Raw genomic sequence first — 57,671 nt, forward strand, 5'->3', positions numbered from 1 at the left:
GCTTAAAGAATTAGCTAAATGAATTCAAAACAGCCTCTTAAACTATTAGATAATCTGGACAGGCAGGGGTATGACGAAGTGGACAGAGGGTACAAGATGCTGTAAACTTTAAAATATAGTTAGATAAGTGTGGGGACAGAAATAAATTTAGGTATGTTGTCATCCTGAAAGGATCTTGTTAATAGAGAGCCCCTACCCCCACAAGCCGCAACAGCTTAACCTCCCTTCTACCAGGTTTCTTTCAGAATGACAGAGTTCTTTTGTTCTTCATTTTATTTTTGTACTTATACTTAGTTATGATATTCTGAAATTAGCAGGCTATTTGCTCTGTCAAGGTACCGTCGGGTTTGCCTGGAAAAACACGGTTAAGGTTTTTGCCGTCCACGGGGTTCACCATCAGCGCGCGGTGCAGAAAAGCGGGCACGTTGGCCATGTGCACCAGAATAACCGTGCCGCTCATTACAGCAGGGCCCAGGTGCTTTGGCAGTTGCTGGGAAGCCATGATGGGTGCATACTCCAGGCCGTGCACGCCAGCCGTGATGCCAAGCACTGGTCCTTTTTTAGCTCCATGAAAAACGGTGACAGGAATAACAGTGATGTTCTGACCGCTGCCTACAGGTAAGAGTATAGATTTTTTTGTACCTGCTTTTATCTTCTCTCCTGCAAAAGAGAAAGACTTTATCTGGGCTTCTGCGTCAGTAACAGTGCATAAAAAAGCCAACAGGTAAAAGTATAGGTATGAAATTTTAATCTTGTTTTGGGAATAGTATTGATGTGCTAAAAAGAAAGGAACAAACAGCATAGCACAGAGTATATTCTCTTACTTTGTAAGGTTCCTTATGATACAGTATGGTCTGGGCAGGTATGCAGAGGCTCTTGCCTATCCTTCTAAGAAATTAGAGAACTGCCAACCACACACGCGCCTGAGGCCATGATTAGCCTATACTGCATGAGGAAATCAGAAAGTAAAAGAGATACTTTTTGCTGCTGTTGTTAATAAAATATTAGCGTATGGCCTACTCACCTTAAAATGGCGAAGCGCACAAACTAGCTTTCCACAGACAGTTAAAAATCTGTAAAGAAGCCATGTTAACCAAACTGCGTTGGTCTACACTAATACATTTGAAAAAATTATTAGGCCACGGGCGGTCCGCGAAGGTAAGTATTGTGGGGGTAAGTAAACTTCCAAGCGAAGCTATAAGGCTCTACATAACAGCTCGTTTGTGGAGCTAAAGCAAGATCATAGGACAAATTGGAAGCAAGAAAGGAAGTACCGTAGAAATTATCCACTTCACAGTGCAGGTGCACCTTACTTATTGTCACTTCAGACAGCTGCTTATCCTCGGTATGCTGGTGCTAATGCAGCGATAAGAGCGCATCTTCAGGCATCAGTACTCGCAGAAGGAGTACCAAAAGAAAATATGCGATATATGGCTGTGAACTGCGCATCTATGAAAACAGGTGATTAGAGAAATTCCATCTTATCAGGTTTTGAAGTCATTTAAAGATAGTTGCCTTCCCTGCACCTAAGCCGCAATATTAAACATACCACTCTACCTTTGCAACTTAATTGCACCTATATACTATAAGTACGGCTGTTGCAGCTCTATTAACCTAGATATCCTAGATACCTATTGACTTGTGCGACAGTTGTAAGCACTGAAATGGAGTGATGTTCTACTCACAACTCTGCTTGAATTAGCAAGGATTCCGTGTTCCTCTCACCGTTTCCTTACCTTTGCAGGCAAACAAATTTCTTGAACGCAAATATTCCTTCTAAGAGAAGGGTGTTAAGTGAAAAGTGCGTCTGCTAACCATAAAATGAGTTGCAGCAAACCTTTTGAGCTTAAAGTCTGCTTCAGCATATTCCTTATGCTGAAGGCCACCTAAACGAACTTTAAAGCAACGTTTATCTTTTAAAATCGTCCAAACCATCAAGAATTTTGTTTTATACACCACTACAGCCTTGCCAGATGATGCAGAAAACTCTACTACTTTTAATGGCCTGCCTCGTGAGCACATTTTGCTATGCTCAGTATCCTGAAGAAGACCCTGCTGAACCGATTTTAAAACTAGGAGGCGCTGTGCGCTTCAACTACAACCTTTCAACCTGGAAAAAAGACCAACTGGAACGCGGTGGTGACTTTGGCTATGATGTGTTCCGGCTTAACGTTGAATCTGAGTACAAAGGCATTAAATTGAACGCAGAATTTAGACATTATTCTCAGGCCTTTGGCGGCGCTTTTCTAAAACAGGGATGGTTTCAGTATGACTTTTCAGAAAAATCGCAGATACAAGTCGGGCTGAACCAGGTGCCTTTCGGTATACAACAGTATAATTCCAACAACTGGTTTTTCAACATTACCTATTATGTGGGTTTCGAGGATGACCATGACATGGGGGTAAAATACATACACGACAACGGGCGGTGGCAATGGCAGGCAGCCTATTATAAAAGCGCAGAGGAGTTTGTGTTTGGCGCAGCGGAGCCTAGCCCTAACCGCTATTCCTACGACATTACAGGGCGCAACAAAGAAAATAACCAGCTGGACTTTAAGCTTGTTCGGCGCTTAGGAGATAGCCTTGCCCATGAATTAGGTACCTCGCTACAGGCTGGACTCCTTTATAACCTGGACACAGAGCGAAATGGCACTAGGTACGCTGCGGCTCTTCACTATGAATATAAACCTACCTACAGCCCCTGGAATGTAAAGCTGCAAGCAATGCTCTACGGCATTAACCCACAATATGCAGCTGGGGCTGACTTAAACTTTGTGGAAATGGGAGCTTACGGTGTTAATTATAATGTGGCCACCAAAGGTGAAATGTATACCGCTAGCTTGGCTTATCACCTTCCCATAGAAACGCGCCTGCTGCAGGGCATTACCTTCTACAACAACTACGGTTATTACCACAAGCGGGTAAGTGGCTTTGAGAACACCCATATGAATGTGCTGGGTGCCTTGTTCACCGCTGGCCCCATGTACATTTATACTGATGCAGCATTCGGCTATAACCAACCTTGGCTCGGGCCTGAATGGACAAACGCTCTCGCATCTGGCACACCTGGAGATACAGACTGGCACATGCGTTTTAACATAAACATGGGATATTATTTCTGATTTAAAAATTTCTGATTGATGAGTAAAGTAGCAAGAAGCGATACAAAGAAGTCCTTGGGCTTGGAAGTGAACGGGCCTGTATTCTGGTCTTCTATTGTAATCTTAATCATTAGCATAGCGCTAGTCCTTGTTTTCAGGGAGGGTGCCGAAGCGTTCTTTAGCGAGGTACAGACGGCTGTTACCTCCAGCATGGGTTGGCTGTTCATCCTGAGCGTGAATGTGTTCGTGGCCTTCTGCCTGTACATGGCTTTCGGCAAGTTCGGCGACATCAGGCTAGGCGGCAAGGAGGCGAAACCAGAGTTCAGCACCTCCTCTTGGTTTGCTATGCTGTTCAGCGCCGGTATGGGTATCGGCCTTCTGTTCTGGAGCATTGGCGAGCCCATCAACCACTTTTTAACACCTCCGCTCGGGGAGCCAGGAACTCCCGCTGCGGCAAGGCAAGCCATGAACTTCACGTTCCTGCACTGGGGTTTCCATGCCTGGGCCATTTATGCACTGGTGGGACTGGCATTGGCCTACTTCACCTATAGCCGAAAGCTGCCCCTGACTATCCGCTCGGTATTTTACCCTTTCCTGGGAGAGCGCATTCATGGGCTTATAGGGGACATCATCGATATTCTAGCTGTTCTGGCCACCGTTTTCGGCTTGGCTACTTCGCTGGGTCTGGGTGTGAAACAGGTTGCAGCAGGGCTGCACCACGTGTTCCCAGCTATTTCCAGTGACGTGACGACGCAGGTGATGCTTATTGCCGTGATCACTGGCGTCGCCACCATTTCTGTGGTAACGGGTGTAGACAAGGGGGTACGTATACTAAGCGAGTGGAACATCCGCATTGCCCTGCTGGTGCTGGTGGCGGTGCTAGTGTTGGGGCCAACCGTTTTTATTTTAGGATCTTATGTGCAAAACACGGGCTCTTACATTAGCAATTTCCTGCAGCTGTCTTTCTGGAACGAGGCATACTCCACCACAAACTGGCAGGGGAGCTGGACGGTATTCTACTGGGCCTGGTGGATTTCCTGGGCACCTTTTGTGGGTATCTTTATTGCACGTGTTTCCAAGGGGCGTACCATCAGGGAGTTTGTACTGGGCGTACTGATTGTTCCTTCTTTACTCTCCTTCCTGTGGATGACCGTGTTCGGCAGCACAGCCCTGCGAGAGGCATTGTCAGGCGGAACCGCCATAACGGAGGCAGTGGCCGCAGATGTATCTACGGCTCTGTTCGTTTTCTTTGAGCAGCTTCCTTTCTCCACGGTGCTCTCTATCATCGGTATTGTGTTGATTACAGGTTTCTTTGTTACCTCCTCCGACTCAGGCTCTCTTGTGGTAGACAGCCTGACATCGGGCGGAAGAGCCGACTCGCCTGTGGGCGTGCGTATTTTCTGGGCCCTGGCAGAAGGAGGTGTGGCGGCGGTGCTGCTGATAGGCGGTGGTCTGCAGGCCCTGCAAACGGCTGTTATCATTACGGGTTTGCCCTTTGCGCTTATTTTGCTCACGATGTGCTACAGCCTATACAAGGGGCTAAACGAAGAACTGGAAGAAGAAAACAAACTGGGCAAGGCACAGCAGCGAAAAGACTACCAGCAACAGATCACGGAACTGTTGGCCAAACGTGCCGCAAAGCAGCAGACGCCGCATACTGCAGAAGACAAGAGAAACGATTTACCATAACTTTAAAGCAGGAGAAATATGATTGCAATTGACGCCATGATGGTCTGCCTCGACCTGAGCGATATAGACGAAAAACTCGTAGCGTTTTCCCGTTCCATCTGTGAGCGCCTGTCGGTAAAAAAGGTGTATTTTGTCCATAATATAAAAACATATGAACTGAGCGATGACTTTAGGGAAACCTTCGGGGATATTGACCTGAGTAAAGAGGTGGAGGCCAACATCTCCGACATTGTCGCGGAGCATTTTGAAGGAGGCTGCGACCATGAGATACTGGTGAGCGAGGAGCCGAACACCGAGGTGATGATGGCTGACCTGGTAAAGCGATATAATGTAAAGCTGACGCTACTGGGCAAGCGAATGAGCAACAAAAGTACAGGTGCTTTGGGGACTAAGCTGCTGCGTGTACTGCCCTGCAGCATTATCGTTTTCCCAGAGACAGCGAGCTTCAACATAGAACGTGTGCTGGCACCGATAGACTTCTCCGACGCCTCGGTGCACGCGCTGCGACTTAGCAAGAGCCTTACAGACCAGTTGGGGCTAAACCTGGAGATTATGCATGTCTACAAACTTCCTACACAGTACTTCCCACTCATCTCAGAGGAAAAAGCCGTGAAGAAAGCCGAAGAGGTGGTAAGCGGAAGGTTTAGGGAGCTTCAGAAACGGCACCAGGAAATAGCAGGTGTGCCTTATGCCCTAGTTCGTGCCGCGGGGAAAAGCACGGCCGAGCGGATCTGTCTGCAGCTTCGCAAGGGAAAGCACGATCTGCTGGTTCTCGGCCTGAAGGGTAACAACCCAATCCCTTCACTTAGCTTGGGCAGCGTACCGACACAGATATACAACATGGACATTGACACGCCGCTTTGGCTGGTGTACTCAGAGGCAGTGATTAAGTAAACGGTGGCACAGCAGGTTAACCTTAGCTTGCCGCCATCAGATTGCTGATTCCTGTCACCACCATGTCGACACCGATGGCACCCAGGAAAAAGCCGTTAATGCGCAGCAGCAGCTCCATGTTCTTGTCAAAGGCGGTTTGCACACTTTTCGAGCGCATCCCGCGGCGGATTTGCTTGAGTCCCATGATGATGATGAAGTTGGCAAGCATGATAAGTGCAAGCGACAGCGCGCCCTGCCACAGCTCCATCTGTTCCGACATCAGGATAGTAAGGGAAATGGTACCTGCTCCCACCATAAAAGGCAAGGCTATCTCAGATGCCAGATCGTGCAAATCTCCTTTAATTTGGATAAAGGCTTTTTTGCCCTGCACGATAAAAATATAGGCGAAGGAGAAGAGGACGATGCCGCCAAATATGCGAAAGGATTCGAAATTGATGCGAAATACTTTTTGAAAAACAACGTCACCGAAAAGCAGGAAAGCCAGATAGATGAAGAAGGAAATCAAACTTGCTTTCAAAAACACAGCCCGAAAGTCTGAGTCTGACAAATCGTTCATAACGGGCTTTAGGTACAGGAAAAGCGCAAAGGGGTTCAGCATGACCAGAAAGCTGAAGATGGCTGCAATCATAGGTATAGGTATTATATAATTTCACCTTTTTCTGTACCGCGCTTTCCTGCATAGGGTTATGAGCCCTTGCAGACAAAGTAGCAAAGTAGTTAAGCTACAAGGCCATAGCGAAAATATTAATAAGGTGGCTAAGCAGAGGCTTAAGTAATGGCTTCGCTCTTGAACAGTATTTTGAATTCTGTTCCTTCGTCCTCGGCAGATGTTACTTCTATTGAGCCGCCTGCACTGTCAACTATTCTTTTTACTAGGTGCAAACCTATACCGCTTCCCTCCACATGGGAGTGGAAACGCCTGAACATCATATAGAGTTGCTCCAGGTTCTGCTCGTTCATACCCAAGCCGTCGTCTTTAACTGATAGCACTACTCCTTTTTCAACCTGTATTGTTTGCACATGTACCTGACAGTTACGCTTGTTTGACCGGTACTTGATAGAATTACTAAGCAAGTTGTATAGTATGCTACGGAAGTTTTTAGGCGATAAACTAATAATGCGGACCTGAAAGTCGGTTGAAACCTCGCAAGGAAACTGGAGTTTGTCGAAAAGGAATGCCATATCCGCCATCACGTCCTCAAATACTTGTTGCATGTTTACAGTCTCTTCTTATCCCTCCCTATCCTTACTCCGCTGCAGACGATTCACATCAGATAGTTCATCTACCGTTTTTTTGAATCGGCTTATAGAGCCCTAGATATGTTTTTGAATCTCAATTACTTTCGTATTGAACGAACCTATCTTTTCTACTTCGTTCATCAGAAGTCTAGTTAGAGCTTCGAGGTTTAGAATGGGGGCCTTTAGGTCGTGGGATGCTATGTAGATAAAATGATCTAAATCTTTATTTACCTTTGCCAGATCATCGCTTTTTTTCTGCAGTACGTCTTCATGCGCTTTCCTATAGGTAAGGTCTTTGGTCACTTTCGTAAAACCTATTAACTCATCCTCATCATCGTATACAGCAGTAAGCACTATACTCGCCCAAAAGAGCGTGCCATCTTTCCTTCGGCGCCACCACTCCGCCTCGTGTTTTCCGTGCTTCTTTGTAAGTTCTATCTCCCGCTCTGGTTCCCCCTTCTTTTGGTCTTCTTCAGTAAAAAGAACACCGTAGTACTGTCCGACAATCTCCTCTTCCTGATACCCCTTGATTCTTTCTGCTCCTACATTCCAAGTGTTTATGATACCTTTCGGATCCATCGCAAAAATGGCGCAGTCCTTAACCTGATCAATAAAGTTGGCAGAAATTTATGGCTGTATTTCGGATCCATAGAGTTTTTGATAGTTCGCATAAAGCTTAATCTTACAAAAAGCTAAACAACTCGTTGTATTATAAGCCGATAGTAGAGAACGAAGCTAGGATGCTCTATGTTAGAATGCCCAGTGTAGAAAACGCTTTATAAGTCAGAAGCTTTATGCTAACAGAACACAGCTTTTTATGCTAGCACTGAGCAATATTGATATATTATGGAACTACGTATTACTACATTTATTGCACATCTCCTTCCTTCAAGGTAATTCAACACTACTGTCTCACCTACTCATCTCGGCAGAGAAAGCTTAATTCGACTTGTGAAACGACAAAAAGAAAACTTTGGGCGTGTTTCTGCCAAACATGTATTTGATAGCAGAAAAAAAGATATTTAAACGCTTGAGTCTATTAATTAGAGGGTTTACCAATTACTTTCTGACATGAAGTCAGAAGCCGTATCCTGTACCTGTTGAAGTATGTTTCTCAGGACAGGGCTTTTGTCTCCCCTTCGCCAGGTAACATAGAGGCTTACCTCATAGGGCAGCGTTATGAACCGCACATTGGGCAAAGCACTTAATGAATAGGAATAGGGCAATATAGATACACCAAGCTCTTTAGATACCAAGCCAAGCACCATTCCTCCAAAATCTGTTTCAATGAAAACATTGGGGCTAAAGTCGTTGTCCTCAAAAACCTGCCGAAGGACCGAGGTATAGAAGGTAGTCTGCACCAAGTTTGACAGGATGAACTTCTCGTCTTTTAAATCGTGAAGTCCCTTGAAGTTCTGCTCATTCAAGTGGTGATTTTTAGGCACAACAAGGGCAAATGCTTCAGAGTACAAGTTGATTGACTGCAACGAGGGGTTTACAGCTGGGTCTCGTCTGAAAGGAATATCCATTTGGTAATCAAGCAGCTGCTGCTCAAAGCTGATATCGGTCGGCTCCACCAGTTCAACCTTTAGTTCTGGTAAGGTGCGGGATATGCTGGTAAGCAGCCTCGGCATAAAACTGTAGGCGATCGAGCCTGGATATCCGATTCTGACAGTGCCAAAGGCACCTTCATGGATCTTCCTCGCCTGTAAATGAATACGGTTGATCTCATCCAGCAATGGTAGCCACTGATCTCTTAAAAAAACGCTAGCCTCAGTAAGCTTTACACTTCGCTTGCTTCGCTCGAAAAGCTGGATTCCCAACTCATCTTCCAAGGCCTTAATTTGCCTGCTCAGCGCCGACTGCGTGATGAACATGCGTTCTGCTGTGTTCCAGAAATGCAGTTCCTGCGCCAGTGCCAGAAAGTATTTTATTTGCTGTAGCTCCATTTAGAATAATTCCCTTTTCGCATTAATCAAGCCATTATTAGCATTTTTAAGTCCAACCGCACATACTTACTTTGAGATAAAATAAATGTCTTATGAAATGGTGCAAGTACGGAAATATGTATGGGAAGCAATAGGATGGATAGGTGCCCTGTTCTCGCTTCTGGCTTTCAGCCTAAACAGTTTTGGTGTTATCAGCAGCCAATCAGTCAACTATTTGGGAATGAATATAGCTGGCTGCTTTTTCATGATTCTGTATGCACTTTCAAAAAAAGCACACGCAAGTTGGGTGCTGAACACCATTTTTCTTCTGATGGCTGTTATAGCATTGGTAAGGGTTTACACTATGCATTAGAACTTAACTAGCATCCTGGGGTGAGCCACCTTTTCAATAATATCAAGAAAAGGTGGCTTTTTCACATCCGTTCAGCATTGCCTCGATCAGCGTTTCATCCAGGAGAATTGCAGCTTTTTACTTCTGCTTTAAATCTGCTTAAATAATAAGTACCTCTTCCGACTGTTCCTCGTTCAGCATGATTTGCTTTAGCCTCGGGCAATTCAGTTTAAAGTGGCGATATCTGCCTTGGGTGTCCTTCCAATTTACGCTCCTCATAGGCAATGATGCCAACCAATGGCTCGAGCCGTGCCCTTGTTAGCTTCAGAAAACCCAAAAAATTGGGCAAGGCTACGAAGATAAGAAAGCAACATTGGGCTTACGGGCTCCTTTACGGCAACAAAAAGGCGCTAAATCCTATCAGAGTACTTGCCTTGAAATAATGGCTCACACCACCCTAGCACCAACTCTTGTTTGATTGTTATGTATTGCTTCCTCAGTATTTTGCAAACCTTTTATTAAGTGCAGGAGTATTGTGCATGCATAAAGATAGGACCTGTTTGCATGATTTATAGGCAGCTAAGCAAGAACGATGAGGTTTAGCATATTTTAGTATTTGTTAAACAATAGATATGACAATCGACAACCTTAACGAGAGCTACAATACAAGATCTGATTTAAACCTATGAAGAAGATTACTATCCTGATGATAGGCAGAAATTGTTACCATCTGAACAAACGCAAACCATAAGTAATGAGCCGAAGAAATTTTTTAAAAATGTCAACAATAAAAAGCGAAAGTTTGTCCACTAATTATGTGTTCGCTGCTCTGTATTCTTATAGACTTGGCTAACAACAGCTACAGTTTGTTGTACCCGTAACGATGAAGCGAGCAAAGAACAGTTAAAACAGCTGAAAAAGCTGCATAAAAAACAGCTTCAGAGTATGAAATATTCAATCATACTTGTAATTTGGGAAATAAGAAAAGCTCAATCCTCAGGAGATTGAGAGAAAGATAAAGTCGATCACTACATTTACCTTAATAGCTACATAAGTCAATAACTAAAAACTCAAGCCCAAAATCATGAACGACAACATTAACAAAAGTGCCTTGTTTTATGGGAGCTGCCTTGCACTCATCACTACAGGCTTTACCTTTTCTATCAGAGCAGGAATACTTCCTCAGTTAGGGACACAATTTGGTCTGTCTGCTGAACAACTCGGCTTTATCAACTCCATGTGGTTTTTGGGCTTTCCTATTTCTATGGTTATCGGTGGCTTGGTTTACCACACAGTAGGCCCTAAAATTATCATGACAGTGGCCTTTATATGCCATACACTGGGAATATTATTAACCATTTATGCGGGGGGGTATACAACTTTACTTATTTCAACGCTATTTATTGGTATTGCAAACGGATGTACTGAAGCTGCCTGTAATCCAATGATTGCAGATATGTATTCAGGTTCCAAAATGAACAAAATGCTGAACAGATTCCACATGTGGTTTCCTGGAGGCATTTTGCTGGGTGCCCTTATCTCTAAGCTTATGTCCGATTTTGGATTTACCTGGCAAGGACAAATGTGGTTTATATTGGTGCCAGCCGTTGCCTACGCATTTCTATTTTTCGGAAAAAACTTCCCGAAACCACAAGTGGAAGGAGCTACCTCTCTTAGCTCAAACTTCAAAGCCATGCTAAGCCCTTTGTACATCTTCCTTATCGTGTGTATGGCTTTAACTGCCATCACGGAGTTTGGACCTGGCCAGTGGGTAGAAATTATTCTGGGTAGCAGCGGAGCAGATCCTATGCTAATCTTAGCCCTGACCGCTGGTTTAGTGGCCGTACTAAGATTCTTTGCAGGACCTGTAGTGGCATCACTTGGGCAGACAGGTGTTTTGCTCGGAGGTGCCGTATTTTCAGCAATAGGCATCTATATGTTTAGTACTGTAACTGGCTCTATGGCCTATGTGGCAGCTATTATTTTCGCTCTTGGGTACGGCTATTTCTGGCCAGTTATGGTTGGGGCTGTAGCACAGCGCGTACCACTAAGCAGTGCCTTGGGTATGTCTATTATTGGTGCGGTAGGTATGTTTTCTTCTTCTATCTTCCAGCCTATTATCGGAAGCTGGATTGATGGTTCTATGTCAGAATACACAGCTCAGGGACTTACAGGCGAAGCCTTACAGCTAGCTGCAGGCCAAGAAACCTTACAAAAAATGATTGCTTTCCCTGCCATCCTGATTATACTGTTTTCTATTCTTTTCTTCTGGCAAAAAAGGTCGTCAAGCACAGTGGCAAAACCAGACCCAAAGAGAACTGCAGAATTAGCTGGAGAATATTAATAGCTTACAGGTTGTATCACAGCCTGTTTAGCATAGCTTAAAAAGAAAGGGCCTCTCGTTATGGGAGGCCCTTTCTTTTGGTGTTAATTATCTATTTGGTTTTCAAGATTTACTGTTAAAGTCAACTATGATTTCACTCTTGTGAAGCAAGGCTGTTGGCTGCTACTTTTATTTGATGGGTTTCGCTTCTCTGTTTGATAATTTCAAGAATGTTCGTCTGAATATCACTCATAATCAGCTTACTCCATAGACCACAGTATATTATCTACACGTGGTTGGTATATTTTAATCTTTGACAGTTGGCAGACGTTAATATACCTCCGTTACATCAACTTCACTTCTACTTATGAGCCACTGCCCTGCTTTCCTAAGAAGTAGTTCATCTTCATGAACTAATCCTGGGCTGGAACGGCTTAGCACCTTATAGCCAACAGGCACGTGTGCCTCGACTGTCCACGAGGAGCCATCTACTTGTAGAGCCCACCGATAGGGTTTTATAGCCCAGAAGTTACCTGTTGTAAGTATCTTCTTAAACTCATAAAACTGTTTCAATGAGATTACCTTATCTGATTTCTCAAGGGCTCCAGTCTGCTTGTCTATTCTTGTCGTGTGGAGGATCGCCTGGTTATCCTGCTTGTACAACTCGAAAATATAATCATCGTGGAAAGCCCTAGTCCAGACAAACCGATAGGTTTCTTTGCCTGTGTAAAAGTTGTTCAGTACAGGGCTGTTGGCTTTCAGCAAGAGTTCTGAGAGGGAGTTGACTGTAGAAGAATCAACCTTAATCTCATGATAGAGCCCTACCCTACTGGCTGGAATCTTACTCAAGCCTTTTTCAGTGTCATATGGGGCTTCGGCAATAATGCGCCCATAGGGGCTAAATCCCCTGAAATCGTCATAGTTGAAGTAAGCCACTGGCTTTAGCGGTATTCCCTGCTCGTTTAATAAACCCTGCTGATTTTTATACTTAGAGCCCAGATACAGGTTGTTTTCAATAGGATGCACTACTTGCCGTTCAGACAGTTGAATAACTGACGAGCAACCAAAAGACCTCAACAGCAAGACAGTTAAGTAGTTTGATATTTTCATAGTGCTTCTTTTTATGAAGTTATGATTTAAAATGGATGCCAACGTTCTTGTGTAGACGATGAGTAAGGCCGTCGGCAGAAGTGTAATGTTTACACGTGGTTTGCTGTTGTATTTTTTAAGCCATATTTATATAAATCTTTTCCAAATCTAGTTGGATAAATGTCGGAAGACCATACACTCATTCTTATTGCCAAACCTGAGGATTCCAGATTTGATTCTGCAGTAGTTTCTTCTTCATTGTATTGTTGAACTTCCTTTCCCTCTGTAGTGTCAATTTTGGGTATTACAGATAAATTAGGAATATCAACTTTTTCAAGACAATCGGAAAGTTGTAAAAAGTACTCCCAATTAAAAGAACCATTGATGTATGCAGAAAATAAATTTGAATAAATTATAATTTTATTCTCGTTTTTAAAATCGTCGATGTATTCAATTAATGTTTCTGTTACTTTAATCCTGTACTTTTTGTCGTCTTGAATCTTATTTCTAAATTCCTCTCGCTTTGTTTCATCAATATCTTGTGATTCAAAAGCCTGTAAAAATTTTATAAACTTTTTTGTAAAGATTTTATCTCTAAGATTCATAAAACCTTTATAAGTAGTTATAATCTCTCCCAGATAAGGAACAGAATCAAAAATTCCTGAATCAAATATTTCAATAAAATCCATATTCCCTAAACCGATTCTTTTAAGTTGATTTCTATTTGTTAAGGAAAGCCCAAAGTTATCTATATTTTCCATTGGATTATTTATTGTTTAATATAACAGCTAACTAAGATACTAACGGCAACATCAGGTTATCTGCATTCTGTTATGTATGTAACCTAAACCTGTCTTTTATGTGCAGATTTGCGGCCTGATTCAGTTAAAAGAGCACTGCGTAAGTATACCGGTTGCCTTGTCTAAGATATAAATTTTACTAGATAATCATAAACTAATATCAAATCATTACTTGATGTAGTTTTTTAGATTGATTAAAGTAGCTATGTTATTTTATTCAGATCAAACACAAAATCGATTTCAACACCTATTTAGGCACCAAAAAAAATTAAGTTGCCTTGGCTTTCATTAATTCTTGCCCTTGGTAGCGAACGAATCTATAAATTTCGTAATATAGCCTCTTGGCTCAGAAACTTTATCTTTAATATTGATTAAACTTAGCAGCAAAATTTACCCCAGTGAAAGAGCAAACGTCTTGTGCATGCTTAGCTGCAGCTGGTTAAATAACGTACACGAAAATCAATCCTTAAAAATTAAATAATAAATGGCTTCAGGACTTCTGGCTTTATTGGATGATGTGTCTGCCCTAGTGAAAGTTAGTGCGGCCAGTCTGGATGATGTTCCAGCGCAAGTAACAAAAACAACGGGTAAAGTATCTGGTATTGTTATAGATGACACGGCAGTTACGCCTAAATATGTGGTGGGTTTAGATCCCTCACGCGAGCTTTCAATCATCTTTCAGATCGCTAAAAAATCACTTATAAATAAGGTACTAATCCTTAGCCCAGCAGCACTACTGCTGGGCTTCTTTGCACCCTGGGCAATTGGTCCTATTTTGATGCTGGGCGGAGCATATTTATGCTTTGAGGGCTATGAAAAAGTTCACTCCATGTTCAGTAAGCATCATGCAGAGGCTGAGCATAGTAAAGGTGAGAAAGTAAAAATAATTACGCCCGAAGAACTGGAGAAAACAAGAGTAAAAGGTGCAGTGCGAACGGACTTGATTCTTTCTGCTGAAATTGTTGCCATTACTTATGCCACAGTAGCTGAGCAAAACCTGGTAAACCAAATTGCCGTGATGCTGTGCGTGGCTATTTTTATTACAATAGCTGTGTATGGCTTTGTCGGCCTCATTGTAAAAGCTGACGACGTGGGCACACATATGGCAAAAGAAAATCATCACCCACAGGTTCGCAAAATTGGCCGAGGTATTGTGAAAATAATGCCTGGTTTTTTAAAAATCCTCAGCTACATCGGAACAGCAGCTATGTTATGGGTGGGGGCAGAAATTATCGCTCACGGCATTCCTTTTACCAGCCATGCGCTGGATAACTTAGAACATTCTATGGCTGATATGCCTGCCGTTGCTTGGTTTGTAAAGGCCCTACTCTGTGGCATAGGCGGATTGATTTTAGGCGGCATCATTGAGAAAATAGTATCCTTGGTTCGCAAAGCATTTTAGTTTCCGAACGACAGGAACTATGTTCCATTTGATAAAAAGTTTAACGTACTATAGCTTTTGTTGTAGTACGTTTTTTTGTTCGTTTAATCTGAGACAGCATCACATCCTAAATACCTAAAACCAAAACCATTGTTTAAGCTAGCATTCTGTGGGAGTGGTGGGAAATTTACGCTATTCCTGTTATCTTTCTATTTCACTGAAATTTAGCCCCATGACCATTGAAATCCTTTTGAAGTATCTTTTTACCGTTCTTTTAATCTTTTCTTTTTCTGCCATTAGCTATGGCCAGGTAGAGAAAGCCGAAGCAGACTTACAGAACATCATAAAAGAGCTTGAAATTGTGGGGCTCTCCGTTGCTGTAGTGAAGAACAACAACATCATTTACACCAATTCTTTTGGCTTGAAAGATATTGAAAGCAACACGCCTCTTTCAGACAAAGATATTTTCAGGATAGCTTCCATATCCAAGTCATTTTCCGTTACCTCCATCATGCAGCTTGTTGAGGCAGGGAAACTGTCACTTAACGATGATTTCAGCGATCTAGTAGGCTTCAAGGTCCGAAATCCTAAGTTTCCAGAAACTGTCATTACGCTTAAAATGGCCCTCTCCCACACGTCCAGTTTAAACGACAGCGAAGGTTACTTTAACTTAGATGTGATTAATCCAGCTAAGAATCCGAATTGGGCAAACTGCTACAACGACTATGAGCCAGGAAAGGGATATGACTATTGCAACCTGGCTTTTAATATGGTTGGAGCCACCATAGAAAAGTTATCAGGCGAGCGCTTCGATAGGTATGTAAAACATCATATTCTAAACCCTCTGGGATTTTATGGTGGATACTGTGTCGACTCTTTAGACGCTAGCCTCTTCACCACTTTATATGAGTATAAAGCTTCTACTAAAGAATTCACTCCGTCACCATCGGCTTACGCGCCGCGCCGCGAAGAAATAAAGAACTACGTGATGGGCTATAGTACGCCTATTTTTTCACCTACAGGTGGCATGAAGACTTCCGCTACCGATTTGGCAAAGTACATGATGATGCACATGAACCAGGGTAAGTATAAGGGTACCAGAATCATCTCGAAGAAAAGCGCTAAGTTGATGCAAACAAAAGCGGCAGAAAATGGCTATGCCCTCGCTATTATGAACGCTGATGATGTGATACCAGGAATGACTTTAAGAGGCCATACTGGTTCAGCTTATGGCCTTAACAGCGCCATGTTTTTTCACCCGAAAGAGAAGTTTGGAATTGTAGTGCTAACAAGCGGCAGCAATGCTCCTGAGACTGCGGAGCATAACAAAGTGGTTGTACAAACTGTCAACAGCTTGTATGACAATTTCATAAAAAAAGAGTAGAAACAAAAAAAGCCTTACGACGGTTCGTAAGGCTTTTTCCAATGACTTTTATGTTTAAGACTAAGCGCGTTGTACGTTAACGGCATTAAGTCCTTTTCTTCCCTCTTGAAGATCATAAGTTACTTCGTCATTTTCTTTGATTTCGTGTACCAAACCTGATACGTGTACGAAGTACTCTTGACCTGTGTTTTCGTCTTTTATAAAACCAAAACCTTTCTCGTCATTAAAAAATTTTACTGTTCCTTTATTCATGATGCATTATTGTTATAGTCTTTATACACTGTTTGGGGCTTATAGGTTCAGATTATTTATCAACATTATCTAAATATTTTCAAAACAACTCCCACAACAGTATTAAAGCGGCTTTTGTTGATGACAAATGTAGCAGAAAAAGATTTATCCATCACTAAGCTTGGCAGAAAGTATGCTCGAAAGCTTATCTAGCAGCCTTTACACGCTGAATTTCAGAGTCAAATTCTCACGTTTATTTAGGTTACCAATACACAAAGATCCTTTTACACAATAGAAAACCTATACTTAACGCTTCTCCTGAAGGATGTGGTGTGCAGTGGCCAAACCACTATACACAGCGCCATCCATGTACCCACCAAAAACAGGCGATGTCTCGGTACCTGCCAAAAGTAACTTGCCATTCATAAGGGGCTTCGCATACAAGGGGTGGCCACTATTTTGATGCGGCATTATATACTTCCCGTAATCTGCAAAAGTATATGCTTCCTCTTTCCACAACCTTTCGGTATAAGAAAGATAAGAAGCTGCTTCATCTCCTAATAGCCTTGTCAGCTGCTCAATTACCTTTTGCTCTCGCTCCTCTTTAGCCATATTGGAGGCATCGGCGGATAGGAATCCTATCAGGGCAAAACGGCTACCTTCATAATTACTATGGTCATGTACTTCTATGGCAGGGCCTGCGTGGCTAAATACGTTTCCAGAAAAGCCAATCTGTCTCCAGAAGGGGCGTTCATATTCTACTGCAAACTTTATAGCATCTCCCATCCAGGTGTGGGTATTTTCCATTACGCTTTTAACTTCATCAGCAATAGGCGGATTAAAGGCTATTTTCTGAGATAACAACAGGAAAGGCGGAATCGTGGTTACTAAATAGCGGCAAGTCAAGCGTTCTCCTTTAGCAGTATTAATTTCTATAACATCATCTAGTTCTGAAACACTAATGATGGGTGAGTTAAGAATAATGTTTTCAGTTCCTATCTGCTGAGCTAACGCATCTGTCAGTTTTGAGGTGCCGCCTGCAACTCTGTAGGATGCTTCCTCTGAATCAGGAATCTGAAATAGCTGCGCCTCCTCCGATGCATCGGTTTCAAAAATGCCTATTCCCTTTTGAAACTGTTTGTAGATCGGGAGCTCCAGTTCTTTTAGCAGGCGCATGAGGTACGTATGTTTATCAGCGAACCAGGTTGCTCCCATTTCAACAGGAGTAGCATTGCCTGCAGCTTGTACGGTATCTATTCTGCCTCCCCACCTATTTCTTGCCTCCACTATAAGAGCGTCTACTCCATTGCTTTTTAGAAAGTATGCTGTGGCCAATCCACTTAAACCTGCACCAACTATAATTACCTCTTGCATATCGTAAATAAGAACTTGCTACATTTTGAATTCTGCAGACAAAGGTAATACTCTAAAAGTTCTGCTGAAGCGACTATCAACGTGGCAGCAGCTTTATACTGCTAAAAGTGTACGACCAACTTTTGATCAGCTAATTAAAAAGGATATTCTGCTAAATGAAAGTACTGAAGTAGCTTTTGACTCCAACTATATACTATACCAACAAAAGGCGCTTTCTGCCCTGCTGTAGATGAGTGATTAGGTCTGGCAGAAGGTTTAGTAGCAAAAAGATTAAGCTGTGTCGTTTTGTAGATTACGCAGTGCGAAGTTATTCTCTTAAATTTAGTGTTCAAAAGCCTCGTTGCGTAGTTTGCAGCAGTATAGATCACATAACCTATGGAAGAAGCACAGCATTTACGCTCTAAAGAAACTATAAAGCACTTGTACGATAAAATACTTCCTGCCCTGGCAGAACGCATCAATACCAACTTGGAAGCAGTAACTCCGCTGTTTCATGACTTTAAGCTGGAAAGGATGTTAGATACCTGGACGAGCGACCCACAGGCAGAACCAGACGTGGAAATCAGCATGGAGAACGGAAATGTGCAGCTTTTAGGCCTAAAGCTGCGACTGGAAGGATTTCAAAGAGCAGGTGTACAAGCGTTCGATATTTCAAAAGACCTTGTCTTCAAACTGGAGCGCCACAGCTATGAGGTAAAACCCGACAAGCAAAATGTCTGGCTGACGAAGCAATACCTACAACCTTGGCCAGCAGACGAACTGGAGGAAATAGCAGAAAAATGGTGCGAGCAACTGATTGATAACATCACTGAGAAACTGCAAAACCTGAGCTAGCAGTTTTATACTTGAAGCTGCAAAAACATAAGGGAAAGAAGCTTTTCTATAGAATTAACTTCTGCAAGCTCTAGCTTATGAGAGAGCTTGCGGTGGAGGGCTACCTGCGGGCCTGGAACGATCTTCGGGAAGCGGGGTGAATTCCAGGTTATCTGTAGGTGGTAACAGAATTCTTCCCTCCTTCCAGTCTGCTTTGGCTTGCTCAATGCGTTCTTTTCTTGAAGAAACAAAGTTCCACCAGATAAACCTTTCTCCCAACGGCTCGCCTCCCAGCAACATCAGCGTTGTGTGCTCTTTTGCAATGATTACTGGATCTATCCCTTTGTTGAAAACAAGCATTTGTCCTGCTGCATAGGTTCTTCCGCTAGCCTCTACGCTACCTTTGGCTATATATATGCCTCTTTCCGTATGTCCGCTGGGCAAACCGAAGCGAGTTCCTTTATCCAGCACAACATGCAGGTAAAACATAGGGGAGTGTGTTTTCACCTGGTTCTTTAACCCGAACGCTTCTCCTGCTATCAACCTCATCCAAACGCCAGTATCTGTAAAAGTTGGTAGTTGTTCAGGTTTATAGTTATCGAAAGCAGGCGCAGCTTCTTCATCTTTCTCAGGCAGGGCCACCCAGGTCTGTATCATTTCCATCGTTCCGCCTGCTAGTGCCGCAGTGTCCTCAAACCGTTCAGAGTGCGCGATTCCGCTGCCAGCCGTCATCCAATTCACTTCTCCTGGGCGTATTACCTGTTGCACACCCAAGCTATCGCGGTGAGTTACCTGCCCACCAAACAAATAGCTCACAGTAGACAGACCTATGTGTGGGTGCGGAAGTACATCCATAGAAGTTGATGGTTGGGGCTGCAAATCAACTGGGCCCGCATGATCCATGAAAATGAAAGGCCCAACCATTCTGCGCAGTCGGAAAGGCAAAATTCGGCGTACATCCATTCCTGGTCCTATAGATGCTTTACGCGCTTCGATAACAATATCCAGCATAAGTGATTTGGTTCTATTATGTTCTTTAAACGGGAAAAACCCTTTTCGTGGATAAATGACTTTTTGGTGAAGCATTGGACTTCAAGCAAAAGCAAAAACATAAAGCAATAGCCTAACTCACCATAGCATTGCAACCAAACCGTGTTCAAGTATACTGCTGGAATAGTTGAAAGCTTCGCCATTCAAAAGACCAAAATTTTGCATCCTTCAAAACCTTTATTGTTCTTTAGATATAAAAGAATAAGCTTTTACTAACTGAACTATGGAAATTGGAATCACCACGTTTGTAGAAAATACGCCCGATCCCTCTACGGGTAAGTTGATTAGTCCGCACGAAAGAATGGCGAACCTGATGGAGGAAATAGAGTTATCGGACCAGGTGGGCCTGGATGTATTTTCCATTGGAGAGCATCACCGCTCGGACTTTATCGTTTCTTCGCCTGCTGTGGTATTGGCGGCTGCAGCTGTTAAAACAAAAACCATCAAGTTATCCAGTGCTGTAACGGTGCTAAGTTCAGATGATCCTGTGCGGGTATTTCAAGATTTTGCCCATGTAGATCTGCTATCAAGAGGACGAGCGGAGATTATGGCTGGTCGTGGTTCGTTTACGGAGTCTTTTCCGCTTTTTGGAAACGATCTGAAAGAATATGATTCTATTTTTGCTGAGAAACTAGAACTGCTGCTGGAGTTGAATAAAAGTGAAAAAGTGACTTGGAGTGGCATCCACCGTCCGTCTATAAACAACCGTGGCGTGTACCCAAGACCTTACCAAAAAGAGCTGCCAATATGGGTAGCTGTAGGCGGAACACCTCAATCTGTGGTAAGGGCCGCAACAAACGGCTTGCCCATGGCACTTGCTATTATAGGCGGAATGCCAGATCGATTCGTTCCTTTCACTAATCTATATAAAGAAGCCTACCAGAGCGCAGGGCACGATTCTGCTAAGCTTCAGTTGGCAATAAACTCACACGGTTTTATTGCGGATGATTCTCAGAAAGCGGCTGATCAGTTTTACGGTCCTTATGCCTATTTGATGAGCAAGATTGGTCGGGAACGAGGGTGGTCTGCTATGAGCAGGGAGCATTACGAAATGATGCGGGCCCCAGAAGGCTCCTTACTGGTGGGCAGCCCGCAACAGGTAATCGAAAAGATTTTATACGAGTATGAGTTGTTCGGCAACACGCGCTTCCTGTTACATATTAGCGTAGGCACTTTGCCGCATGCTCAGGTAATGCGCGCTATAGAATTGTTAGGCACAGTGGTCGCACCAGCTGTTAAGAAAGCAGTAGAGAAGCAGTAGTAGTATTCTATTGATGCTAGAAAAAAAGGCATCTACAGGTTGGAATTGGAGAGCGTCTTAATGAAAACATAAGGGCCAGTGTGCATAAGCTTTTGACTAAGTTTATGCACACTGGCCCTTATGCTACTTACCTTTAGGCTTATTACTCAAACATTTATCTCATACTAAATAGCACTTATCTTAACCAAATTAAGGTAGTCATCTTGCCCTTATTTTTGATTTTTAGTTTCTGATTTGGAAGTCTTCTCTCCAGGATGATAGGTGGCTTTTGATCGTTTCTCCACATCCTCCCGATAATAGGCCACATCTTTAAATTTGACATCAGCATAACGCTGGGCCTGATCGTCAAAATGCGGCGATTTAGGATCGCCGCTTTGTCCGCCAGCCAAAAGTGTTTTCGCCTTCACTTTATCTCCAAACTCTACTACGGCTACAAAACTGTTCCCTGATGTGCCGTAAAGACGTTTTGTATCATAAGAACGAGCACCAAACGAAGCCAAGGCTCCCCAGTTTCCAGAAGCCATTCCTACAGGTAAACTTGGCAAAGCATCGTTAAAGGCCTGCTCTATGTCGCCATTTATACGCTGGTAACGGTTAATCTCCCCCCAAGGTGTGTTCCACTTTCCGAAGTCCTCTTCCAGCTGCTTCATAGTTTGATTAAAAAGCTCCAGGCGCTCCTCTGGAGGAGAAGTTGTGGCATAGTATTCGAAACGTTCCATTAGGTTCAGGCCTTTTGGGGCACTTCCATTTCTGATAGCATTTGTAGCGTAAAAGTGAGCAAGCGACATGGCCACAGATTCCTTCGATACTGCATAGTCCCAGTTACGCATTACTTCCATGGCTTCTTTCAGCTTTGGATCGCTTGGCTTCTGCTGATCGTAGGCGGCAACCAAGCCTGGAGTCAACACTTCGAACGCTGGCAGGTATGGGTCATAGGCCAGTTCAACTAACTTATCGAGTGTCAGTTGATTTGCTTTCTCCAGCAAACGGATAGCATGCACGCCACGGTAATTCTCAGGTGCATGCGACATATAAGCTGGGTAATCTTCACGTTTCGGGCTATATGCACCTGCACTTGTAAAAGGTGTAGAATTGCAATTTTGAATCCAGCCATTCGCAGGGTTTACCAGCGTAATAGCTTCTTCTACCGTATGCAGGCCCTGCCAGTCTGTTTTCGGATTGCTGCCGTCAACTGGTTTTGTGTAATCGAAGGAGGTATCACGTACAGGTATAAAGTTTCCGTGGTAGTAGGCTATATTGCCGTCTGCATCGGCATAAACAGTGTTATTAGATGAATTTGTTAGCAGCCCCATCATCTCGTTAAACTCCTTCAGGTTGCTCTTTTTAGTGCGAGTGTACGATTGAATTAAGGCATCAACGGGCTTCCACATCATGGCCGTAGCTACCCATTTGTCTTCATTCTGGTGCGTAATGGGGCCGTGGTGGGTTCTATAGGAGGTGAAGCTCTTTTGCCTTAGTTGGTCGCCATCTTTGTAAGACAAGGTTACTTTAGCTGTTTCTACTGGTCGTAATTCATTGCCATATTGGTAGAACAGCTTATCGTCTTGCTTCACAATCGTTTCTTCAAACTCATCCATCACATCGCTGTAGGTGGAGGTATGCATCCAACCCGTTTTTTCATTGAAACCCTGGTAAATGAAAAACTGCCCCCAGGTGACAGCGCCATAGGCATTCAGCCCTTCCTCGCTTACGGCATGTACTTCTCCGCGAAAGAAAAAGGAAGTATGCGGGTTGATGAGCAGCATGGCATTACCTGACGCGGTGTGCTCTCCTGCTATCGCAAATCCGTTTGAGCCTTTGGGTTCCTCCAAAATTCCTGGCTGTACTAACCCATTGCCGAAACTGTTGAGCGACGTAGACTTATTCTCTTCATAAAAAGCCTGAATTCCTTTTGTAGAAACCCTTTCGATGTCGCCGCCAATAGAGCCTTCGCTGAAGTACATCGGCATCCATGGCTCAAAGTGTGTCAGCAGTTTAGGCTTTACCTCAGGATGAGTATATAGGTAGTAGTTTACGCCATCGGCAAAGGCCCTGCAAAGCTTTTTGAGCCACTCTGGGCTTTTTTCATAGTTTGCTATTGCCTCTTCTTGTGTCATAAAGAGTTTCGCACGAAGGTCGCTGTAAAGCATCTTCTCACCTTCTACCTCTGCCAGTCGCCCAATAGCCCATATATAGTTTCGCTCTACCCTATTAAAGTCATCTTCGCATTGCGCATACAAAAGTCCGAAAACGGCATCTGCATCGGTTTTACCATAGATGTGCGGCACACCAAAATCATCGCGGATAATGGTAACGTGTGCTGCCTGCTGCTCCCATCTGTCTTGTTCCCTATTTGAGTTTATTTTTTCTTCTACTGAGCAGGAGAAAAGTAATGAGATGAAAAGGAGAAATAAAGGTGTAAGTTTAAGCGATCGTTTCATGGCAAGAGAAGTGACAAGTAAGTAAACTTCTAATTTAATGAGATTTGGCAGAAGTTGTATAAAAAACTACTGAGCACTTCTGTTATAAGCTTCTTACTCTCCTAAAAAAAGCATTGGCTGGAAAGCGAACAAAATTCCTTACAAATATCTATTACCAAGGCTAGAGACACTATTTATAGAAGGTGAATATAATTTGGTCTAATTTGTTATTGTATTGCTAAATTTAAGTAGGTCTATATAATTGGGACGTATCTTTGGAAGTATAGCCCCCTGCGAAATTGCCATTCTAGTTTATACATGAAATGGCAAGGTTATCTTAACTAGAACTGAAAAAGGAAGAAAAGCAATAAGAGCCTTTATAAATTGATACCACTAACCAAAGCACCATTAAGAAGAGAAGAAAGGCCTTCTGTTTCCCATAGAATTACGAAGTTGGATGGGATACGGGGAATATTTAGTTTGATTATCATTCTGGCTCACCTACCCGAACAACACCTGCCTTTTAATTGGCACAGCAGTTTTATAGTAAGAGAATCATCTATACTGGTAGATTTTTTCTTTGTGCTGTCGGGATTTGTCATAACGTATAATTACCAAGCCTTTGCGTCAACCTCAGGTTTCAAAGTTTATTTAAAGAAGCGGTTCGTTAGGTTATACCCATTGTTGTTTTACACTACTACGGTTTTCCTGCTATTTAAACTAGCTTTCAACCTCTACCTACCGCACCTGGTAAATTTAAATGAACCGACCTCAGCACTTCTTCTGCAGTATTTAGACACTATATTATTTCTGAATTCTACTCCCTTGTTAGGTGCTACGCTAGCTATGAACGGCCCTTCATGGTCTATATCAGCCGAAATGATTGTGTATGTGCTGTATGGTCTGGTATTACTCTACAGCGTCACCAAACCCAGAACAAAGACCAAGCTGATGTTAACATTACTAGGCTTAAGTGTGCTGTTTTGCCTGTACAAAGGCGAGTACTTTTTTGGAGGTGACTATGGTTTTATACGCGCTCTACTAGCATTTATAATTGGTTATCTCGTTTTCTTACTGTCGAAGTATACATTCAGGCTGCCCTCGTTTCTAGAGATTTTTATCCCGATAAATATACTTGCCATCTGTTACATGTTGAACATTAGCCATGGCACGACAAAAGAAATGATTGGGTTAGGTGTAGTGCCGCTGTTTTTCGGGCTGTCTATTCTTCTGCTTTTAAAATCGGATGGGTATGTGAGCAAGCTTTTAGAAACGAAACCGTTTCAGTTTTTAGGAGACATATCTTATTCTGTGTACCTTAACCACAACCTGATGATCATTCTCATACCCAGGTTCTTTTTTACCTTTTTAAAACTGGAGATAAATAACCTTACCCAATCGCTTGTACTGCTTACAACTGTTGGTGCGCTAATTTTATATAGCTACTTAACATGGGTTGTAATTGAGAAAAAACTGGGGAAATACTTAAAGCAGAAAATGATAAAGGAGCAACCAAAGTAGAAAGACAAATAAAATTTTCAGTCACGTAATATAGTTTGGAGAAGCCTAGCCGCTTCGTTTTACTTTTGTGGTTATGGTGCAGCTAACTTTCCAAAAGGTTCATCTCATCCTTTAGCGCTACGCCAGTCAGTTTTCTTCGTAAGGCTTCTTTTATCAGGTACAGGCACTTTTCAGCAGCAAAAGCATAAGGTAGTCCTTCTGGTCTGATGTTTGAAATACAGTTTCTTCCTTCATCGGTTGTGCCTAATTTTGGCGCGTATGTAAAGTAGGCACCAAGGCTATCGGGAGAGCTTAGCCCTGGCCGTTCGCCTATAAAAACCAGTGAAAGCTTTGCCCCCAGCAACTCTCCTATTTCATCGGCAACAGCAACTCGTGCCTGCTCTACAACTGTAAGGCTAGCCACTTTGAAGCCTGCCTTTTGCAGGGCGGGCAGCAGTATCTGCAACAAAGGAACAGCATGTGTATTTACTGCAGTAGCCGATAACCCATCGGCCAGCACAATAGCCACATCGGCAAAAGTTTGTCCTTCCTCACTCAACAACGCAGCAGAAGCTGAATGTAAGCGCCGCCCTAAGTCTGGCCGTTGCAGGTATTCCTGCCGATCTGTGGCCAAACTGTGCAACAGATGCACAGGTAACTGAAATTGCTCCAATTCCTCCAAAAGTAAATCCAGGTTCAGGCTCGAAAAGACGGCATCGCGTGCATGTGCATGCGCCATTTTAAAAGCCAGAGATGCCTTCAAAGGCACACTCGTTCCAGCTCTGCCCAACGCAATGCGCGCAGCGGTGAAAGCCTTCAGGCTATCCCATGGGTCTGCTGTTGCTTTGCTTACTTCAAGTTTATCCATCACGATAAAGGGAGCAGGATTAAAGGTTATGGAATTCCTTTGGGAGAAAATTACAGTGTAGGTTCATAATCTGTTTTCTCTTTTAGTGCTTTAGAATTTGCGTAAGCTGATGCCTTTTTTCAGCAGGGAGTAACTGGCCTTGCTCGTTTATGATATCCTGCTCTACCAGCCACTTCTCAAACTCAGGTGCTGGGCGAAGTCCTAAAACCTGTCGCACATACAAAGCATCATGAAAAGAAGTAGACTGATAGTTGAGCATGATATCGTCGGCTCCAGGCACTCCCATAATATAGTTACATCCTGCCACGCCTAAGAGCGTGAGCAAATTGTCCATGTCGTCTTGGTCGGCTTCAGCGTGGTTTGTGTAGCAAATATCCATGCCCATAGGCAAACCTAGCAGCTTACCGCAAAAATGATCTTCCAGGGCTGCTCTGATAATCTGTTTTCCATCATAAAGGTATTCTGGACCGATAAAGCCTACAACTGAATTTACCAGCAACGGTTTATACTTACGCGCCACCGCATAGGCACGGGCTTCACAGGTTTGCTGATCTACCCCATGATGGGCGTTGGCCGATAAAGAACTTCCTTGTCCCGTTTCGAAGTACATTACATTATTGCCCACTGTGCCTCGGTTCAAAGCTAACGTAGCCTGCCTTGCCTCCTCCAGCATGGCTAAACTGACACCGAAGCTGGTATTCGTTTTTTCTGTTCCGCCTATAGATTGAAAAGTAAGGTCTACGGGAGCAGATTTATTGAGTAATTCGAGAGACGTTGTAACATGGCATAAAACACAGGACTGTGTGGGTATACTAAACTTCTCCCGTACATTATCCAGCATTTCCAATAAGCTTCTAACAACCGCAGGACTATCTGTGGCTGTGTTTATGCCAATCACGGCGTCTCCACTTCCATAGAGCAGGCCATCTATCAAACTGGCAGCTATGCCACGGCCATCATCTGTCGGGTGGTTAGGCTGTAGCCGGGTAGAAAGGCGTCCTTTCAGTCCGATGGTATTGCGGAAACGTGTTACCACTTCACACTTTCGGGCTACGGCAATCAGTTCCTGGTTTCTCATCAGCTTGCAAACAGCGGCTACCATCTCGGGCGTCAACCCTGGGGGAAGCCTTTGCAGAGCAGCTGTATCGGCGGCATCAGATAGGAGCCAATCACGCAGGTCTCCTACCGTAAAATGGCTGATATATGCAAATGCCGCTTCATCGTGTTCATCTAAAATCAAACGCGTCACCTCATCCTGCTCATAAGGTATAAGCGCCTCCTTCAGAAACACCTTCAGCGGCACATCAGCCAAAGCTATCTGAGCAGCCACTCGTTCTTCATAGCTTTGCGCCACCACGCCTGCCAACACATCGCCAGAGCGCAAAGGAGAAGCTTTTGCTAAAAGCGTCTTCAGGTCCTTAAACTGATAAGTGTGGTGGCGGACGGTGTGGCTATAATGCATATTAAAAATAACCTAAAGTTTAAAAGAAATTGGTAGCTACTATAGCTGCGAACCTATACGCTTACTACCTTGCTTCCAGCAGGGCATCGTCCGAAATTTTGTGGCGGTGCCTGCCTAATAGCAAGTAAACTCCTAGCATCAGGAACAATCCAGCGAAGAAAATAATGCTTAGCATGAAATTATAGTATACAATAGCCACCAAACTCACGACAGACAATAACAAGGCGATGGCTGGAAACCAAGGATAAAAAGGAGCGGTAAAAGGTCTTTCCAGTTGCGGCTCCTTCCTCCGAAGATTAAACAGGCTGATCATACTGATGATGTACATGACAACCGCCCCAAGCACCGACAGGATAATAACCTGATCGGTAGTACCCGTAAGCAAAGCCAGGCAACCCACTAGGCCACCAGCCACCAAAGCCCAATGCGGTGTGCGAAAACGTTTGTTAACATCTGCCAAAAATGTAGGCAAGTAGCCGCTGCGGGCCAGGGCAAACACTTGCCGCGAATACCCGATAACACAGCCATGAAAAGAAGCTATCAGGCCGAAAAGCCCGATACTGGCAAAAAGATGCGTCCAGTTGCTGTCTCTACCCATTACCAGTCCCAAAGCCTCTGGCAAAGGATAATCGATGTTACTTAACCGCTGCCAATTAGCTACACCACCCGTTAAAACCATTACGCCCAATGCCAGCAGTACCAGCGTAGCCAGGCCGTAAATGTAACCTTTCGGGATGTTGCGTTTAGGATCTTTTACCTCTTCAGCTACCATAGCCACACCCTCTATAGCCAAGTAAAACCAAATAGCAAAAGGCAAGGCAGCAAAAATACCTGCATACCCAAAAGGCAACGGATCAGCTAGAAAAGTAGCAACCTTAAAATGCGGAGCCACTAGCCCCATATAGAGTAACAGTTCACCTACAGCCAGCAAAGTAACAACCAAGGAAAAAATTGCAGACTCTTTTATTCCGAGTAAATTGATGCCGATAAACACCAGGTAGCTAGCCAGTGCAGTGTACAAAACAGGAATGCTTGGATATAAGAAATGTACATAACTGCCCAGGGCAAAAGCTATAGCAGGAGGAGCAAAAAGAAATTCAACTAAAGTAGCGTAGCCAGAAACAAAACCGCCAATGGGTCCAAAGGCACGATAGGCATAGGCAAAAGGCCCACCTGCATGCGGAATAGATGCTGAAAGTTCTGTAAAGCTGAAAATAAAGGTTACATATAGCACTGTAATCAGCAATGTAGCTACAAGAAAGCCAACCGTACCGGATACAGCCCATCCGTAGTTCCACCCAAAGTATTCGCCCGAGATAACCAAGCCTACCGCGATGGCCCACAAATGTATTGGCCTCAACACTTTTTTTAAGCCAGTCTCAGCGTTTTGCATACTTTTATTAATTGATTAAGCTCTTAATATAGAAATAAATCTCTATAAAACAGCATAAACCCTTAGCTGAAAACGCTTTATAACTTGGTACAGGCAACCTGCGAATTCAGATTTATCTAAATTATTATTGCTCGTTCTTCACCTCAACAAAAAAATAAAAAGTTAAACCGACTGATAAGTTTCTACCCGAATTGCTTACCTAAGATTTAGCACAGAACTCTAATTTTTCGTATGCCATGTGTTTCTCAGGTTATGCAGTTGTGCGTTTTCTGTTTGTGCTCTATGGCGGTATACTTAGATCATGTTTAAATTTTAGATAAAGGAAAAAAGAGCGAGCCAGTCCGTAAGTTAAAAGTGACCAAACAATCAAGCTTATGGAATCTCAATATAAGAGACTTACTGACTCACAATGGGAAATGGTATCGCAATCGCTGCCTACAGATAGGAATCGGCGGCACAGCCTGCGGGTTATAGTAGATGCGATCTTTTACGTGCTTCGGGTCGGGTGCCAGTGGCGGAACCTGCCGCCAGAGAACTTTCCCAAATGGCAGCTGGTCTACTACTATTTCCGCAAGTGGCAGGTGGGCTGCACGCTCGAGCGGCTTAACTTCTCGCTCAACAGGAAAGAGCGCGCAAGGCATGGCAAAGAAGACTCACCGAGCCTGATGAGCATTGACTCCCAGTCTGTTAAGGCGGCCCCTTTTGTGTCCGAGGAGACGGGAGTGGACGGCAACAAGAAGGTCAAAGGACGCAAGCGTCACGTGATCACTGACACGCTGGGACTGGTATGGGGGGGGTGGTACATGCTGCCCACTTGGCTGACGGGACGCTGGCTGAGCGGGTGGTGGCCCCACTGCGGGGCTATCTGCACTGCATGGAAACCATACTGGCTGACGCAGCCTATGAGAAGGTGTTTATGGAGTGGGTGAGCGAAAACCTGTTGGGGGTGGATTTTAAGATAAGCTCCAAACCACCAGGAACAGAAGGTTTTGTGCCGGTGAAATGGAGATGGGTCACGGAGCGGGCTTTCGGCATGTTCAGTTTCTTCAGAAGGCTCGACAAAGACCATGAAAAAACACCAGAAAGCGCTCAAAGTTGGGTCTTGTGGCACAGCTGCCAGATAACACTGAACATAATGAACCGAAAAAACAGATGGTTAAATTTTAATCATGATCTTACAGATAAACTTTCGGCAAGTCGGATTTTCCCTTTTTACCTTTTCCCTATTGTATGCGGGCTTGTTTCGCTCGCTTTGGTTCCAGGCAAAGTAGCGGCTCTGCTATTTTTGCTCTTTCGGCGGGAATGAGCAGTATAGTTACCTCGGCAGTAATAGCTGAAATGTATGGCACCGATAAGGTTGGTCAGGTTCGTAATTTGTTTTCCATGATCATGGTTTTCAGCACAGCCCTCGCTCCTGTGGCCATAGGTTTGCTTCTAGATCATGGCGTTACCGTTAGCTAGATAGGCCTTGGCTGTGCAACATTGCTTGGTTTAATCACCATGAACAGTTTCCGTATCAGATTATTGGCAAGGCAACCTGAATCTGTATAACAGTTATAAAGGGCAAGGTGCATCTTTTAGTTACCACTTGTTTTGTTAATAATTCTGAAAGTATAAACCTGGTATCAGGAAATCTGTTTTGAACTGAAAGCAAGATGAAAGCATAAGCTCAACTAAAACCTAGAGCAAAATTGGTTTTTTATAGTGTAAAACTCAAAGCCTCTTACACTTAAACTCTTTACATCTGACAGGGTAAACTTTTATACTATCCTAATTATTCAACTAAAGATAAAACTATGGCAATTGTAAAAGTAATTGAGGTGATCGCTAGTTCAGAAAAAAGCTTTGATGACGCAACACAAAACGCCCTCGTAGAGGCAGCGAAATCGGTTAAAAACATAAAATCTATCTATTTCAAGGAGATGAATGCAAACGTGAAAGACAACCAAATTGTATCTTACGGCGTGAATGCCAAAATCTCTTTTGAAGTAGACTCAATCTAATAATCAACTTGTGGAACATGTTTAAGAAGGGGACATTTAGAATGTCCCCTTTCTTTGCTGTTTCTGATAAAGAAATAATAGTACAGAACGGCACCTATAAAATCTTACAGGTAAATCCGAAGAATCCAGGTGGCTCATACAGGGCACAGTAATAAGTTACTTGTAGAATTCAGGCAGAGGGTTTAGTGTGGTATTCTGCCTTTGGTGCCAGTATGGATAAATAGTTGGTACCTCACTCGCAGCATCTAGTTTCTTCACCTGTTCTGTCGTTAAGTTCCAGCCTACAGCATCCAGGTTTTGCTTTAGCTGCTCCTCGTTTCGGGCGCCGATGATGACGTTAGCAACAGTAGGGCGTTGCAGTAGCCAGTTAATTGCTACCTGGGCAACAGTTTTGCCAGTTTCGGCAGCAACTTCGTCCATGGCATCAATGGTGTTGTAAAACACTTCCTCATTTACAACGGCCTCTGGCACTGGGCTGCCACCTTGTGCAATGCGGCTGTCTTGCGGCAAAGGCTGGTTTCTGCGGTATTTGCCGCCTAACCTGCCAGCAGACAAAGGCGACCAAACAATAGCACCTACCTTTTGGTCGATGCCGAGTGGCATTAGTTCCCATTCGTACTCACGGTTTGCCAGCGAATAATATACTTGATGCGCTACATAGCGGTTCCAGCCATACTTTTCAGATACAGCCAATGATTTCATCAGGTGCCACCCCGAAAAATTGGAAGCTGCAATGTAACGTATCTTACCGCTCTGAACCAGGTCGTCTAGCGTTCGCAAGGTTTCTTCTACGGGCGTATTGCCGTCGAAACCGTGCATGTGGTAAATGTCTATATAATCAGTTTTCAGGCGTCTAAGGCTACCCTCCACCTGCTTTGTCAGATGAAAGCGCGAAGAACCCTGATTGTTGGGTCCTTCGCCAAAAGGAAATGTTCCTTTCGTAGAAATAAGTGCTTTGTCGCGTCGGCCTTCTAGGGCTTTCCCTAAAATCTCTTCCGCAAGTCCTTCTGAATAAAGGTCTGCCGTATCAAAAAAGTTGACACCCGCATCCAAGCAAAGGTCAACCAAACGTGTGGCTTCCGCTACCTGTGTGCTACCCCATGCCTTGAAAAACTCATTGCCGCCACCAAATGTAGCAGTACCAAAACTTAGCACTGGCACTTGAAGGCCAGATGCACCTAATTGTCTGTATTCCATAGTTATAGTTTATATCAATCAAGAAACGATGTACTTATGAACAGCTATTCTTAGCCATGCCACTTACCACTCAATAGGCTCTTTTCCCTGTGCTTTCAGATATTCGTTTGCCTTACTAAAGTGGCGCGTTCCAAAAAATCCTCGGTCGGCAGCAAACGGGGACGGATGGGCTGCTTTAAGCACCAAATGTTTCTGCTCATCTATAAATGCACCTTTCTTTTGGGCGTAGGCACCCCACAGCATGAATACCACGTGCTCCTTCCCGTCATTTACCTTCTGCACGACGGCATCAGTAAACTCCTCCCAACCCTTTTTCTGATGAGAACCAGCATTTCCAGCTCTAACAGTTAAAGTGGCGTTCAGTAGCAACACTCCCTGCTTTGCCCAGCGCTCCAGATTTCCAGTAGAAGGCAAATCTTTACCTAAATCACTTTTTATCTCCTTAAAGATATTCAGCAGCGATGGTGGCACACGTACTTCATCGCTCACCGAAAAAGCCAAACCATTAGCCTGATTTGGACCGTGGTAAGGATCCTGCCCTAAAATAACAACTTTTACTTCGTCGAAAGGACACATCCAGAAAGCATTGAAGATCTGGCTGCCAGGTGGGTAAACTTTTTGACTCGAGTATTCGTCTTTAACAAAAGATGAAAGGTTTTTGAAATATGGCTTTTCAAATTCATCTTGCAGCACTTTTTGCCAGCTTTCTTCTATCTTTACAGTCATACGTTAGTGTGGATAGCGGGATTTAGGTCAAGAAACTTATTCAGTAAGTGATACAGTTACTTTCTGAAACAGTTTCTAAATTTTAGAAAAAACTCTGTATCATGGAAACAAAAACTACAGAAGGTGTAAAAATCACTGTCACGACGAATTATTTACCTGATTATTCTAGTCCTGTACAGCAGCACTATGTTTTTGCGTACAAGATTCTAATCGAAAACAAGAGTGAGTTTACTGTAAAGCTGTTGCGCCGCCACTGGTTTATTCACGATGCTACGGGCACTATGCGCGAAGTAGAGGGCGAGGGTGTCGTTGGTCAGCAACCAACTTTAGAACCAGGAGAGTCGCATGAGTATGTATCAGGCTGCAACCTGAAAACGGGTGTGGGTAAAATGCACGGCAACTACCTGATGGAGCGCTTAGTAGACGGTAAAAAGTTTGAGGTATCTATACCTGAATTTACGCTGATTGTGCCTTACAAGCTAAATTAAACTGACGGCATTGACTTCAGAACGGTTCACATTTCAGTTCCTGCACCTACACAAGAAATTGACCATCTTTATATTTGAAGCCAAAGCAATTTTAGTAGTACCATAGTATAAACTGCACACAAAATAGCTGCTGATTTTTTTGAATATAGTTCTATTTTTGCACTCAAGCTTGTTTCAAGTACTTAAGTACTCCGAACTGCTTTATCAACTAACCTCATACAAAGACAAATAGTGCTACCTTTCCGCTTTGCGAAAGATTACCTACTCTACAGACTTCGGTCTTTTAAGCTTCACGGCGTACATTCTCCTTTTATTTTTAAGCTCTACCACCAGGTAATTCAGCACGATGGCACTTATTACACTTATAACGAGGTAGAAGAGCTTCGGCAGAACTTGCTACAAGATGCACGTGTGCTACAGGTGACTGATTTTGGGGCAGGGCCTATCGGTGGGAATAAGAAAGAAAGGAGTGTGAAAGAGATAGCACGCACTTCGGCAAAACCTGTTAAATATGGCCAGCTGCTCTACAGGCTGGTCAATCACTTTCAGCCAGAAGTTATCTTCGACTTAGGCACTTCGCTAGGAATTACTACAGCCTACATGGCCGAGGCCAGGAAAATGGCTAAATTCTATACTTTTGAAGGCTGCCCTGCCATTGCCGCAGTAGCACGCGAAAACTTAAAACAGCTCGGTTTAAGGCATGTACAGTTAGTGCAAGGAAATTTAGATGATACACTGCCTGCGCAGGTGAAAAAGGTAGAGAAACTGGATTTTGTGTTTTTCGACGGTAACCACCGTTACGAGCCAACCATGCGCTATTTTAACACCTGCCTAGCTAAGCACCACGAGTACAGCGTTTTTGTTATCGACGATATTTATTGGTCTGCAGAAATGAAAAAGGCTTGGCAGGAGATAAAGCAGCATCCTAAAGTACTCCAAACAGTTGATTTGTTTTTTGTAGGGCTAGTGTTCTTTCGGACTTCACAGCCAAAAGAACACTTTACACTTTACTTTTAGCACTGCCTCCTGCCGCAGACACTCACAGGTCTGGAAGACGCTTTGAGGTCTTTGAAGAAGTATAAAAACTGTGGCTTAACTAAGCCTTACTCTTTCAGTACCATATCAATACAAAGCACAGCACCGAGTAAAAGTACTCGTAAGTTATTATCAGCAGGCACCATGTCTCCTATGCTTAGCACATAATTATCAGCAGAGGTGAAAAACTCTTTACCGATGCCAGCCCATTTCTTGGTTACCTTTGCAAATTCCATATCATCTTTGATAAAATTAAAGTCCCAGCTCGACCATTTGCCTTTCAGCATAAACAGGAAGTTATCGTTCGCATCCACAATGCTAAACTTACCACCTATCGAAAAGAACTGCTGCTTTAATCTTCCAATTACATTGTCATGCTCATCCAACACCTCCACTTTCGACATAAACAAAGAAATACCACGGCGTAATGTAAGCACCTTCTCCCCTTGATCGCTTCTAACTTCGATATTGAAGGGAGTCATTCTTTTATAATCTGTGAAACGAAGTAAACGGGTAAAGAAGCCCAGATTTTCTTCACGGCAGTACATCAACAACTCGTTTGTTTCTGGGTTATAAACATCAAAATTGTTAGCAGCTTTGAACATGCCCACATGTTCTTTCACAAAGTATAAATTATGGTTCAGTATCGGGTGCATGTTTGTCTTTTGTTTAGGAAGATAACGTTCTTCTAAAGCTAGAAATAAAATTCAATATTCTATATATAGCAAAGCTTTTTGTTAAGATACATCATAAAAAAATGCCTTCTACAGCACGTAGCTATAGTAGGCACAAAAGTTTAAGCTGTAAAAATAAGCAGCTGATGCTTTAGCTAATTGCTTGTCTGATTCTGATGAGCTTTTGAAGCAGTCCTTCCAGTTGATCTAGCGGCAACATGTTTGCTCCATCCGACTTGGCTATGTTTGGCTGCGGATGCGTTTCTATAAACAAGCCATCGGCACCTACTGCAATGGCTGCCTTGGCTATGGTTTCAATCAAGGCTGGCTTACCACCTGTTACACCAGAGCTTTGGTTGGGCTGCTGCAGCGAGTGTGTTACGTCCATCACTACTGGAGCACCTGTGCTTTTCATTTCTGGTATGTTACGGAAGTCTACCACCAAATCAGAGTATCCAAAGCTGTTGCCTCTATCCGTAAGTATCACTTTCTCGTTACCTGATTGGTGTATCTTATCCACTGCGAAACGCATGGCCTCACCAGATAAGAACTGCCCTTTTTTGATGTTGACTACTTTACCTGTTTTAGCAGCAGCAATCAGCAGGTCAGACTGGCGGCACAGGAAAGCAGGTATCTGAAGCACATCTACGTAAGCAGCCGCCATGGCTGCCTCCTCTGTTTCATGAATATCTGTTACCGTAGGCACCTCAAAAGTTTCGCTTATCTTCTGCAGAATTTTCAATGCTTTTTCGTCGCCGATACCTGTAAAAGAGTCGATACGGGAGCGGTTTGCTTTGCGGTAAGAGCCTTTAAATATAAGCGGAATCTCTAGTCTGGTTGTTAACTCTTTCAGGCGCTCAGCAATCTGCATGGCTATCTCTTCGCCTTCTATGGCGCATGGGCCAGCCATCAGGAAAAAGTTACCAGAATCGGTAAAGCTAAGTTTTGGTATTTCAAACATAGTGTATTTCTTTCTTTTCGATGTGGTAAAATTAAGTAAATATCGATAGCGGTGCCTATTTCTTTTTCAGGCAGATAAACAGCTCCTGCCCTTTCCTGGGTTTGATAGAATTGTAGGCTCTCTCGAAATGCACAACCTCAAAGTATGGCTCAAAATAAGATCTGTACTCTTCGGCGTTGCCGCCAAAAGGTGGCCCCTCCTGCTCAAACTGCCTATCGAACAACAAGCCTACTAATTTACTGCCAGGATAAAGCAACTGCGCACATTTCTGAGCATAAGCACTTCTGAGAGTTGGCTCCAGTGCACAGAAAAATGTCTGTTCCACAATCAGGTCGAACTGTAGCGTTAAGTCGAAGAAATCCTGCAATAGTAGTTGCTCTTCTGGAAAATCAGGAACACGTTTAAAAAAGTTACGTAAAGGGGCATCAACAACATCTGCTATATATACGTTTTTGAATTGATTTCGGAAAAGGTACTCTGCCTCATACGCATTGCCACATCCTGGAATTAGTATGCGAAGCTCGGGATTTGTAAGTTGTTCGAAATATTCCTTTAAAGGTGTCGTTATACTTCCAGCGTCCCAGCCAATCTGATGTTTCAGGTAGCGGGATTGCCAGTAAGCAGTATTAAATTTTGTACTCATATTTATGTATATCTGACTAAAACACTATATTTGATACTTGCACATTGTTGGATTGTCTTGTACAGTTTACAGTTCAATTATATGGCTATAAAATAAAACATCTAACAGATATTATATGTCAACGCAAACTCCTGAACGTAGAGGAAACAGAAAGCTCCTCATTGGCGGGCTCTTCCTTATCCTGGTAAGTATAAACGGAATTCTGATTTACATGAATTATCAGAAGAAAGAGAAAACCGAAGAGCAGGCTGAGATTATAAAAGTAAAAAATGTAGAACTTGAAAACCAGATTAAGGTATACGAGGCTCTTAAATCAGATTTTGAACGCCAGAGCCAGGAGTTACAGGCTATGGGTTTAGAGAATGATTCTCTGGAAGCAAAGATTTCTGCTATTACCGCTGACCTGAACGAATTGAGAGGCTTCAGAAACCGAAGCTACAACTTAAGCGACCAAAGGCGCTTCCGCGACAGAGCTGCAGCTTTTGAAGAACAGCTAAAAGTTAAGGACAAAGAAATTGCACAGTTAAAGCAGGACAATGAAGTACTTTTTACAGAAAACAACACGCTTAAAACAACTCAAAACAAGCTTAGCGACAGCCTTACTACTGTAAAAGCCACGAATCTAGACTTAACAGAGAAGGTAAAAGTTGCTTCGCGCCTGGAGGCCCAGGATATTAATGTAAACATCATTAACCAGCGCGGTAAAGATAAAGACGACAAAGACAATGAGTTCCGGGCAAAGCGTGTCGATAAAATAAGAGTTGCATTTAGGCTTGCCAAAAACGATGTTGCCTCTAAAGAACCAAAAACAGTTTACATGCGCCTGATTGAACCAGACGGTGCAGCACTCTACAACTTGTCTACTGGCTCAGGAACATTCCAAATTGATGGCGAAGATGTGTACTATACTGCTAAGCGTGATTTTGTATTCGATAATACGCAGCAACAGCTAAGCTTCTTGTACAGCAAAAATGCAGCATACAAAAAAGGCGAACATTCTATTGAGTTGTACTCCGATGGCTTCCTGATTGGCAGAACAAGTTTTGTACTGAAATAGCAGAGAACATAGCAGCTACTTATAAAGAGAAATGCCCCACCTCTAATCAAGGTGGGGCATTTCTCTTTAGTGCCATCGTAAACAATACAAATAAAAAAAGCCCCATCCTGAGGTGGGGCTTTAGTCCATCGTTCACATGTAATAAATAGCTCTAACGTTTCCGTTAGAAATTAATCAACAAGAATCTTTCTATCTTGAATAACTTTAAAATTTTCTACCATTTTTACCGATTCACTCACTTCCTCCGTAAAGATAGCGATAAAACTGTTAGGCTCAGCATGTTCAAGGGCGTAAGCTATGGCCCTCATCTCTTCTGGAATAACTTTTATAGGTTTATAACCTCCTGTTTCATTTATGCCTTCTAATAAAGGGCCTGTAATTTCTTCCGCTGTTTTGCCGCGTAAGTCACTGTCAAGCCTTACAATAATTTCGTCAAATAGCTCCCCAGCCAACTTTCCTAATTCGTAGGTGTCTTCCCTTCTACGGTCGCCGATACCTGCTACGATACCTACTTTCTTGGATACTTCCAGGTCCTCCATAAAAGCACCAACGGCCTTCAAGCCTCCTACGTTGTGGGCGTAATCTACGAGCACCTCAAAATTAGGAAACTTAAACAAATTCATTCGCCCAGGCGTTTTGGCAGGAGAAGGTATAAAAGTGCGCAGTGCCGTTTTTATATCTGTCACCTCAAAATGGGAAACATAACCTGCTAGGGTAGCCGCTAACGTATTCTCGATGTTGAACTTGGCTTTACCCCCGAAGGTTATCGAAACATCGGCCACGCGGTCTATCCTGATCTTATAACTGTTTTTAAAGATTGATATATAACCGTTCTCAAAAACAGCAGCTAATCCGCCTTTGGCTATATGCTTTAGTATGCGCGGGTTGTTTTCGTCCATGCTAAAGAACGCCACTTTGCACTGCACCTCCTTTGCCATGGCATACACCAGGTCATCATCGGCATTAAGTATAGCATAGCCATCTTTGCAGACACTCTTCGGAATAACAGCTTTTACCTGCGCTAACTCCTCTAACGTATGGATATCACGCATCCCCAGATGGTCTGAGCTAACGTTTGTTACAATACCTATATCGCAGGTCTGAAAGCCAAGGCCAGATCGCAACAAGCCGCCGCGTGCACATTCCAGTACTGCAAAGTTAACAGTAGGGTCTTTCAGAACAAACTCTGCACTGTAAGAACCTGTGGTGTCTCCTTTTTCCAGAAGCTTATCCTGAATGTAAATGCCATCTGTAGTAGTATAGCCAACTTTATAGCCTTTACTCTTGACCATGTGCGCAATCAGGCGAGTAGTAGTGGTTTTACCGTTTGTACCTGTAACGGCAATAATGGGTATACGCGCTGGATTGCCACGCGGGAAGAGCATATCTATAACAGGTTCTGCTACGTTGCGCGGCAAACCATAGGTAGGAGAAATATGCATTCTAAAACCTGGAGCTGCATTCACTTCCAGCACAGCACCATTAGCTTCGTTCAAAGGAATGGCTATATCAGAAGTCATTACGTCTATTCCACAGATATCTAGCCCGATCAGCCCCGCAATGCGCTCTGCCATTAGAATATTGTAAGGGTCTACCAGATCTGTAACGTCGGTTGCGGTGCCGCCAGTACTTATGTTGGCCGTACTTTTCAAATAAAATATCTCGCCAGCACTTAACACCGACTTAGTAGTAAGGCCATGCAGTTTCAGCAGCTTACGGGTTTGCTTATCAATCTTGATTTGGGTGAGCACCTTTTCGTGCCCTATGCCTCTTCTAGGGTCTCTATTTTCCTTATCAATCAGTTGTTTTATGGTTGAAGTACCATCTCCAGTAACTAAGGCAGGAGTTCGTTTGGCAGCTGCCACAAATTTTTTGTTGATAACCAACAACCGAAAATCGAAGCCTTGAATGAATCGCTCCACAATAACACCATCAGAGTATTTATGGGCATCGTCAAAAGCTTTATAGGCGTCTTTTAAAGTATTCACATTTATTGTCGCGCCCTTGCCATGGTTGCCGTCGAGGGGTTTAAGCACTAACGGGAACCCTAGCCATTTTACAGCACGTTTCAGCTCTTCGTGCGAGTAAACGGTTGAACCTTGCGGCACAGGCACACCAGCCTCACCCAGCATGTCTTTAGTAGCCTTCTTGTCTCCAGCAATTTCTACGGCAAAGCAGGCCGTACGGCATGTCATGGTGGCCTGTATGCGCTTTTGATTTACTCCATAACCTAACTGAATTAGCGAGTGACGATTCAGGCGAATGTATGGAATACCACGGCTGACAGCTTCAGAAACGATAGCGTAGGTACTTGGGCCGAAATACTCATCTTCTCTTATCTCGTGAAGGCGGTTGATGTCATCACTTATTTTGTAGGCCTCGCCAGACACCAAGGCATTAGTAACCCTTACAGCAGCATAGGCAGCATACTCCCCTGCCCTTTCTTCTTGGTAAGAAAATACTACGTTTAAATGATCTTCTTCGGGAGCAGGATAACAACGGCCGTAGCCGCTCTCCATACCTGCCAATGTCTGCAGTTCTAAAGCCACATGCTGCACCACATGACCTAATGTAGTGCCTTCTTCAACTGAATTAAAGAAACCTCCCTCAACGCCTTCTGAAGAGCGATGGCTCTGCATGCCAGGAAACATTTTCCGTAAGCGCTGAAGAAAGTGGGGAATGTTGTTTGTTTGCTTATCGCGTAGCTCCTCCAGAGCCAATTTGATAACAATGATTTTCGGATGTTCCACAGACCAATAATTTGGTCCGCGCATAACACGCAACTCAGAAACTCTCATGTTTTCGTTACTCTCCGTCTTACTCTCGACTAGTTAAACTTATAATTGATGGCGCATGGTTGGTTACCTGTAACTGTAACCTCTGTTATAGCTATAGCCCCTAAACAGGTTAAGCTAAAAATTAGGACTAGTTTTTCCTTTCAAATAGATTAGACAATGAAGGTGAACTGATTTAAGTAAAAATGAATACGTTAAATCTGAGCTAAAGATTAAGGTTTTGCCAAAATCACAAAGGATTGATAATATCCTCGCCACTGTCATTTTTAGAACAGCTATGGAAAGAGAAAGCTAAGCTATGCCTTTATCAGAATAACCGTCATGAAACTCCAAAGACTGCTTAAAGAGGGATAGGGTTCGGTATCAAACAACTCAAGTTGCGATTGATTTGTGCGTTGAAATTCAACCCACCCCTAACCCCGCCAAGGAGGGGAATTTCGCAAATAAGTAAAATATTACCTCTTGGAAGGGGGCAGGGATGGGTAAACAGTATTATATGTTCATCCTGCTTTTGCAAATCGCAACTTGAGTTAAAAAGTAGCCTAAAACAAAAAAGCCTGACAGTTTAGCTGTCAGGCTTTAGAAGGAAGAGGTAACGAGCGGATTCGAACCGCTGTAGCAGCTTTTGCAGAGCTGAGCCTAGCCACTCGGCCACGTTACCGTGATTGGGAGTGCAAACATACATATAAATGCACCGATGTCAAACTTTAAATGCATTTTTTTATTTAAAACAGAAACAAAAGCAGTGTTTTTCAGGCTAATTTCTTAGACTCGTAAACAGCAGCTCTTACTCATATATTTCACAAATACTTCTTTGTCAATGAAATAGTAGACAACTCTAACAAATTTGCTTCGCATAATTCTTCTTAAAGGCTACTGCAGTAGGAGAGCAGCTTTTTAAGATCGGATTCATCTTTGAAGTTTACTTTTTGATCACTTATAAATTTCTGCAAAGCATTCTTGTGCTTTGGAAACAGTCTTAAGACACTAGCTTTAGTAGCCAATACATATCCTTTCTGATCTGACAAGAAGTAGTCTTCTCTAACTTCATAAATAACCGACCCGCCAGAATTCAGTTTGTAAGAAGTATTATCTGCGTAGTAATCTTTGATACTTGTTTGAGAAGAAGAACTTGACTCTAAACCGTAAGCTCCGACTTTCTTAGTATCTAATAGCTTATACCTCTCTTTCACCAACAGCATTGTTTCTCCATACTTACCCAATGTTTTCAGCAAACTTTTGCCTTTTGGGTCGTAATAGAACAGGTCCTCTCCTATTTTTAGAGATTCAACCGTAAGTATATTGTCCAGAGCCAGTGTATCTGCGTTCTTATCTAAAAATACCACTTCGCCTACAAGCATGTTATAGTTTAGTTTAGCAGATGCAGTGTGGCCATTTAAGAAACGGACCTGCCCATTCATAAAAGATGGATAGAGATACACCTTCCCATTCTGTGACGCATCAAGAGATTCTTCTGCAGCACTAACCTTTATTTTGTCTTTTTTCTGCGCCTTTAACTGGTAACAATTTACCAAGCTAACAAAGCAGAGCAGCGCCACTATCTTATATAACCTTGATGAGAGCATATCTGTATCACCTATTACCATAAAACAATATAATCAACTATAACTAAACTGCTTACATCTATGAGTGTTTCTTTTACCTCATAACTCATATCGTGTTATCAAAACTTAAAAGTTGGAACCTTCTGCCGAAAACCTACTCCTATACCCCCTCAAAAGAAAAACTTTGTGTTGTACTGAATAACGTGCTTAAACAAAGAAGGCCCCGATTTCTCGGGGCCTTCCTGTATAGAATAAGCTTAAGCTAATTAAGCGTTATCTTCTTCTGATTCAGAAGCTTCGTTGTCAGAGTCATCAGAGTTCTGTGCTTTTTTAGCAGCAGCTGCTTCTAACTTTTTAACGCCAGCCTCTTTCTCATTCTCCATCATTGCCTCTTTCAGAGCAGAAAGTGCATCTAGGTCACCCAGTGTAGAGCGATCTGCCTCTTTCTGAACTTTTGGAGCTTTGTTATCTTTCTTCTCACCTGCGGCAGGAGCTGCAGTTGCTTTCTTAGTAGCTCTTGCTGCTCTAGCAGACTCAGAACCTTCGCCGTAAGTTGCAGTGTGTGAAAGAATGATTTTACGATCTTCTTTAGAGAATTCAGTTACTCTGAAGTCTAAGCTTTCGCCAGCCTCTACCTGAGAACCGTCTTCTTTAGCAAGACCTTTAGGGAAAGTGAAACCTTCGATACCGTAAGGAAGCTCTAATGTAGCACCTCTGTCAGATTTCTCAAGAACAGTAGCTTTGTGTACAGAGCCAACATTGAATACAGTTTCAAAAGTATCCCAAGGGTTCTCCTCAAGTTGCTTGTGGCCTAAGGCAAGTCTTCTGTTAGGAACGTCAAGCTCCAGAACAACTACGTCTAGGTTATCACCAACTTTTACGAACTCAGATGGGTGCTTGATCTTCTTAGTCCAAGAAAGGTCAGAAACGTGCACAAGGCCGTCTACACCTTCTTCAAGCTCTAAGAACAGACCGAAGTTAGTTAGGTTACGAACTACACCAGTGTGCTTAGTGCCTACTGCATATTTCGTTAACACATCTTCTTTTGTCCATGGGTCTTCAGTAAGCTGCTTAATGCCCAAAGACATTTTGCGCTCTTCACGGTCAAGTGTTAAAACAACTGCCTCAACCTCGTCGCCTTGCTTGATGAAGTCTTGTGGGTTGCGCAGGTGCTGAGACCATGACATTTCAGAAACGTGGATCAAACCTTCAACGCCTGGCATCAGCTCAAGGAATGCGCCGTAGTCAGCCACGTTAACGATTTTACCTTTAACTCGGGAACCAACTTCAACCTCAGCAGGAAGAGCATCCCATGGGTGAGGAGTAAGCTGCTTCATGCCAAGAGAAATACGCTTCTTGTCATCGTCGAAGTCAAGCACTACAACGTTCACTTTCTGGTCTAAATTCAATACTTCCTCTGGGTGGTTGATACGTCCCCATGAGATATCTGTGATGTGAAGCAGACCGTCTACGCCACCAAGGTCTATGAACACACCGAAGTTTGTCATGTTCTTGATAACACCTTCCAGAACCTGACCTTTTTCCAGGTTGTTCAGGATAGCTGCACGCTGCTGCTCCAGGTCTTTCTCGATAAGTACTTTGTGAGAAACAACTACGTTGTCGAAAGCGGCGTTGATTTTCACAACTTTCACTTCCATTTTCTTACCAACAAATACGTCGAAGTCACGGATTGGCTTCACGTCGATTTGAGAACCTGGTAAGAAGGCTTCAACGCCATACAGGTCCATAATAAGACCACCTTTAGTTCTTCTCTTAACCACGCCTTCCAGAACGTTATCGTTCTCAAGTGCGTCGTAAATTTTAGCCCAGGCGCTAACGATTTTCGCTTTCTTGCGAGACAAGATAAGCTGACCGTTTGGATCTTCCTGGTCTTCAATAAATACTTCAACTTGGTCACCTGGCTTCAGATCAGGAAGGTCTCTGAACTCTGAAACTGGCACCAAGCCATCAGATTTGAAACCGATGTTAAGAATCACGTCACGATCAGTGATACCAACAACAGTTCCAGTAACAACCTCCTGCTCTTGTACAGTAGTCAGGGTGTCGTCGTACATTTTTTCCATTTCGGCTTTCTCAGCTTTACTATAGCCAGCACCGAAACCTTGGGTCTCAAACTTGTCCCAATCAAAATTTTCTGGAGAATTACTCATAAAATTCATTTGCTCTGGATAGCCACCAGCCTAGAGCAATGAGCTGGTTTGGTTTAGTTTTACATTCACCGCAAGACAAAAATCAGGACTTGGGCGCCATTCACCTGAATGAAGCGCAAAAATAAGACTTTTTCTGATAATTCCCAAGAATCTCCTAGATTATAATACCTTAGAAACGAACAAGTTATAGCTACACATAAACTAAGCACCAAGACTATATCAGTAAATTAATATACTTTAGAGCTCGTTTGAATTTTATATAAACTAAAATGGGCTTCAGACCTATATCCGCAGCCCTTTGCTATTTAGCTTTATATTCTATTGTTGAAAGCCGAAATATCGTGTACCAAAGGTATTATATTCGGTCTCAGTCATGGTACCGTTACCATCCTGATCTAACTGTGTAAATATGCCGTCTGACAGTTCGCGCTGTGATAGTCTCATGTCTGCATTGGCATCGGAAGTGCCATAAAAGTTGTTTGTTCTATAGCCTGTACTGAACTCATCAATATCAAGGTTATTATCAGCATTAGCATCTAGTGTGTTGAAGTCCATGCTGCTGGCATTTACCCTGAAGTCAGTTCCAGCCATGTTCGCCTCGTTCTGATCGATCATGCCATCATTATTCGTGTCCCAGGTATTGAATGCGTTCTGGTTAAACTCATCTTCGTTGTAATAGTTATCTCCGTCGGCATCCGAATCTACAAACATAGTAGTAGCAGAGTAATCAGTATAGAACCTTTCCTGATCGTACACTTCAAACTCATCCAGTTCATCGTCATCTTGACATGCCGACAGCCCAAGTACTGAAACAAAACATAACATCGTACCCATTCTTCTCCACATTTTCATCTTGTTGTTCGTTTTCATAATTAACTTTTTTACTTTAACTTATGTAAATAAAAAAGGCTGCCACCGTACAACCGCCTATATCTAGGCAATCCTAACAACTGACATACCCACTTATAGTTTTACGGCACGCACAGAACAAGTTCAGAAATAGTATCACTTCCCGTATAAATACCGAAAATGTTTTGAAGATTATATTGAACAATACAAAGAAAAAACTTAGCTAAGGAGTGCTCTTCCCTTACAATCTTGGCTTCCGCAAAAGCAATTACGTGGATATAAACTAGCGTTGTAATGAAGGAGAGGCAATTGCGGAAGCTTTAGCTGAAATTACTTTCAGTCCGTTTAGAAGAGATAAACAGTATAGTAGACAAAACTTACCTCTAGTTGATGAAAAAATTCACGAGCCAAAGCATATCTTAAACTTATACTTCACAAATAAGCTTCAAATATTTGATTTTAAACAAAATACTAAACTATATGAGTAGTTGAGAAAAAATAAAGTATGCTAATTCTCCATACCCAGATAAGTTTTCCAGTCCTGATTCGAGTTGTTAATATGCAGTTGCAGGAAAGAGAGAAGCGATGGCTTAAATGGTTTCTTCATCAGTTTTAAACCTGCCTCTTCTGGGATACGATCGCCTTTACGTGTGTTGCAACGGGAACAGGCCGTAACCAGGTTTTGCCAATTGGTCTCCCCTCCCCTGCAGCGGGGCAGCAAATGATCTAGTGTTAAGTTTTTATCAGAACCACAGTATTGACAACAGTAGTTGTCGCGGCGCATAATATTGTGGCGACTGAGGGCAATGCCACAGTATGGCACGCGTACGTACCGCTGCAGCCTTATGACAGAAGGCACGGGGTAGACATGGGTAATAGAGCGCAGAAAAGCACCCTTCGAATTAGAAACCGCTTCTGCTTTTTGCAGGTACACCAACAAAAAAGCTTTATGTGCTGAGCAAACCGCTATGGCACTATAATCCTGGTTGAGTATTAGCACTTTATCGCTCATAACCATTTTGCTATAATCGGTATACTTGTACGGAACAAGAGAACAATATATAGCAAAATGACAGAGAAAAATTGCTGCTAATTTTAGAAAATACGCTTGATAACGCGCAATTGATGAGAATGCCTTTTCAGATCGGCATTATAGATGCCGTTATGATCGAGCGTGTCTATACGAACTTCGCCGCTGGCATGGATTATTTTCTGGCCTTCCAGCATGATACCCACATGAGTTATTCGGCCCTCGCTGTTAGAGAAGTAAGCAAGATCACCTGGCTGGGTTTGGCTCACAAAGTGCACCTCCTCTCCGTGTGACACCTGCTGATAGGCATCTCGTGGCATTTGGTAGCCACACAAGCCATACACTTGCTGCACAAAGCCAGAACAGTCTATTCCAAAAATAGATTTACCTCCCCACAAATACGGAGCCTTATGGAAGTTAGCAGCTACTTTAACCAGCTGCGCAGTACTACCTGAAGCTACTGGGTTTGAGACCCTTCCATTGTACAGGTAAAAGTTTTGATTCACCCTTATATTCATCCCATCGAAGAAAGGCAAATAGCTTCCTATCCCAATGGGGATACGCACATCCTGGTCGCTTACCACCTGCACCAAGTCCATGGCTCGAGGGTGTCTAGCTTCTGTCCACTCCTGAAAGTATTGCTGCGTTACAGTTGTATGCTGCTTGAAATCGATCCAACCACGATAACCGTCGGAAGCCAACTGTACTTGTAGCCAGTTATCCTGCTTGCCCACCACTTCGTAGCACTCACCAAACAACAACTGCGACACAATTTCAGCCTTGTCAGATGTTTCAGCGCGCATTGGCACCAGGCTAAGCATACAGATTCCGTAGTCCACTTTATTTGAATTATGAATTAAAAATTATGAATTAGAAATAGGTGCGACTGTTAACGCATCTTTTCGGCGGGCAAGTTAAAAAAAGAAAGATACTTAAATGCGGCCCCTCAAGAAATAACCTGGTAAACTACATTCGTAATTCATAATTCCTAATTTTTCATTGCGCGGTTGGCGCGCTAGTATCCGCTTCTATCAAGTTCTCGCTTAACGTCTTTTTCTTTTATATCCTGGCGCTTATCGTACAGCTTTTTACCACGGGCCAGAGCTATATCCACTTTGGCAAAGCCTCTGTCGCTGATAAACACACGGGTAGGTATAATGGTCACGCCTTGCTCTTGTGCTTTATCCTCTAATCTGCTCAACTCTTTTTTGTTTAGAAGCAGTTTGCGAGCCCGCATTGGCTCATGGTTATAGTGCGTACCTTCGGTGTAGGTAGCTATGTGTACGTTATGAAGCCATAGCTCTCCGTTCATGAAGACGCAATAGCCATCCTGCATATTTACCTTTCCTTCGCGTATAGATTTAATTTCGGTGCCTTTCAGCATGACACCAGCGGTATATTTATCCAGGAACTGGTACTCGAAGGAAGCTTTCCTATTTACAATGTTTACGTGCTTCTTTATTCTTTCTTTATCTTTCGCCATATATTTCGTCTTAGAAAAAATTGATAATTTGTTTGGTAGAAATCAGCCACAGTAATAGCATTTCCTGTTAAAAACCAGCACTTTAAACCAAACACCTCACCTTTTACTTTACACCACACAACAATGTGTTGATGCTCCAATTTACCTGGTATAGGTTTTATCTGTAAGTTCGTAGGCGTTCAGCATTAAAGCTGCATAAGCCACATCTAGAGAATGCCTCCTCATACAGTTGCCGCTTTTATCTTTTACGACATGTAGCTAAAGTATAGCACAAGCCTTTCTTCCCCACAACTTACTCCTGCTCCGAAGCACGATGATCTAACACAACCTGCATATCTTCTAATCCTGTAAATCCTAATTAGAACTTCAATCTTGGCTCTGGGCTTACGTACTGAGTAGCAAAATCACCTTTTAGATACTGGTAATGAGCAGCAATGGCTATCATGGCTGCATTATCGGTGCAATACTGAAAAGCGGGAATGTATACATTCCATTTATACTTCTTGGCATACTCCTGCAGCGTTTCGCGCAGCCCTGAGTTTGCAGAAACTCCTCCTGCTATAGCCACCTCTGTTATACCTAAATCTTTTGCAGCAAGCACTAGCTTCTTTAGCAAGGTCTTAATGAGCGTCTTTTGCACGCTGGCACAAATATCTGCCAGGTTCTCCTGTACGAAGTTCGGGTTATGTTTCGTTCTGTCCTTCAGAAAGTATAGCACCGAAGTTTTTATGCCGCTAAAAGAGTAGTTGTATGCAGGCATGTTGCCTACAGGAAACTCAAATGCATCAGGATTACCTTGTTTCGCTGTTTTATCGAGCAACGGTCCGCCTGGGTAAGGCAACCCTAACATCTTAGCGGTTTTGTCGAAGGCCTCCCCTACTGCATCATCTGTTGTCTGGCCTATAATCTCCATTTCAAGATGGCTTTTTACCAGCACGATTTGGGTATGGCCACCACTAACGGTAAGGCAAAGGAAAGGAAAGCCTGGTTTAGGATCTTCGATAAAATGGGCCAGGATGTGCGCCTGCATGTGGTTTACCTCTATCAGCGGAATATCTAATCCTAGGGCAAAAGACTTGGCAAAGGAGCAGCCTACCAGCAGGGCTCCTAAAAGTCCAGGGCCACGGGTAAAGGCAACAGCATTTAACTCAGTTTTTGCTACATTTGCCGTACGTAGCGCCTGAGTAACAACAGGAATAATGTTTTGCTGATGTGCTCTTGACGCCAACTCAGGCACCACACCGCCATACTGTTCGTGTACAGCCTGAGTAGCTATAATATTAGATAACACCTTGCCGCCCTTTATAACAGCAGCCGAGGTTTCATCGCAAGAAGATTCTATTGCTAAAATCGTAGGTTCAGTCATCTTTTGGAAAAAGAACAGTCTATAAATTACTTCAAAGTTATAGGAAAAGCACTTCTAAAAATAGTTTTAGGGCTTATCCTGTTTCTTTTGCTGCTATTTGCAGTAGTGTTTGTGGCTATTCGCATTCCGAGCGTACAAACAAAAGTTGCCCAGAAAGCAGCCGACTATATTTCTCGCACCATCAACCATGAGGTAACTATTGGCGGCGTTGACATCGAGTTTTTCAGTAATGTGATACTAGAGCAAGTACGTGTACTGGACTATCAGGATCGGGAACTGTTTTATATTGGTCGTGCCGAAGCTGACATAAGCCTGTTTTCTATTTTCCAACCCAACACCCTAAGTATAGCTACCCTGGAGTTACAGGAGCCGCGCGCAAGCCTGGTGCAGTACGAAGGCACCGACTCCCTTAACCTTAGCACGTTTATCAACTCTCTTCAAAAGTTGATGAGCAAGGACACAACCAAAACATCACAGCCTTTCAATTTTAATATAGATGAGCTGCTGATAGCTAACGGCCGCTTCACCTTCGATAACTTTAACAGACCCAAAGAGGAATTCGGTATAGATTATTTCCATCTAGATGTAGATAGTATCTCGGGCACGTTCAGTGAATTTGTGTTGGAGGACACCCTACAGGTAAGAGTAACGGACCTTAGTGCTGTAGAAAAAAAATCAGGCACAAGGCTGCACAACTTGGATACCCGCATGACCTATGCCGCTACCTTCTGGGAGTGGGATGAGTTGGACCTGCAGGCAAACAGCAGCAACTTACAAAAGTACGTCCGCTTTGATTATAACCGATTCGGCAATTTTTCTCAATTTATCGATAGTGTGAGTTTAACGGCCGACATCAAAAACTCAAAGATCTACTCTAAAGACATAGCGATTTTCGCATCGCCCCTCCGTGACTACGATGAAATCCTAACGGTGGAATCGGCAGAGATAAGTGGATTAGTTTCTGATTTCACTGCTAATGACCTGAATATTTACTACGGCGATAACACACATATTGTAGGCGATCTAAGTGCCGATGGCTTGCCTAACTTTCAGGAAACCTTTGCGAACATCAGGCTAGATTCATCCTCCATCAATGCCTACGATTTAAAACAGTTTCTGCCACAGGAGGCATACAGCATAGCTTCGCGCCTGGGAACCGTAGAACTGCAAGGGCGATTTCTGGGCTTCTACAATGACTTTGTAGCGAACGGCACCTTCGCCACAGCACTCGGAAGAGTTAAATCTGACATCAACCTAAAAATTGATGATAATAAACGCACCTCCTCCTACCGCGGCTACTTAGAAACCCAGAACTTTAACCTAGGCAGGCTGATCGGAAATACAGATTTGGTTAAGACTGTCTCTTTAAGCGGCCGTGTAGAAGGTTCTGGCTTTACGCTTGAGGACGCCCGAGTGAAAGTGGACGCCAAAATTAACCAGGTGCAGCTGTTGGACTATAACTACAGAAACATTGTAGCAAACGGTACACTAAGCCGTCAGCATTTTGTGGGTGAGGTATCTATAGACGACCCTAACATTGTGCTGGCAGCCGATGGAGAAATTGGCTTAGGCCGAAGCAACGAAGCTTTCAACGTACTAGCTAACATTGAGAAGATAGACTTGCAGGCGCTTCAGCTTACAGAAAATCCCATGACCATAAGCGCCCAGGCAAATCTTAACTTTAGAGGGTTAAGACTCGATGATTTTGTGGGTGTTGCCCGCTTCGACAGTGCAATGGTAGCCTATAATGGAGAATCTTTAGCTTTGGACTCGCTACATATAGTTTCCGAAATAGAAAATGGACAGCGTAACCTACGCCTTTTAACACAGTACTTTGGGGCAAACGTAAGAGGCGCCTTCGATTATAGCACCTTGATAGCCGACCTTAAGGACCTTGTGCAAGAGTATAAGCTAAATTTTGAAAGCAACGATGTTGCTACAGATGCTTATTACCAGCAAAAGGCCCTGAGACAAGGTAATGTAAATGACTACAGCCTCACCTACGATATTGATCTTTGGAACGCGGGTCCTGCTATTCAACTCTTCATGCCAGAGCTCTCTATCTCTGATCGCTCTACCATTACAGGGTCATTCAGGCATGGCAATACCGTTATTTTAGAATTGTATGCTCAACTGGACACCATTCAGTATCAGAGCTACGAGCTGCTCGGCAACAGCCTGGAGATAAACAGTTCAAAGCTGCAGCATAACCCAGATGTACTGGCTGCTGCCCTTTTCACTTCTGAAAGGCAGGTACTTCCAACCACTTCCGAGGCTCGGGACTTTTACCTGGAAGGAATTTGGAGTGAACGAACCATAGATTTTTCTACCAGCTTAAGACAGCCTGAAAACAATAACAGAGCAACTATAACTGGTGGACTGTCTTTCCTACAGAATCACATTGAAATTGTTTTCAATAGATCTAACATTATTATAAGAGATAGTCCCTGGGAATTTGCTGCAGGAAATACGATTAATATAAGTCAGGCAGGAACAAGAATAGAGTTTGAGAACTTTGAACTACACAACCAGAATCAAATCATCAGGCTTCAGGGCGTACTTGCACAAGATCCGAGCAGTTTACTTAATCTTCACATAGAAAACTTCGATCTCAGGAACCTGAACCCCATAATCCCGATGCCAATTGCAGGCACGCTGCATGCCGAGGCATCAATCAGAGACTTCTATGATGAAGCTGCACTGAACACTGTCATACGAGCCGATTCCTTTTACCTGGAAAATATTTTTATTGGTAACATAAACGGCAAAGCAGATTGGAACAGGCTCCAGAAGCAGATGGATGTTGATGTAGGGATTGATCGTGCCAACAAGAAAGTGTTAACGTTAACAGGCTACTACTACCCTGAGGCTACAGAAGACGAATTAGATATGCTGGCTGTGCTGGACCAATCGCAACTAAAACTGGTAGAGCCCTTTTTGAGACCAATCATGAGTAACCTAGAAGGCACCATGGATGGCCGCATACGCATATTAGGCCAACTGGAAGCGCCCGTACTTAAAGGCTCAGTAATGGTACATAACGGACAGTTTAAATTTGACTACCTAAACACCACTTATCGCTTTTCTGACAGAGTATACCTGGGCCCAAACAGCATAAGTTTCCGAAATGCACGCGTACAGGATAGCTACGGAAACATTGCCACACTAACGGGTGGTATCGCTCACGATGGGTTTAGCGACATGGTGATTGATATCAGTGCCCGCTACAGAAACTTTATGGTGTTGAACACGACCCGTGAGCACAACGAGCTTTTCTTCGGAACAGCCTTTGCCACTGGTACCGCAAGTGTATTGGGTCCATCGAATAACCTCAAAATAGATGTGGATGCCCGTAGCGAGCCAAACACACGCATTGTACTGCCTTTAGACAACCAGGTGAGCGTTGCGACAAAAGATTTTATTCGCTTTGTTAACCTTGACACTGACAGCGCAGGTGTAGCCATAGCCGCCGAAAACCAGCAGATAGATTTGTCTGGCATCAACATGAACTTTGAGCTGGATGTGACAGATGATGCCTATATAGAATTAATTATCGACAGGCAGACAGGTGATATGATCAGAGGGTCCGGTAATGGCGATATTCGCATGACCATAGATACCCGTGGAGAATTTCACATGTACGGTAACTACGAAATTACACAAGGCTCCTACAACCTTAATTTGCTAGAAGGATTGGTTAGCAGGGAGTTCAGGGTTACACCAGGTGGCACCATCTCCTGGAATGGCGACCCATTTAACGGCATTATGGACATAACGGCTACTTATACGCAATTGACCTCGTTGGATGCCTTCAATAACGAAGCATTGGTAGGCAGATATCCTGTAACGGCTGTGGTTGAACTCGATGGTCCTATCCTCACTCCAACCATAGACCTGGGCCTGAATTTTGATGAAATACCAGCCAACGCACCACTTGGTACCTTAGATGCGCTGATACGCTCTATAGAGAACGACGAGAACGAACTTAACAGACAGGTATTCAGTATTCTGGTGCTCCGAAGGCTTTCTCCGTTGGGAACATTTAATACAGCAGGTGCAGGCTCTACAGCTGTTGGCGGTAGCTTGGGCAGCTTGCTATCCAGCCAGCTTGGCAGTTTTTTCAACAGCTTAGACCCGAATCTGCAGGTAGATATTGGTTTAGACGGTATTAACGAAGCTGCCCTGGCAAACCTTCAGGTCCGCTTGAGCTATACCTTCTTTGAGGGCAGGCTGCGTGTAACTAGCCAAACGGGGTTCGGCGGTTATTCTAACCCCGTTACAGGCGATAACAGCAACACCAGCAACTACCAGGGAGATTGGTCTATAGAATACTATATTACCCAATCTGGCGAACTACGGGGGCGCCTGGAGTACAATACCATACCAAGAGGCCTTGGCACTACACGTGGTACTAACTCCCAGCAAAGGCTCAGTTTGCTGCACACCAAACGCTTCGATAACCTAAGAGAGCTGTTTGGTATAGACAAACGTCGTCGAAGAAGGGCCATTGAGCGCGAAACCATTATACTGGATTCTGACCCTCGTCGCGATTTCTAAGACCTAGACTTGCTGCTGTTTACTTATGTCGTCAGCTTTCTCGGCTAATATCTATCAGCTTATTCCAAATATATTTTTACTTTTGTGTGCAAGCATCTCGTATGGCAGCTAACAATCCTAAATTTTTGAAAAAAAAGAAACTAGGCAATTATCCCCACACCATGGTAGTATTTAGTATTACCTTGGCTCTTTTTATAATTGGGCTTTTTGGGCTGTTGCTTATACATGCAGGTAAGCTTTCAGAAAAGGTGAGAGAAAACATCGAGATGCAAGTGTACCTGGAGCGAGACCTGACAGAGGTACAACTGGTGCGCCTGAAAAAAACCTTTGCCGCCAAAGAATACATTGCCTACCGAAACGATACAGCACAGGTGCGTTTTATATCGAAAGAAGAAGGTGCAAAAGAATTTTTGTCTGACACAGGCGAAGATTACACTGCTTTTCTAGGAGATAACCCCCTTCGGGATGCCTATGTGCTGAACATTGATGCAGACCACTCCAGCTCTCCTAATCTTAAAAGTATAAAGCTTGATTTGGAAGATATAGAAGGAGTCTACGAGGTACAGTATGTCGAAAGCCTGATCGAATCTATCAACAGCAACATCAAACGCATCAGTATTATATTACTGGGCTTTGCCTCCATTTTAGTGGTAGTAGTTATCATCTTAATCAATAATACCATCAAACTGGCGTTGTACTCACAGCGTTTCCTGATCAGAAGCATGCAGTTGGTTGGTGCCACCTCCTACTTTATACAACGCCCATTTCTGAACCGCGCTGCCTGGCAAGGCATTATGAGTGGCATTATAGCCTCTGCTATGCTTTTTGCTCTTATGCAGTACGCCTATCACGAAATTAGCGAGCTGCAACTTTTACGCGACGACGAGCAGACTTATATACTTATGGGTGCTTTACTCCTTATTGGTTGCATTATTGGCTTCCTGAGCTCATACAGAGCCGTAAGAAAATACTTACGCCTGTCTTTAGACGAATTATATTAACATGGAAAACAAAACCAAACTTGCCTTTGGCAAAAAAAACTACATCTTACTGATTGTAGGCATTGTAGTGCTCATTATTGGCTTTATCATTATGACGCTTGATACCGAACCTTATGGTTTAGGCTTTTTAGGCATTACGCTAGGCCCAATTATCGTACTGATAGGTTTTATTATTGAGTTATTTGCGATTCTTGTTAAAGACAAAACACAGGATTAAATGAATATTTGGCAGGCTATTATTATAGCCATCGTAGAGGGATTAACTGAGTTCCTACCTGTTTCATCCACAGGTCACATTATCATTACGGCGAGCATCATGGGTATCAACCAACTAGCCATTACTAAAATATTTGCTGTAAGCATACAATTCGGAGCCATTCTTTCTGTAGTTGTGCTTTACTGGAAACGGTTTATCAACAGCTTTGCCTTTTACCAGAAAATATTAGTTGCTTTTATTCCTGCCGCTGTTATTGGCTTTGCATTAAATGATATAATAGATGCGATGCTAGAAAGCGTGACCATTACAGCCATTATGTTGATAGTAGGCGGTGTGGTGCTCCTCTATGTTGACAAATGGTTTAAGAATGCTGTCGAGAGCGAGATTACTTATAAAAACTCTTTTGTGATCGGCTTATTTCAGTGCCTGGCCATGATTCCAGGGGTTTCACGATCTGCGGCCTCTATTATTGGTGGTCTTTTACAAGGAATCAATAGAAAAGCTGCTGCGGAGTTCTCCTTCTTTTTAGCTGTGCCAACCATGCTGGCTGCTTCCACTTATAAATTGTTAACAGACCTGTTGCAGTTAGAGATATCTGACCTTATTAAATTTGATATAGCTAAAATAGAGAGCAGCTTTGCACTAATTAGAGCCGAAGACCTGAAGCTTTTATTAATAGGAAACGTTGTAGCATTTATAGTAGCTATGCTGGCCATACGTTTCTTTATAGACTTCCTGACGAAGTACGGCTTTAAAATGTTTGGCTACTACCGCATTGCAGTTGGCGTTGCTTTATTAGCCTTACTGGCAATGGGTTTTGATTTAAGAATATAACTATGGAATACGATTTTGCCGCAGGCGAAATACTATTAATAAACAAGCCACTCACCTGGACCTCTTTTGATGTGGTGAAGAAAGTACGCAACACTCTGCGGGTGAAGAAGATTGGCCACGCAGGCACCTTAGACCCGCTGGCTTCTGGTTTGCTTATACTTTGTACTGGCAAGTTCACAAAACGTATCGATGAAATACAGGCACAGGAAAAGGAGTATACAGGCACTTTAACTATAGGCCAAACCACCCCGTCTTACGATCTCGAAACGCCTGTCAGCGAAACCATGCCGACGGAACATATTACCCCAGCAGCCATAAAAGCGGCAGCCGACAGCTTTGTAGGCACCATAGAACAGGTACCTCCTATTTATTCCGCTGTGATGGTAGACGGTAAGCGTGCCTACGATTTGGCCCGCAAAGGCAAATCAGCAGAACTTAAGGCTCGCTCCATTACCATCAAAACCTTTGATATTACAGGTGTAGAGGGCAATGTGATATCTTTTAAGGTAATCTGTACCAAAGGCACTTACATCAGAAGCCTGGCGCACGATTTAGGCCAAAAGTTAGGATGCGGAGCACACCTTTCGGCTTTGGTTCGTACGCGTATAGGAGACTACAAACTGGAAGATGCGCTTACTATTGAAAACATACAGGAAATCAGAAAAGCACAGCTAGAGGCGGATGGAAGTAATACGTGATCTTTCTCTTTTCCCGAATCTGAGCCAGACTGTTGTTACCAGCGGTACGTTTGATGGGCTGCACATAGGCCACCAGAAGATACTGAAGCGCGTAATTGAGCGGGCCAGGCAGATAAACGGACAGAGTGTGGTTATCTCTTTTTGGCCCCACCCCCGCTTGGTGCTCTTTCCAGAGGATAACGACCTAAAGCTGCTTTCTACTATTGAGGAGCGCATCGAAGAGCTTCGGAACTTCGGCATCGACTACCTCCTGCTCATTCCGTTTACAAAAGAGTTCTCGCGCATGAGCTCCCGCAGCTTTATTACCGATATACTGGTGCGCACCATCAACACGAAAGTGTTGGTGATAGGCTACGACCACCGCTTCGGTAAAAACCGCGAAGGTAGCTTTGAAAATCTAAAAGCAAGATCGCAGCAGTATGGTTTTGAGGTAGAAGAAATTCCAAGGCAGGATATAGATGACATTGGCGTTAGTTCTACTAAAATAAGAAAGGCATTAGAAAGTGGCGACATCGAAACGGCTAACCGCTACCTAGGCCGCTCTTACAGCCTTACTTCTACTGTAGAAGAAGGCAATAAACTGGGCCGCACCATTGGCTTTCCTACTGCAAACCTAGCACTGCCTGCAGCGCATAAACTTATACCTGCCAACGGTGTGTATGCGGTTTGGGTAAAAATAGGCGAAGCACGCTATGGCGGCATGATGAACATTGGCATTCGCCCAACGGTAGACGGCAAGCAACTGACGCTGGAAGTGCACATCCTTAATTTTGACCAGGATATTTACGGACAAACTTTAACCGTAGAGTATGTTCAGCATCTGCGCCAGGAGCAAAAGTTCGATGGTTTAGAAGCACTCAAAGCCCAGCTCGCCAAAGACAAAGAAGCCACACAACAAGTACTTGAAATTAGATAAACAATTAGAAGCATAAAAAGAAAGCGACCACTCCAATGGCCGCTTTCTTTGTTTTAAAAGAGTGCCACTTGGTAAAGCAACAATCTTTCAAGATTATCGCTTTGCACATATTTAGCATTTAGTGCCAATTCAAACTATCTTGAAGTCATTGTTTTAAGATCAACAAAACTGAAATTGTTTATTCATGCCCTTTGCTTCGAGAAAAGCAAACGACTATATCTCCCTTTCTGAATGATAAAAAAATTCTACTGAACGTATGAGGATGAGCTTTATCTACTGCAGGAACAAATCGAGCCAATATTAATTCCTCTGGAAGTAGGATAAACTAGCGCCCCTTAAAATAAGCAACATTGAAAGTGTTAGAAGAAGTAGGCAAAGAAAAGATGAAGGAGATTGTATTGCTTTATGATCCGTTGGAGGAAGAAACCGTTCAGAATGAGATTGTACCCGCTTTTGAGGGACATACTGTTCAATTTATACCTTTCAGGCAAGACGACCCCAAATGTAACTTTATACATGAAGAAAGCTTTGTAGTGACCTACTTAACTGATGTACAGTTAACAGAGGTTGTTGCTGGCGCAGCTCTAAAGAAGTGGACAATTGGCTTTCTGCCCCACCCTGGCATGATACAAGCCAGGCAAGGCTATGGTATAGCAACTAACTTAGATAATGCGATAGAAGATATTCTTCAAAACAAGAAAGAGATAAAGTCAGATTTGCTATTATGCAACGGCATACCTGTATTCAATAAGGTGGTAATCGGGAACAGCCTGAGCTTAATGACGGGCAGCGTATCTAAAAACACATTCTACTCTAGCCTGGAGAAAGCCGTTGAGTTTTTTAAACAGTCAAA

General features: G+C 43.3%; 51 protein-coding genes, 1 tRNA gene and 1 pseudogene (1 of these 53 running past the window's edge). 25 read left to right on the top strand and 28 right to left on the bottom strand.

From position 1 onward, the window contains the following. Positions 1-310: 310 nt before the first annotated feature. A complete protein-coding gene (locus tag LN893_RS06680; RefSeq protein ID WP_229969026.1) occupies positions 311-802 on the bottom strand; it encodes a M14 family metallopeptidase in 492 nt (163 codons plus the stop codon). A gap of 1,171 nt (positions 803-1,973) precedes the next feature. Between LN893_RS06680 and LN893_RS06685 the strand changes: the two genes are divergently transcribed. Genes LN893_RS06685 through LN893_RS06695 form a run of 3 tightly spaced genes read left to right on the top strand, consistent with a single transcriptional unit; the run spans position 1,974 to position 5,684 of the window. Next, positions 1,974-3,122 (top strand): putative porin, encoded by a 1,149-nt coding sequence (locus tag LN893_RS06685; RefSeq protein WP_229969027.1) that lies wholly within the window; start codon positions 1,974-1,976, stop codon positions 3,120-3,122. An 18-nt stretch (positions 3,123-3,140) separates the two neighbouring features. Continuing rightward, positions 3,141-4,790 carry a BCCT family transporter gene (locus LN893_RS06690; RefSeq protein ID WP_229969028.1) on the top strand — a complete coding sequence of 550 codons (1,650 nt, stop codon included), beginning with the start codon at positions 3,141-3,143 and terminating at the stop codon, positions 4,788-4,790. Positions 4,791-4,808: 18 nt separating this feature from the next. After that, a complete protein-coding gene (locus LN893_RS06695) occupies positions 4,809-5,684 on the top strand; it encodes a universal stress protein (protein ID WP_229969029.1) in 876 nt (291 codons plus the stop codon). A 22-nt stretch (positions 5,685-5,706) separates the two neighbouring features. Here the strand turns inward: LN893_RS06695 and LN893_RS06700 are convergent, their stop codons facing one another. The 4 genes from LN893_RS06700 to LN893_RS06715 form a co-directional block, all read right to left on the bottom strand. Continuing rightward, positions 5,707-6,312, bottom strand: coding sequence for a MarC family protein (locus tag LN893_RS06700; RefSeq protein ID WP_229969030.1), 606 nt, complete (start codon positions 6,310-6,312; stop codon positions 5,707-5,709). Positions 6,313-6,452: 140 nt separating this feature from the next. Beyond that, positions 6,453-6,899 (bottom strand): sensor histidine kinase, encoded by a 447-nt coding sequence (locus tag LN893_RS06705; protein WP_229969031.1) that lies wholly within the window; start codon positions 6,897-6,899, stop codon positions 6,453-6,455. A gap of 99 nt (positions 6,900-6,998) precedes the next feature. After that, positions 6,999-7,550, bottom strand: coding sequence for a PAS domain-containing protein (locus LN893_RS06710; protein ID WP_369427662.1), 552 nt, complete (start codon positions 7,548-7,550; stop codon positions 6,999-7,001). A 425-nt stretch (positions 7,551-7,975) separates the two neighbouring features. Then, a complete protein-coding gene (locus LN893_RS06715; RefSeq protein WP_229969033.1) occupies positions 7,976-8,872 on the bottom strand; it encodes a LysR family transcriptional regulator in 897 nt (298 codons plus the stop codon). 85 nt (positions 8,873-8,957) lie between these two features. On the opposite strand from LN893_RS06715, the gene LN893_RS06720 reads away from it, so the two are divergent. Next, positions 8,958-9,224: a CBU_0592 family membrane protein gene (locus tag LN893_RS06720; protein WP_229969034.1), complete on the top strand. Its 267-nt coding sequence runs from the start codon at positions 8,958-8,960 to the stop codon at positions 9,222-9,224. A gap of 1,063 nt (positions 9,225-10,287) precedes the next feature. Further along, on the top strand, positions 10,288-11,547 hold the full coding sequence (locus tag LN893_RS06725) for an MFS transporter (RefSeq protein ID WP_229969035.1): 1,260 nt from the start codon (positions 10,288-10,290) through the stop codon (positions 11,545-11,547). A gap of 309 nt (positions 11,548-11,856) precedes the next feature. Here LN893_RS06725 and LN893_RS06730 read toward each other — a convergent pair whose 3' ends face one another. After that, entirely contained in the window at positions 11,857-12,636 is a 780-nt protein-coding gene (locus tag LN893_RS06730) for a hypothetical protein (protein WP_229969036.1), read from the bottom strand. Between the two features lie 89 nt (positions 12,637-12,725). Continuing rightward, positions 12,726-13,376, bottom strand: a complete 651-nt coding sequence (locus LN893_RS06735) for a hypothetical protein (protein ID WP_229969037.1) — start codon at positions 13,374-13,376, stop codon at positions 12,726-12,728. Between the two features lie 523 nt (positions 13,377-13,899). On the opposite strand from LN893_RS06735, the gene LN893_RS06740 reads away from it, so the two are divergent. Continuing rightward, the gene (locus tag LN893_RS06740) at positions 13,900-14,817 is read left to right on the top strand and encodes a DUF808 domain-containing protein (RefSeq protein ID WP_229969038.1); all 918 of its coding nucleotides are present in this window, start codon (positions 13,900-13,902) and stop codon (positions 14,815-14,817) included. Positions 14,818-15,028: 211 nt separating this feature from the next. Continuing rightward, entirely contained in the window at positions 15,029-16,180 is a 1,152-nt protein-coding gene (locus LN893_RS06745; protein ID WP_229969039.1) for a serine hydrolase domain-containing protein, read from the top strand. A gap of 60 nt (positions 16,181-16,240) precedes the next feature. On the opposite strand, the gene LN893_RS06750 is transcribed toward LN893_RS06745, so the two are convergent. Both LN893_RS06750 and LN893_RS06755 read right to left on the bottom strand, forming a co-directional pair. Beyond that, complete coding sequence (locus LN893_RS06750; protein WP_229969040.1) at positions 16,241-16,432, bottom strand: cold-shock protein; 192 nt, start codon at positions 16,430-16,432, stop codon at positions 16,241-16,243. 285 nt (positions 16,433-16,717) lie between these two features. Further along, complete coding sequence (locus LN893_RS06755; RefSeq protein ID WP_229969041.1) at positions 16,718-17,785, bottom strand: flavin monoamine oxidase family protein; 1,068 nt, start codon at positions 17,783-17,785, stop codon at positions 16,718-16,720. Positions 17,786-18,160: 375 nt separating this feature from the next. On the opposite strand from LN893_RS06755, the gene LN893_RS06760 reads away from it, so the two are divergent. After that, on the top strand, positions 18,161-18,619 hold the full coding sequence (locus tag LN893_RS06760) for a hypothetical protein (RefSeq protein WP_229969042.1): 459 nt from the start codon (positions 18,161-18,163) through the stop codon (positions 18,617-18,619). Positions 18,620-18,694: 75 nt separating this feature from the next. Here the strand turns inward: LN893_RS06760 and LN893_RS06765 are convergent, their stop codons facing one another. Continuing rightward, positions 18,695-19,609 carry a pirin family protein gene (locus LN893_RS06765; RefSeq protein WP_229969043.1) on the bottom strand — a complete coding sequence of 305 codons (915 nt, stop codon included), beginning with the start codon at positions 19,607-19,609 and terminating at the stop codon, positions 18,695-18,697. Positions 19,610-19,871: 262 nt separating this feature from the next. Here LN893_RS06765 and LN893_RS06770 point away from each other — a divergent pair, with 262 nt between their 5' ends. Beyond that, complete coding sequence (locus LN893_RS06770; protein WP_229969044.1) at positions 19,872-20,909, top strand: LLM class flavin-dependent oxidoreductase; 1,038 nt, start codon at positions 19,872-19,874, stop codon at positions 20,907-20,909. Positions 20,910-21,118: 209 nt separating this feature from the next. On the opposite strand, the gene LN893_RS06775 is transcribed toward LN893_RS06770, so the two are convergent. Then, positions 21,119-23,350, bottom strand: a complete 2,232-nt coding sequence (locus LN893_RS06775; RefSeq protein WP_229969045.1) for an acylase — start codon at positions 23,348-23,350, stop codon at positions 21,119-21,121. A gap of 363 nt (positions 23,351-23,713) precedes the next feature. On the opposite strand from LN893_RS06775, the gene LN893_RS06780 reads away from it, so the two are divergent. Continuing rightward, complete coding sequence (locus LN893_RS06780; RefSeq protein WP_229969046.1) at positions 23,714-24,850, top strand: acyltransferase family protein; 1,137 nt, start codon at positions 23,714-23,716, stop codon at positions 24,848-24,850. Between the two features lie 82 nt (positions 24,851-24,932). On the opposite strand, the gene eutC is transcribed toward LN893_RS06780, so the two are convergent. The 3 genes from eutC to eat form a co-directional block, all read right to left on the bottom strand. Beyond that, on the bottom strand, positions 24,933-25,697 hold the full coding sequence (gene eutC, locus LN893_RS06785) for an ethanolamine ammonia-lyase subunit EutC (RefSeq protein WP_229969047.1): 765 nt from the start codon (positions 25,695-25,697) through the stop codon (positions 24,933-24,935). Positions 25,698-25,779: 82 nt separating this feature from the next. After that, complete coding sequence (locus tag LN893_RS06790; protein ID WP_229969048.1) at positions 25,780-27,159, bottom strand: ethanolamine ammonia-lyase subunit EutB; 1,380 nt, start codon at positions 27,157-27,159, stop codon at positions 25,780-25,782. A 64-nt stretch (positions 27,160-27,223) separates the two neighbouring features. Beyond that, positions 27,224-28,552 carry an ethanolamine permease gene (gene eat, locus LN893_RS06795; RefSeq protein WP_229969049.1) on the bottom strand — a complete coding sequence of 443 codons (1,329 nt, stop codon included), beginning with the start codon at positions 28,550-28,552 and terminating at the stop codon, positions 27,224-27,226. A gap of 416 nt (positions 28,553-28,968) precedes the next feature. Here eat and LN893_RS20695 point away from each other — a divergent pair. The 5 genes and pseudogenes from LN893_RS20695 to LN893_RS20530 all read left to right on the top strand — a co-directional run. After that, positions 28,969-29,097, top strand: a pseudogene (locus LN893_RS20695) (transposase); the annotation flags it as partial. Positions 29,098-29,339: 242 nt separating this feature from the next. Beyond that, positions 29,340-29,858, top strand: a complete 519-nt coding sequence (locus tag LN893_RS06805) for a hypothetical protein (protein ID WP_229969051.1) — start codon at positions 29,340-29,342, stop codon at positions 29,856-29,858. Next, positions 29,855-30,013, top strand: a complete 159-nt coding sequence (locus LN893_RS06810; RefSeq protein WP_229969052.1) for a hypothetical protein — start codon at positions 29,855-29,857, stop codon at positions 30,011-30,013. Before LN893_RS06805 ends, LN893_RS06810 begins: the two co-directional genes overlap by 4 nt. A 335-nt stretch (positions 30,014-30,348) precedes the next feature. Further along, entirely contained in the window at positions 30,349-30,555 is a 207-nt protein-coding gene (locus LN893_RS06815) for a dodecin family protein (protein ID WP_229969053.1), read from the top strand. Between the two features lie 17 nt (positions 30,556-30,572). Continuing rightward, positions 30,573-30,707: a hypothetical protein gene (locus LN893_RS20530; protein ID WP_255709919.1), complete on the top strand. Its 135-nt coding sequence runs from the start codon at positions 30,573-30,575 to the stop codon at positions 30,705-30,707. Between the two features lie 4 nt (positions 30,708-30,711). Here LN893_RS20530 and LN893_RS06820 read toward each other — a convergent pair whose 3' ends face one another. Both LN893_RS06820 and ung read right to left on the bottom strand, forming a co-directional pair. After that, complete coding sequence (locus tag LN893_RS06820; RefSeq protein WP_229969054.1) at positions 30,712-31,752, bottom strand: aldo/keto reductase; 1,041 nt, start codon at positions 31,750-31,752, stop codon at positions 30,712-30,714. Positions 31,753-31,815: 63 nt separating this feature from the next. Then, positions 31,816-32,478 (bottom strand): uracil-DNA glycosylase, encoded by a 663-nt coding sequence (gene ung, locus LN893_RS06825; RefSeq protein WP_229969055.1) that lies wholly within the window; start codon positions 32,476-32,478, stop codon positions 31,816-31,818. Positions 32,479-32,579: 101 nt separating this feature from the next. On the opposite strand from ung, the gene apaG reads away from it, so the two are divergent. Next, positions 32,580-32,966, top strand: coding sequence for a Co2+/Mg2+ efflux facilitator ApaG/CorD (gene apaG / locus LN893_RS06830; RefSeq protein WP_229969056.1), 387 nt, complete (start codon positions 32,580-32,582; stop codon positions 32,964-32,966). Between the two features lie 231 nt (positions 32,967-33,197). Then, the gene (locus LN893_RS06835) at positions 33,198-33,983 is read left to right on the top strand and encodes an O-methyltransferase (protein WP_229969057.1); all 786 of its coding nucleotides are present in this window, start codon (positions 33,198-33,200) and stop codon (positions 33,981-33,983) included. Between the two features lie 86 nt (positions 33,984-34,069). On the opposite strand, the gene LN893_RS06840 is transcribed toward LN893_RS06835, so the two are convergent. The 3 genes from LN893_RS06840 to LN893_RS06850 all read right to left on the bottom strand — a co-directional run bounded on the left by LN893_RS06840 (position 34,070) and on the right by LN893_RS06850 (position 36,279). Then, positions 34,070-34,657, bottom strand: coding sequence for an LURP-one-related family protein (locus tag LN893_RS06840; protein ID WP_229969058.1), 588 nt, complete (start codon positions 34,655-34,657; stop codon positions 34,070-34,072). Between the two features lie 169 nt (positions 34,658-34,826). After that, a complete protein-coding gene (gene kdsA, locus LN893_RS06845; RefSeq protein WP_229969059.1) occupies positions 34,827-35,636 on the bottom strand; it encodes a 3-deoxy-8-phosphooctulonate synthase in 810 nt (269 codons plus the stop codon). A 55-nt stretch (positions 35,637-35,691) separates the two neighbouring features. Continuing rightward, entirely contained in the window at positions 35,692-36,279 is a 588-nt protein-coding gene (locus LN893_RS06850; protein WP_229969060.1) for a class I SAM-dependent methyltransferase, read from the bottom strand. A gap of 115 nt (positions 36,280-36,394) precedes the next feature. Between LN893_RS06850 and LN893_RS06855 the strand changes: the two genes are divergently transcribed. Beyond that, positions 36,395-37,336, top strand: coding sequence for a DUF8428 domain-containing protein (locus LN893_RS06855; protein ID WP_229969061.1), 942 nt, complete (start codon positions 36,395-36,397; stop codon positions 37,334-37,336). A gap of 170 nt (positions 37,337-37,506) precedes the next feature. Here LN893_RS06855 and cphA read toward each other — a convergent pair whose 3' ends face one another. From cphA to tsaD, 9 genes are all read right to left on the bottom strand, one after another. Further along, positions 37,507-40,134, bottom strand: a complete 2,628-nt coding sequence (gene cphA / locus LN893_RS06860) for a cyanophycin synthetase (RefSeq protein ID WP_229969062.1) — start codon at positions 40,132-40,134, stop codon at positions 37,507-37,509. Between the two features lie 587 nt (positions 40,135-40,721). Beyond that, positions 40,722-40,792: transfer RNA gene (locus tag LN893_RS06865), tRNA-Cys, on the bottom strand. 205 nt (positions 40,793-40,997) lie between these two features. After that, positions 40,998-41,717 (bottom strand): hypothetical protein, encoded by a 720-nt coding sequence (locus LN893_RS06870; RefSeq protein WP_229969063.1) that lies wholly within the window; start codon positions 41,715-41,717, stop codon positions 40,998-41,000. A 245-nt stretch (positions 41,718-41,962) separates the two neighbouring features. Next, positions 41,963-43,867, bottom strand: coding sequence for a 30S ribosomal protein S1 (gene rpsA / locus LN893_RS06875; RefSeq protein WP_229969064.1), 1,905 nt, complete (start codon positions 43,865-43,867; stop codon positions 41,963-41,965). 318 nt (positions 43,868-44,185) lie between these two features. Further along, positions 44,186-44,737: an EF-hand domain-containing protein gene (locus LN893_RS06880; RefSeq protein ID WP_229969065.1), complete on the bottom strand. Its 552-nt coding sequence runs from the start codon at positions 44,735-44,737 to the stop codon at positions 44,186-44,188. 487 nt (positions 44,738-45,224) lie between these two features. Further along, complete coding sequence (locus LN893_RS06885; protein WP_229969066.1) at positions 45,225-45,728, bottom strand: HNH endonuclease; 504 nt, start codon at positions 45,726-45,728, stop codon at positions 45,225-45,227. Positions 45,729-45,811: 83 nt separating this feature from the next. Beyond that, positions 45,812-46,549: a C40 family peptidase gene (locus tag LN893_RS06890; protein WP_229969067.1), complete on the bottom strand. Its 738-nt coding sequence runs from the start codon at positions 46,547-46,549 to the stop codon at positions 45,812-45,814. 212 nt (positions 46,550-46,761) lie between these two features. Continuing rightward, positions 46,762-47,229, bottom strand: coding sequence for an SsrA-binding protein SmpB (smpB, locus tag LN893_RS06895; protein WP_229969068.1), 468 nt, complete (start codon positions 47,227-47,229; stop codon positions 46,762-46,764). A gap of 358 nt (positions 47,230-47,587) precedes the next feature. After that, on the bottom strand, positions 47,588-48,595 hold the full coding sequence (gene tsaD, locus LN893_RS06900) for a tRNA (adenosine(37)-N6)-threonylcarbamoyltransferase complex transferase subunit TsaD (protein WP_229969069.1): 1,008 nt from the start codon (positions 48,593-48,595) through the stop codon (positions 47,588-47,590). A gap of 3 nt (positions 48,596-48,598) precedes the next feature. Between tsaD and LN893_RS06905 the strand changes: the two genes are divergently transcribed. From LN893_RS06905 to LN893_RS06935, 7 genes are all read left to right on the top strand, one after another. Next, positions 48,599-53,152: a translocation/assembly module TamB domain-containing protein gene (locus LN893_RS06905; protein ID WP_229969070.1), complete on the top strand. Its 4,554-nt coding sequence runs from the start codon at positions 48,599-48,601 to the stop codon at positions 53,150-53,152. Positions 53,153-53,277: 125 nt separating this feature from the next. Next, positions 53,278-54,153: a cell division protein FtsX gene (locus LN893_RS06910; RefSeq protein WP_369427660.1), complete on the top strand. Its 876-nt coding sequence runs from the start codon at positions 53,278-53,280 to the stop codon at positions 54,151-54,153. Between the two features lies 1 nt (position 54,154). Continuing rightward, the gene (locus LN893_RS06915) at positions 54,155-54,370 is read left to right on the top strand and encodes a DUF3098 domain-containing protein (RefSeq protein WP_229969072.1); all 216 of its coding nucleotides are present in this window, start codon (positions 54,155-54,157) and stop codon (positions 54,368-54,370) included. Continuing rightward, positions 54,371-55,204: an undecaprenyl-diphosphate phosphatase gene (locus tag LN893_RS06920; RefSeq protein ID WP_229969073.1), complete on the top strand. Its 834-nt coding sequence runs from the start codon at positions 54,371-54,373 to the stop codon at positions 55,202-55,204. A 2-nt stretch (positions 55,205-55,206) separates the two neighbouring features. Further along, complete coding sequence (gene truB / locus LN893_RS06925; RefSeq protein ID WP_229969074.1) at positions 55,207-55,902, top strand: tRNA pseudouridine(55) synthase TruB; 696 nt, start codon at positions 55,207-55,209, stop codon at positions 55,900-55,902. Then, the gene (locus LN893_RS06930) at positions 55,886-56,818 is read left to right on the top strand and encodes a bifunctional riboflavin kinase/FAD synthetase (RefSeq protein WP_229969075.1); all 933 of its coding nucleotides are present in this window, start codon (positions 55,886-55,888) and stop codon (positions 56,816-56,818) included. The genes truB and LN893_RS06930 overlap by 17 nt, the downstream gene beginning before the upstream one ends. A 356-nt stretch (positions 56,819-57,174) precedes the next feature. Beyond that, positions 57,175-57,671: the beginning of a TIGR00341 family protein gene (locus LN893_RS06935; protein WP_229969076.1), read on the top strand. It continues 1,414 nt past the right edge of the window; the window shows 497 of its 1,911 coding nt (coding positions 1-497); its start codon is at positions 57,175-57,177; its stop codon lies off the right edge, out of view.

Origin of the sequence: Pontibacter harenae, from assembly GCF_020907245.1 — a bacterium.
GTDB lineage: Bacteria > Bacteroidota > Bacteroidia > Cytophagales > Hymenobacteraceae > Pontibacter > Pontibacter harenae.

Excerpts from the sequence above, each read along its gene's own strand:
- LN893_RS06680 (WP_229969026.1), bottom strand. The coding sequence starts at position 802 with ATGCTGTTTGTTCCTTTCTTTTTAGCACATCAATACTATTCCCAAAAC.
- LN893_RS06685 (WP_229969027.1), top strand. The coding sequence starts at position 1,974 with ATGATGCAGAAAACTCTACTACTTTTAATGGCCTGCCTCGTGAGCACA.
- LN893_RS06690 (WP_229969028.1), top strand. The coding sequence starts at position 3,141 with ATGAGTAAAGTAGCAAGAAGCGATACAAAGAAGTCCTTGGGCTTGGAA.
- LN893_RS06695 (WP_229969029.1), top strand. The coding sequence starts at position 4,809 with ATGATTGCAATTGACGCCATGATGGTCTGCCTCGACCTGAGCGATATA.
- LN893_RS06700 (WP_229969030.1), bottom strand. The coding sequence starts at position 6,312 with ATGATTGCAGCCATCTTCAGCTTTCTGGTCATGCTGAACCCCTTTGCG.
- LN893_RS06705 (WP_229969031.1), bottom strand. The coding sequence starts at position 6,899 with ATGCAACAAGTATTTGAGGACGTGATGGCGGATATGGCATTCCTTTTC.
- LN893_RS06715 (WP_229969033.1), bottom strand. The coding sequence starts at position 8,872 with ATGGAGCTACAGCAAATAAAATACTTTCTGGCACTGGCGCAGGAACTG.
- LN893_RS06720 (WP_229969034.1), top strand. The coding sequence starts at position 8,958 with ATGTCTTATGAAATGGTGCAAGTACGGAAATATGTATGGGAAGCAATA.
- LN893_RS06725 (WP_229969035.1), top strand. The coding sequence starts at position 10,288 with ATGAACGACAACATTAACAAAAGTGCCTTGTTTTATGGGAGCTGCCTT.
- LN893_RS06730 (WP_229969036.1), bottom strand. The coding sequence starts at position 12,636 with ATGAAAATATCAAACTACTTAACTGTCTTGCTGTTGAGGTCTTTTGGT.
- LN893_RS06735 (WP_229969037.1), bottom strand. The coding sequence starts at position 13,376 with ATGGAAAATATAGATAACTTTGGGCTTTCCTTAACAAATAGAAATCAA.
- LN893_RS06740 (WP_229969038.1), top strand. The coding sequence starts at position 13,900 with ATGGCTTCAGGACTTCTGGCTTTATTGGATGATGTGTCTGCCCTAGTG.
- LN893_RS06745 (WP_229969039.1), top strand. The coding sequence starts at position 15,029 with ATGACCATTGAAATCCTTTTGAAGTATCTTTTTACCGTTCTTTTAATC.
- LN893_RS06750 (WP_229969040.1), bottom strand. The coding sequence starts at position 16,432 with ATGAATAAAGGAACAGTAAAATTTTTTAATGACGAGAAAGGTTTTGGT.
- LN893_RS06755 (WP_229969041.1), bottom strand. The coding sequence starts at position 17,785 with ATGCAAGAGGTAATTATAGTTGGTGCAGGTTTAAGTGGATTGGCCACA.
- LN893_RS06760 (WP_229969042.1), top strand. The coding sequence starts at position 18,161 with ATGGAAGAAGCACAGCATTTACGCTCTAAAGAAACTATAAAGCACTTG.
- LN893_RS06765 (WP_229969043.1), bottom strand. The coding sequence starts at position 19,609 with ATGCTGGATATTGTTATCGAAGCGCGTAAAGCATCTATAGGACCAGGA.
- LN893_RS06770 (WP_229969044.1), top strand. The coding sequence starts at position 19,872 with ATGGAAATTGGAATCACCACGTTTGTAGAAAATACGCCCGATCCCTCT.
- LN893_RS06775 (WP_229969045.1), bottom strand. The coding sequence starts at position 23,350 with ATGAAACGATCGCTTAAACTTACACCTTTATTTCTCCTTTTCATCTCA.
- eutC (WP_229969047.1), bottom strand. The coding sequence starts at position 25,697 with ATGGATAAACTTGAAGTAAGCAAAGCAACAGCAGACCCATGGGATAGC.
- LN893_RS06790 (WP_229969048.1), bottom strand. The coding sequence starts at position 27,159 with ATGCATTATAGCCACACCGTCCGCCACCACACTTATCAGTTTAAGGAC.
- eat (WP_229969049.1), bottom strand. The coding sequence starts at position 28,552 with ATGCAAAACGCTGAGACTGGCTTAAAAAAAGTGTTGAGGCCAATACAT.
- LN893_RS06805 (WP_229969051.1), top strand. The coding sequence starts at position 29,340 with ATGGGGGGGGTGGTACATGCTGCCCACTTGGCTGACGGGACGCTGGCT.
- LN893_RS06810 (WP_229969052.1), top strand. The coding sequence starts at position 29,855 with ATGAGCAGTATAGTTACCTCGGCAGTAATAGCTGAAATGTATGGCACC.
- LN893_RS06815 (WP_229969053.1), top strand. The coding sequence starts at position 30,349 with ATGGCAATTGTAAAAGTAATTGAGGTGATCGCTAGTTCAGAAAAAAGC.
- LN893_RS20530 (WP_255709919.1), top strand. The coding sequence starts at position 30,573 with ATGTTTAAGAAGGGGACATTTAGAATGTCCCCTTTCTTTGCTGTTTCT.
- LN893_RS06820 (WP_229969054.1), bottom strand. The coding sequence starts at position 31,752 with ATGGAATACAGACAATTAGGTGCATCTGGCCTTCAAGTGCCAGTGCTA.
- ung (WP_229969055.1), bottom strand. The coding sequence starts at position 32,478 with ATGACTGTAAAGATAGAAGAAAGCTGGCAAAAAGTGCTGCAAGATGAA.
- apaG (WP_229969056.1), top strand. The coding sequence starts at position 32,580 with ATGGAAACAAAAACTACAGAAGGTGTAAAAATCACTGTCACGACGAAT.
- LN893_RS06840 (WP_229969058.1), bottom strand. The coding sequence starts at position 34,657 with ATGCACCCGATACTGAACCATAATTTATACTTTGTGAAAGAACATGTG.
- kdsA (WP_229969059.1), bottom strand. The coding sequence starts at position 35,636 with ATGTTTGAAATACCAAAACTTAGCTTTACCGATTCTGGTAACTTTTTC.
- LN893_RS06850 (WP_229969060.1), bottom strand. The coding sequence starts at position 36,279 with ATGAGTACAAAATTTAATACTGCTTACTGGCAATCCCGCTACCTGAAA.
- LN893_RS06855 (WP_229969061.1), top strand. The coding sequence starts at position 36,395 with ATGTCAACGCAAACTCCTGAACGTAGAGGAAACAGAAAGCTCCTCATT.
- cphA (WP_229969062.1), bottom strand. The coding sequence starts at position 40,134 with ATGAGAGTTTCTGAGTTGCGTGTTATGCGCGGACCAAATTATTGGTCT.
- LN893_RS06870 (WP_229969063.1), bottom strand. The coding sequence starts at position 41,717 with ATGCTCTCATCAAGGTTATATAAGATAGTGGCGCTGCTCTGCTTTGTT.
- rpsA (WP_229969064.1), bottom strand. The coding sequence starts at position 43,867 with ATGAGTAATTCTCCAGAAAATTTTGATTGGGACAAGTTTGAGACCCAA.
- LN893_RS06880 (WP_229969065.1), bottom strand. The coding sequence starts at position 44,737 with ATGAAAACGAACAACAAGATGAAAATGTGGAGAAGAATGGGTACGATG.
- LN893_RS06885 (WP_229969066.1), bottom strand. The coding sequence starts at position 45,728 with ATGAGCGATAAAGTGCTAATACTCAACCAGGATTATAGTGCCATAGCG.
- LN893_RS06890 (WP_229969067.1), bottom strand. The coding sequence starts at position 46,549 with ATGCGCGCTGAAACATCTGACAAGGCTGAAATTGTGTCGCAGTTGTTG.
- smpB (WP_229969068.1), bottom strand. The coding sequence starts at position 47,229 with ATGGCGAAAGATAAAGAAAGAATAAAGAAGCACGTAAACATTGTAAAT.
- tsaD (WP_229969069.1), bottom strand. The coding sequence starts at position 48,595 with ATGACTGAACCTACGATTTTAGCAATAGAATCTTCTTGCGATGAAACC.
- LN893_RS06915 (WP_229969072.1), top strand. The coding sequence starts at position 54,155 with ATGGAAAACAAAACCAAACTTGCCTTTGGCAAAAAAAACTACATCTTA.
- LN893_RS06920 (WP_229969073.1), top strand. The coding sequence starts at position 54,371 with ATGAATATTTGGCAGGCTATTATTATAGCCATCGTAGAGGGATTAACT.
- truB (WP_229969074.1), top strand. The coding sequence starts at position 55,207 with ATGGAATACGATTTTGCCGCAGGCGAAATACTATTAATAAACAAGCCA.
- LN893_RS06930 (WP_229969075.1), top strand. The coding sequence starts at position 55,886 with ATGGAAGTAATACGTGATCTTTCTCTTTTCCCGAATCTGAGCCAGACT.